Origin of the sequence: Aeromonas veronii bv. veronii, from assembly GCF_000820225.1 — a bacterium.
GTDB classification, from domain to species: domain Bacteria; phylum Pseudomonadota; class Gammaproteobacteria; order Enterobacterales; family Aeromonadaceae; genus Aeromonas; species Aeromonas veronii.
Genome location: NZ_CDDK01000002.1, coordinates 1 through 48,728, shown reverse-complemented (window position 1 = coordinate 48,728; position 48,728 = coordinate 1). Strand labels below are relative to the sequence as shown.

Below are 48,728 nucleotides of genomic sequence, written 5' to 3'. Positions count from 1 at the left end.
AGCCAATAGCCAATAGCCAACTGTGATAACTGAACTCGCGTCAGGATTACCGACCCAGATCAATAAAATGGCGAGTTAGGCGAAGCTGGCAGCAACATGGGCGTGGATCCGGTTGCCTTCATGTGGCGGATTTCGCATAGTGTTGCCCCCCTTTATGGGTATCCAATTGTGAGGCTTTGTCTATGATCCACGTTTTTGGTCACAAGAATCCTGATAGCGACAGTATCTGCAGTGCGCTGGTTATCACCGACTGGCTCAATGGCCAGGGCCGTCAGGCCACCCCATGGCGTCTGGGTGACCTGCGCACCGAAACCCGTTTTATTCTGGAGCAGGCTGGCGTCAGCGAACCCGAGTTGCTGACCAAAGATCTGACCGGTGAAGATGTCTGGCTGGTGGATTTCAGTGATCTGGAACAGGGCCCTGCCACACTGGCACAAGCCAATGTACTGGGCCTGGTGGATCACCACCGTCTCGGTACTCTGGTCACCCAGTCTCCGCTGGATGCCTGGATCCGGGCCGTCGGCTGCACCTGCACCATCGCCTTTGATCTGCTGAGCCAGCAAGGTACCGTGACCCGCAGCCAGGCTCGCCTAATGCTGGGTGCCATCATGAGCGACACCCTCTGTCTCACCTCGCCGACCACCACCGAGCAGGACAAGATCGCTTGTGAGCGTCTGGCACCGCTGGCCGAAGTATCGCTGGCCGAATTCGGCCAACAGCTGCTGATGGCGAAAACCGACCTGAGCGGCCTGACTCCGGCTCAACTGCTGCAGCAGGATGAGAAGGCATTCCAAGCCGAAGGTCTGAACTTCATCATGAGCCAGATTGAAGTGGGCAGCGAACAACAGCTTGCCGACCAGATCGAAACCCTGCAGCAGGAGATGGCCCAGCGCGTGGAGAGCGAAGGGCTCGACTTCTTCGTGCTGATGGTGACTGACCTGACGGCCGCAGCCAGCCGTATCTACTTTACCGAGCACGTCAAAGTACCGGCCGAGTCCAGCTACCACCCGGGCTTTGTCAGCCGCAAGAAGCAGGGTCTGCCTTGGGTGATGGATCTGCTGGCCAAGGCCTGATCCTCCCTCGCCATCACCTATTCCAAAGCCCTGCCTCTGCGCAGGGCTTTTTCATCGCCACCACCAGTCGCACTCCCCCCTCTTGCTGACCATCTTGCTCACCACTGCGGTCTCTCGCTTACTCTTTTCACTGCTTATTGACAGTTAACGCCATAACTTTGCTTACATATTTGCGGCTGTTATTTATCAGGGCTTTGCTGCAGGATAATCGCCGCGCACAACCTTTTCCGTTTCCATTCAGGTGATCGATGAACATAACCCCCAAGCAGAGAACCCTGGCCATCACCATGCTGATCGCCGTGGTGCTCCTCGGCTGGCTGCTCTGGCCCAGTCAACCACCCAAGGCGATGCTGACCGCTCAGGTGACCCGCGAGGATATTGCCCAAACCGTACTGGCCAGTGGTGTGCTGCAGGCTGTGGAGCAGGTGGATGTGGGGGCCCAGGTCTCCGGTCAGGTTACCAAGCTGGCCGTCGAGGCTGGTGATCAGGTCAAGCAGGGAGACCTGCTGGCCGAGGTCGATCCCCTGATTGCCCAGAACAACCTCAAGACGGCCGAGGCGGAGCTTGCCAGCAACCGCGCCCAGCTCAAGATCAAGCAGGCACAACTCAAACAGAACGAGCTCGCCTGGCGGCGCCAGCAGCAGATGTTCAAGCAGGAGGCGAGCTCACGGGCCGATCTGGAGAGTGCCGAGGCACTGCTGGCGGTCACCCGCGCCGAACTGCAAAACAGTCAGGCCAATATCGACAACGCCCTGATCAAGGTTGATCGGGCCAAGACCGAGCTGGGCTACACCAAGATCCTGGCGCCGATGGATGGCACCGTCATCAGCATTGTGACCCGTCAGGGCCAGACCCTGGCTGCCAGCCAGACGGTGCCGACCGTGCTCAAGCTGGCCAACCTCGAGACCATGACGGTCAAGGCGCAGATCTCCGAAGCCGATGTCACCAAGGTCAAAGCCGGCATGCCGGTTTACTTCACCCTGATCGGCGACCCAGATACCCGCTATCAGGGTACCCTTCGCGCCGTGGAGTTAGCGCCTACCAACATCAACGATCAGGCCACCACCGGCACCACCACCAGCAATGCGGCCGTTTACTACTACGCCCTGTTCGATGTACCCAATCCCGACCATACCCTGCGGGTGGCAATGACCACCCAGGTGACCATAGTGCTCGGCGAGCGCAAGCAGGTGCTCACTGTGCCGCAAACCGCCCTCGGCAAGTCGCTGGGTGACAACGAGTATGAAGTCACCGTGATCAAGGAAGATGAAACGACCGAAACCCGTCATATCAAGACCGGTATGAAGGACGAGATCCGCATTGAGGTGATCAGCGGGCTGAGCGAGAAGGAGGAGGTACAGCTCAATCACGGTGCACCCGCCGACAATGATGAGATGGCGGTGATGCTATGAGTGAGCCCCTGAACCAGCTGCCGTTGATCCAGCTGAAAGGGGTCGAGCGACGCTACCAGAGCGGCGACAGCGAAGTCACCGTGCTCCACCCTCTTGATCTCACCATCTCGGCAGGAGAGATGATCGCCATTGTCGGCGCATCCGGCTCCGGCAAATCGACCCTGATGAACCTGCTGGGTTGTCTCGATAGCCCGAGCGGCGGCCAGTACCTGTTTCGCGGTCAGGACACCGCCACCATGGATGCGTTGGCGCTGGCCCGGCTGCGCTGCCACCACTTCGGCTTTATCTTTCAGCGCTACCACCTGCTGCCCCATCTCGATGCCGCCGCCAACGTGGAGATCCCAGCTGTCTATGCCGGTACCAGCCGCCCGGATCGCCAGGCGCGCGCGCGTCAGCTGCTGGACAGACTGGGGCTGGCCGATCGCAGCCACCATACCCCGGGCCAGCTCTCCGGCGGTCAGCAGCAGCGGGTCAGTATCGCCCGGGCGCTGGCCAATGGCGGCGAAGTAATCCTCGCCGATGAACCGACCGGCGCACTGGATAGCCAGAGCGGCAAGGAGGTGATGGCGATCCTCAAGGAGCTGCACGCTCAGGGCCACACCATCATTCTGGTCACCCACGATATGAACGTGGCCAGCCATGCCGACCGGATCATCACTCTCAAAGATGGTCGGATTGAACAAGATAGCGGCCCCTGCCAAACGGCCGTGTTGGCTCCAGCCACCGCCACAAGCACAACCACAGCCCCTCAAAAAATAGCGCCCACTAAAGGCGCCATGGGTCACGACTGGGATCGTTATCGGGAAGCGGGACGGATGGCGATGCATGCCATGCTCGCCCACCGGATGCGCACCTTCCTCACCATGCTCGGCATCATCATCGGCATCGCCGCCGTGGTGAGCGTGGTCGCTCTTGGTCAGGGCGCGCGCGCCAAGGTGATCGACCAGATCAATGCGATGGGCACCAACACCATCGAAATCTTCCCGGGTAAAGGATGGGGCGATGAGAAGATGGCCAGCATCCAGACCCTCAACAAGGGGGATCTCGATGCCCTGCTGGGGCAGCCCTATCTTGCGGGCGCCAGCCCCGAGATCGGCAGCTCAGGGCAGTTGCGCTATCGCAACAAGACCAACAGCGGCAACGTGACCGGGGTTGGTAACGACTATTTCAAGGTGAAGGGGATGACGCTGGTCAGTGGTCGCTTACTGGAGTGGCAAGATATCCAGCAGCGTGCTGCCGTTGCCGTGGTGGACAAGAAGAGCATCACCAGCCTGCTTGGCAAGGAGGACCCGGTCGGCAAGGTGGTATTGGTCGGCACCTTGCCGGTGCGGATTGTCGGTGTGGTTTCGCAGGAGACCGGCTTCGGCCCCACCAGCCAGTCGGTCAATATCTGGCTACCCTACAGCGCGGTGATGAGTCGCCTCATCTCGCAGCACCACTTCAGCCAGATCACTATACGGGTCAAGGACGGGGTACAACCGGCACTAGCCGAGCAGGCGGTGATCGAGCTGATCACCAAGCGCCACGGGGTGAAGGACTTTTTCACCTTCAGCAGCGACAGCATCATCAAATCGGTGGAGAAAACCACCGCCACCATGACCCTGATGGTCTCGGCCATCGCGGTGATCTCGCTGATCGTCGGCGGGGTGGGCGTGATGAACATCATGCTGGTGTCAGTGGTCGAGCGCACCCGCGAGATCGGCATTCGCATGGCCGTGGGCGCCCGCCAGTCGGATATCCTGCAGCAATTCCTGATTGAAGCTGTGATGGTGAGCCTGCTGGGGGGTATCTTCGGCGTCGGCCTCTCGCTAGGCATTGGTGCGCTCTTTTCACTGCTGGTGGACTCCATCAAGATGCAGTTCTCGCTCTTCTCCATCCTGATGGCCTTTGGCTGCTCGTCACTCATCGGGATCCTGTTTGGTTACCTGCCGGCACGCAATGCGGCGCGGCTCGACCCTGTTGTCGCACTGGCGAGGGAATAACAATGCACAAACTCTCCTGGCTGGCTCTCTGCATGGCCCTCAGCGGCTGCAGTCAGCACAGCACCTATCAAAGACCCGAGCTGACGATTGCCCCCACATGGCAACAGGCAGAGGGCGCCCAACTGGCTACGCAGGCTGGCCCCTGGTGGCGGGAATTTCATGATCCCCAGCTCGACAAATTGGTCGAGGCGGTACTGGCCGCCAACCCGGACATGCGTGTGGCGGCCCTCAAGTTCAAAAGCGCCCGACTGGGCTCCGAGCAGGCCGATACCAACCTTACGCCTTCGGTCAATGGCACTATCGGCGCCAGCGGCAACAAGGATCTGAAAACCGGCAAAGGCACCAACAGTCTGGGTCCCTCGCTGAGCCTCAGCTACGAAGTGGATTTGTGGGGCAAGCTCGCCTCGGTGCGGGATCAGGCGAGCTGGGAGGCGGCGGCAAGCGAGCAGGATCTCGCCAGCACCCGGCTGTTGCTGATCGGCAATACCCTGGAGCAGTATTGGCAGCTCGGCTATCTCGGCTCCGCCATCGCGCTCGGAGAACAGCAGTTGGCCAACTTGGCGCGAACCGAGCAGCTGACCCAGACCAAATACCAGGCTGGCGCCATCACCCGGCTCGATCTGGCGCAGGCACGTCAGCAACTGGCAGGCAAACAGGCTGAGCTGGCCTCCCTCAAGGCGCAGCAGGAGCAGGCTCGCAATGCCCTGCGTCTGCTGCTGGGCCGCAGCAGCGGGCCGCTGGAGTATGCACCCGCTTCCCTTGCAAAGCAGACCATTCCTGAACTTGCGGTGGGTATTCCGGCCGATGTGCTGGCTCGCCGCCCCGATGTCAAAGCGGCCGAATTGCGGCTGCGCAAGACGCTGGCAAAAGGGGACGAGATCCGCACCAGCTTCTACCCCAGCCTGACCCTGACCGGCAGTGCCAGCACCGCATCCGATAGATTGGCGCAGGTACTGCAAAATCCGGTTGGTACGCTGGGGGCCAGCCTCGCCCTCCCCTTCCTTGAATACAACCGCACCCAGCTCGCCATCGAAAGCTCAGAGCTGGATTACCAGATTGCTGAAACCGAGTTTCGCAAACAGCTCTACACCGCACTGGTGGAGGTGGAAGACAATCTGGCCGCACGCCACTATGGCCAGCAGCGACTCGATTATCTGCAGGAACAGCTGAGTTATGCCCAGGAGGCCGAACGGCTGGCCAAGGCCCGCTTCCAGGCGGGTGCAACCGGCGTGCAAGCCTGGCTCGATGAGCAGAACCGGCTGTGGGATGCCCAGCAGAGCCTGTTGGCCCAGCAAAAAGAGCAGCTCACCACCACTGCCAAAATCTATCGCGCCCTGGGTGGCAGCGATAGCGTGGAGCCCCGATAACGCCTCCCCCCAATATTCCCCACTCTGCCTGTAGAGTGGGGAATACCATCGCCATCGACCGCACCGAATTCCCTCGCCCACACGGCAGACAAACGCCATTGCTCATCATCAGGGGCAGTTACGGCAGCGCAGCCAATTACATGCATCGGTGACCCAGAAAATCCCGGCCATACTTTGCGACTCTCTCTAACCCTCACGCTCCCTGAACGGAGATAACGATTATCGGATATTCAATCAGCAGAGAGCTTGGCTCTTGCCGAGCGGCGCTCCGTGAATCATGAGAGACATATCCGAAGCGCATATCTGCACGACGCATACAAATAGTGATATCACGTAGTTAATCCTGCACGACGAAATTAATCGCAAACAGCGAGGGATATTGAGCAAAGTAACAGTGCGGTGAAACGACGGTAAAAAGGATACAAGCGAGGATGTAGATAGTAGAGCGGCAGAAGGCGGATTGGATAACAACGAGTAAAAAGGCAAAAAATAATGCCGCCCAAGGGCGGCATTATTCAATCTCTGAACCTGACGAATTAGATCAGGAAATCGTTCAGGTCTTTACCCAGTGCTACTTGAGCAGCAATGGCTTTCGGCATACGGCCTTGACCGGTCCAGGTTTTTTCCTGGCCATCTTCTTCGTACTTGTATTTAGCCGGACGCGGAGCACGCTTGCTCTTGGCAGCGCCAGTCGCAGCAGCCGGAGCAGCGGCAGTCGCCAGCAGCTCGCGAGGATCAATACCAGCCTGCTGCAGCATTTCGGTGAATTCATTCAGCTTGCGCTGACGCTCTTCCTGTTCAGCACGCTCCTGCTCAACAGAATCGGCGCGTTCTTGATACACCAAGTCAAACTTCTCTTTAGCTTCCAGCAGTTGCTCAAACGGCAGCTCACGAATAGCCGCACGCAAACTGCGAATGTTCAGCAGAACTTTCAGAAACTCGTTCATTATTTCCTCACAAAAAAGTCGGTTACAGGGATACCGTCTCAGAATAGCATGGACAATTCGCGAGAACATACAGTTTTTCTATATTAACGTTCTTTTTTTCTTAAATTTCACCATCAAGATCGAATGCTTGCCACTATCAATAACAAACTGGCTGGAATGCAGATCTTCTGGGTAGAGAGGTGATTACCATCTTGTGTTCAAGAAACATCGGTATTTGAAGACTCATTAATTTCCAGTTCAGCATCCAACAAAACTAACTCGGTAACCTGCTTTATAAGCCTGAGCGAACATTTCTACCATACGTTCAACATCATGTGACAAGACTATGCCTATCTGTTTAGCAATGAACACGTCTAGAGCCTGTCCTTTCACCCGATGATAAGGGGGATACTCACAATTGACTATCAACCCATTCGGCACCACCAATAAAATTACATATTAATCAATTGGTTGAAAGCAAAGTGTGACATTTCAAATATGCTTTTCGTCGCCCGTTTGACAGACGCATGCGTCCGAAAACAGACTGTTCAGATACTGGTTGCCCAGAAGGAAAAAAATAAAAAAGCCAGCCGTTTTTAAGGGCTGGCTTTCTATGTAGCCAAATAGCACTATTTATTTTTGGTTATATTCTTGCCTGATTGGTCAACACCGCTAATCACTGCCTGTGAAGCAGACTCAGTTAAAAGGGGCTCGGTTGGATAGAGCTTAAGTGCTTCTGCCCGCATCGCATTGGCTTCCTCTGTACGACCCAATGCATTAAGCGCGATCACCATATTGGCGTATATGTTGGCACGGGGTGTATGGCGTACGAATGCCTGTCCCCACTCCAGGTAAGCTTCCAGTTCGGTCTTGTTATTTGTCTGCAAGCCCACCATCAGACGAACTGAGTTCACATCAAATTCCACTCGGGTCAACCAAGCCATGGGATTGACGATATCAAGTAGCAAAGTCGGCTCTTTATACCCACCCCGTTCATATTTGGTGACTACCCATGCGGTGTGAATTGCTGTGAGCATAAAGGGAACGACCAGCAGCGGGATAGCGATCGCCATAAATCGCAGTAACAGCCATGGGCGGCACTCCATATCCCACCATGATGAGAAACCCTGACTCGCCAGGTTGGTCTCTTCAATTTCGGTATCGATGATATAAATCAGCGTCAGCAACAACCACCATAACACGATCGCATGGTAGAGCGGGTATTCCGTCTGGGTATGAAGCAAGATCGGTGTAACCAAGGCAAGCAGCCCCATGGCATGCACCCAGCGCACACTCGCCAGACGCCATAATAATGCACCTCCCATGATCACCATGCCGACCATGGGTGCAATACCGCCCTCAACAGCCCAATAGAGAAACTCGTTGTGGGGGTGGTCAAGATTGTACTCAATCTGCACCATGGACGGATTCAGTGCTTTATCAGCCATGTAGTGATGGAGAAAAACAGATTCAAAACTGCCGTATCCCCATCCACTCCAAGGAGCCTGTGCAATCAGTTTTGCCGCGTAAGGCCAGTAAATAGAGCGCATACCACCGGACTGATAGATCTCTAATCCTCGTTTTGCTCCAGCCAGCCAATATTGTGATAACAGGCCAATCGCTACAGCCAAAATAACAAGACCCAATATCCGCCATAGCAGCCGCTGTCGATAAAGCTGAGGCATCAGTAAAAACAGTGCTAGCAGACCGCCTAACTGCCCCACTCTAGATTGCAAAACAACGAGCAGCAGTGCTGCAGATAGAATGACGCCATAGCGCAACGCCATCAGCAATCGACCACCCTCTAGGCGTAATTCCAGCCAGATAGCAAGGGCAAGACCAGTTGCCATAAACGTCGCCATCACGTTTGGCTGTTGAAAGATCCCGTAAGGGCGATTAGCCTTGGTGTCATAGCCAATCCAGTTACCTGGCGTCAACAGGTAGAACTGCACCAGCCCCAGCACTGCCTCCATCGCGATCGCAATCAAGATGAGATAGAGCAAGCGATCACGCTGCGCCTTATCAAAACGCCATTGATAGAGTCCAAACAAAAACAGTAGGCCAGCAAAAAGTCCCAGCAATCGGGGAATAGCATAATCCTTGAGTGCAAAACCTGGATAGAACATCGGGAGCAGTAGCAAGAGTGCCCCTATCCATAAACCCGCTTGTAATGGAGAAAAAACCAGACGTTGACGTAACGTCACCTGCCACAATCCCAATCCAATAGCCAACGAGGCAAACACCCATCCCCACGCGTTAAAGGGCAAATACAGTCCGGCTCCTCCGGGGTTGTGCATAAAAAAATGCATTCCTAGCACCCAATAGAGCACACATAAAACCATCATGATTCGTGTTAATGTCACAGCCCAGCTCCTTAGGCCAACCCAACATTGAAAGGGCACAGAAGAAATAGATAAAAAGAAAGGGGGCCTATTGCCCCCTCGATTCAGTCACCACTAACATTATACCGCTTCTGGCCGACAAAAAGCATGGCGTACCAGCACGATAGCAACGCCCAGCATGCCCCCCAGCAGAATGGCCAATACAACAATTAACGGACGCTTGGGTTTGTCACGACTAAACGGTTCTTCTGGTGAATCGATCATGTTAAACGACACAAATTCAGCATTTTGAAGTTTCAACGCTTTTAAACTGCTTAATTGCAGACGAATCTTTCCTAATTCCGGGTTAAGCAGTTCAGGATCTTTAATCTCACTCAATATGTTCAGTTTTTCAGCTAGACCTTTCGCACCTAGCTGAATGTTGAAAATCTCTTGGCTATCAATTCTCTCAAGGGGCACATCCACCCCCGCAGCCTTGCTAATGCGCAGACTATATCCGACCCGTTGAAGCTCTTCCTGTCTTTTCAGCAAAGTATCAGCCTTGACACTATCGTATTGTGCGGTCAGAGCCTTTATTCTGTTTTGCCATATAGATTGCAGCTCTGCATTTTTGCTTTTGAGTTGCTGCTGCTGGACAAAGTCGATGTACTTCACCAATCGCTGTTGAGCAAGCTCAGGCGTTTCAGCAGAAAAACTCAACGTCATGTCTTGACTTGTTTTATCCATAGCCTTAGCAGATATGGACTCAGCTAACTTACTCATTAGCTCACGTTCACCACGCTTATCAGAGACCTTAGATCTCTCCATCTCTGCTGCATAGACACCTTCTTGTATCAAAAAATTCCGTTTATTATTCATACTGTTAAAGGCTGAGATAAAGCTATTATAAATAGCAGGTTGCTCAAGCGAGGAAAACGCTGCTGTCGTCAGAAGTGCTACATTGCTATTGCTATTGCTATTGCTGGACATAATTGCTTGAATTTTATCGACAGCTAGTTGTAGGGGGGCAACTTGGGAGAATGATGGCTCCGAAACAAGAGCCTGACTGGTCCATACCTGACGTGCGGTCATGGCGTAGCCAATACCTGCGATGGCAAACAACAAGGTCACCAATAGTATCAAAACCTTTTGGCGCCAAAGCTCCAACACCAACTCTCGTAGATATCTCTCATCTGACACCGGCGATTGTACCCACGGGTTAGGAATGACTGGCGTTTTTTCGCTCATTTTATCTCTCTTCATTCTCAAGGTTAAAAAATATTACAACATGAACACAATTAAGGCGCACCAAGAAAACAGGGGGCCTAGCGATCTTTATCCGATAGCAATAAGCGCCACAGCTCAGATAATGGCCATTATATCGCCAATTTAGGGCTATCCCATTGAATGGCAGCTTCATCCCAAGGATGATAGTAATCGCTGCATCTGCAAAAAACATCCGTGCTGTCACTTAGCACATAAAAACCGTGCGCAAAACCGGGCTGGAGCCATATAAGTTTGCCGAGTTCTGCATTTAATCGACAACCTGTAGTGCTCTGATCATCCTGGACACCATTTTAGGTGGTCCAGTCGCCACCATAATCTGAGGTATTCAATGACAAGATTACGTCGCTCATTTACTACCGAATTCAAACTAGAAGCCGCATCCCTGGTGCCCGACCAGGGATATTCTGCCCTCGAAGCCAACCGTGCACTGGATGTCGGTGAAACCGTACTTCGCCGCTGGGTTCAGCAGCTTCACTCAGAATGCAATGGCACAACCCCAACCAGTAAATCGCTGACACCTGAACAGCAGAAAATTCAAGAGCTGGAAGCCCGCATCAACCAGCTCGAGCGTGAAAAGGACATTCTAAAAAGGCTACAGCTCTCTTGATGACGGACGAGCTCACACGTACGCGTTGATAGACCGATTAAGGGAGCAAGCCTCCTTCCCCCTGGTCTGCTGCGTTTTCGATATTCCCATATCCTGGTTTTAGGATTATCCGGCTCACAAGTGGACGATTAACCGTGAGCGGATATAGCAGCGCAGCGAGTTGCGTCGGCTGTTCAAAGAGAGCGGAGCTCAGCAGGCAACCGTGCCTTGGTGTCGATGATGTAGGAGTAGGAATATCAAATTGGCCAATTCAAAGTACGTAACCTGATGAAGGAAGCCGGGCTGGCATCCAAACAGCCGAGCGCACACCGTTATAAGGAGCCACAGTCTGAACAACCGGATATTCCCAATCTGCTGGCCCGCAAATTTGATGTCCAGCAACCTAATCGATGTTCAGAAGCCAGAAGTTAGAGTGGCTCCCGGCAACGGGATATATAAGCCTGCGGGAAGAAAAGCGGGATACCAGTTATTACCTGATGAATTACTACAACTGGCGGCGTCCACATAAACACAATGACGAGATGCCGCCAGCAAAGCGGAGGTTCGGCCTAACCAAGTCTCCGGTTTAGTTGACCACTACAATGTCGCCCCTCTGTCCATCTATCCAATCCGCCATTCACACAAACACGGTGCATGCAATAAGACCAGCCGCCTAATGCATTGACTGATGACTCTCTGAATTAAGAAAATCAATGTCCTCGACTACACCTAGGCACGGTTCATGTGGCAAAGTATTTTTTGCCTGCCACACCAGATCGCAGATCCCATCGGTGGGATTAAAACCTGTCGGCATACTTAATAGCAGGCTACGGATCTGCTCATGATCAAAGCGGAAACACGCATTATCGAGCTCAGCCAAAAACGCTCGTAGTTGTGGCCATGGCAACATCGACTCTGAGGCTTTCATAATCCGGGGATGGGCAGTGCCCTCAACCTGTTCACCAATTAACAGCTCTTCAAACAACTTCTCGCCAGGTCGCAAGCCAGTGATCTTAACCTCAATATCCCCAGTGGGATGTTGTTCGCTCTTGAGCTTCAGGCCACTCAAACGGATCATCCGATGCGCCAAATCAATGATCTTGACCGGCTCACCCATGTCCAACACAAACACATCCCCCCCCTGCCCCATAGCTCCCGCCTGGATCACCAATTGCGATGCCTCAGGAATGGTCATGAAATAACGAATGATGTCAGGGTGAGTCAAGGTTAAGGGGCCACCATCGCGAATCTGCTTGCGAAACAACGGTACCACAGAACCCGAAGAGCCTAGGACATTACCAAAACGCACCATGCAAAAACGGGTTTGCCGTTGCGCGGCAGCCAACGATTGCAATACCAGTTCGGCCAATCGCTTGGTGGTGCCCATGGTATTAGTGGGCCGCACTGCCTTATCAGTTGAAATCAGCACAAAGGTTTCAACCTTGGCCCTGATAGCGGCCTGAGCACAGTAAAGGGTACCAAAAACATTATTGCGCACCCCTTCAACAACGTTGTATTCAACCAGCGGGACATGCTTGTAAGCAGCAGCATGGTAAACAGTCTGGATTTTGAAGGTACTCATCACTGCTTGCACGCGATGTTGCCGCTGAACCGACCCTAGTAATGGCACTATCTCAACCTGCAACCCTTCGTGGTAACTAATTTCTTGTAGCTCTTTATCAATGGCATACAAGCCATATTCAGACAGCTCAAACAACACCAGTTGCGTGGGCTTACAACGGATGATCTGACGACACAATTCAGAACCGATAGAACCACCCGCTCCAGTCACCATCACACGCTTGCCACATATATTAGCGTTAATCAGCTCAGGAATTGGGGCCACTGCATCACGTCCCAATAAATCCTCAATACTGACCTCTTTTAGCTCATCGATATGAGCATTTCCCTCGACCAGATCAGCCATACCAGGGATAGACAGGACCTCACATGGACACTGTTCCAGCCTATTGATTACCGCTTGCCTGACACTACGCGAAGCACTCGGCATGGCCAACAAGATCTTTTTAATATCAAAGCGCTCGATCAATGCTTCGATAGCGTCCGTACTGTAAACGTTCACCCCCTGGATCACGGTTTTAACCAAAGCGGGATCATCATCAACAAATGCCACCGGCAGATACTCCTGCCCTTGATTCAACGCCAGTTGTAACTGGCGCCCAGAAGAGCCTGCACCGTAAATCAGCACCGCAACACGTTGCTGAGCACTACGCTGTACCAGCGCCCGGAAAAACAGTCGCACACCACCGATCAGCAACACTGAAAATGCAAAATAGATAACCGAAACCGTTCTGGGAAGTGGAACTTCCATAAAAAACGCCAGCATGACCAAAGACATGGTGGAAAGGAGAACACCGAGTGACACCGTCCACAACACCTTGAAACCGACATAGCGTAATACTGCGCGATACAGCCCTAACCGCATAAAAATTACGATGGTGATCGGTAGTAACAACGCTAGCATTTGCCAGTGCAGTGCACTCTGCAATGGAATATTGGCATCCAGCCGCACCCAATAACCACCCCAGAATGCCACAGTTAGCAATAGCAGATCAGCACAGACGCTAATCCCCCGTTTATAAACACGGGGGATAGCCAAGAAAGAGGTTAACATAATGGCACCATCTCGTTAATAGCGGTAAGTCAGATAAGGTGAAGCTACTCGGTACAAGATTATTTCGATCCAACTGCATCGCCTGCACCGCTACCAGTTGCAGTCATGATGATATAACGAAAGTAGCTAGTTAAGGTGAGGGTATCAATCATCTGCCGATCTATTTTGGCAAGCAATGCAGGGGTCGACATATCGATATTTTGTACCTGTGCCAAGCCGGTAATCCCAGGTAACACCTCATAAACCCCTAAGGCATCCCGCTCTTTTATCAGCTCCTCCTGATTAAAGAGATTAGGTCTCGGCCCAACCAGACTCATCTCACCTTTAAGCACATTGATTAGTTGTGGAAGTTCATCAATTTTAGTCTTGCGTAGAAAGGCACCTAACTTGGTGATCGAACTTGTGCTCGCCAAGTGGCTCGCCACCGACTGGGTATCGACCGACATAGTACGAAATTTAATCAACTTGAATGGTTTTTTGTAACGCCCAACACGTTCTTGTACAAAAATGGGGGAACCTGTGTCAAATAAGCCGATAAAGCTAACGATGAGCAACACTGGCCATAACAACAGTAGACCGAATAATGCGGCGAGAAAATCTAAGAGACGAAACATGATTACCTGCTACTTTTTGATTGAAGAAATGTAACTGCTGTTTTTTTAAACCCCTCTTGCATTGTTTCTTTTGGTATCCAATCTAGGGTTTCTTTCGTATGGGTGATATCAACCTGCAATGAGCCAGTCAATCTGTCCACTATATCCGACTTGCTAAAAAGCTTACCAGCCAACGCATAGCACCAGACAGGCACGGGTATTTGCCACGTTGGTTTTCCAAGTGCTATCGCCATTTCACGGACCATCTCTGATGTTGAAACATCATGGTCATCTGAAACCAAGAAAGTTTGATTTGCAGCTTTAGGATGTTCAATACAAGTAACGATCAAATCAACTAAATTCGTAACCGAAACCAAGCTTCGCTTATTATTACAAATACATGCGAAAGGAAGTGGGATACCTTTCAAGACAATACCAAAAAGCGATGCAAAATTTGCTTTAACTGCAGGTCCATATACCAAAGTTGGCCGAATGATAACAACTTCCATGCTTGTCTCTCGAGACAGTTCGAACAACGCTTGCTCAGCTTCCATCTTCGATTGTCCATATGCATCTAAAGGTGCTGGTATATCAAATGCAGTGAATTTAGGCTTACTTGTTGTTGACTCACCATTGACTTTAATTGAGCTGATGAAAATAAATCGTTTGACTCCATACTTTACAGCTTGCTGTGCAAGATTCAAAGTTCCGGCGACATTGACTCGTCTGTATTCAGACAATGCGTCAGGAACATCGTCCGACATAATATGAGCTCGAGCAGCACAATGAATAACCGTATCGGTATCTCTAAGTGCAACAGAAAAATCCGTAGCACCATCAACGTCACCGACAAAGATAGTGTTTACATCAGTCTCGGGTGTATCTTTCCTAGTAGTCACAACAACTTGAATTTCTGACTGTTTTTTTAGCCTTGCTAGCAAAGTTGAACCAACGAAACCTGTCGCACCGGTAAGTAGAACCTTAGCCATGTTCAAGTCCTCTATCACCCACAACCAACTCAGTCAAATCATTCACAAATACATCAAAGCCTAGGCGAGCTTTCAAGATATCTCGATCCATGTTGAGCTGCACATTACTATATTCATTATGTTCAATGGCAAAGAAAAATTGGCGTAGTGAGTCAACGCAGGGTTCAACAACGACACCGATAGCATTTGTTGTTACCCATTTTGCAACGCTGGTATTACAACCACAAACAGCAATAATCTTTGCTCCGGCAAGAATATAAGACGAAGACTTGCTAGGAAATGCAAATTTAGTTACGTCATCCTCAATGGGCAGTAGTGCCCATTCATAGTCAGCACTTAACTGTGCGGCTTCTGATGCAGAAACCAACCCCTTGTAGGTAACATTGACATGCTTTTCCGCAAGCTTTTCCAACTCATCAGCATATACGCCAGCCCCAGCAAATACAAAGGGTAATGTCCCACCAGCTTGACAATACTGATCAATCGCCTGGATTATCAGGGGTATACGTTGCAAGCGTCCTGCATTACCACAAAAGGTAAAGCCAACCTTTTTAACATCAGGAGCAATAACATGCTCAAAGGAAACAGATGGATTAACAAGAGTTTTGATCGGTACTCTTGTTGAAGAGCGCTCTTTTATTTGTTCAGCCATTTGGTCTGTAATAGTGATCAGCGAATCCGCACTTCGCATTGTAAGTGAGTCCATGGACTTTAATAGGCGAAACAACATTGGCTGAACAGGCATGACAACATTCGCGGCCTCAGGATGTATATCCTGTAAGTGATAAACAAATTGCGCACGAAAAAGCTTGCAATAAATCATTACGATAAAAGGAACCAATACTGGAGGATCAGTAGAAACATATACCTTCTTCGGACGCTTAAGCAATAAAATGGAAAATACCCACAACATGAAATAAACAGCATCTGCTACACGACGAAGAATGCTACTACCCGAAACAGAAAGCGCATGGCAAGGGTAAAAATTAACACCCAAGCCACGCTTCTCGTGTGTAAGATGCTCTTTAATTCCGGCATGATCCTGCAAAATAACACCCACGTTTTTGGAGAGTGATTGTTGTTCGGCGAAGCGCATAAGCGCTTCACCGATAACAGGGTAAACCGGCCAGAAACTGCGATTAATAATCACCAAATCTAAACGTTTAAGCATTAATACTGTTTCCATACAGTACGCATCACATAATCCCGATAGCTATGCACAATTCGTACGATCTTATCGGAAACATTTGGCATGCTGTAATCATATACGGGGCGTAATAACCGATCATCACCCATAGGTTGCGAGTCCAAAACCTGTAACGCTTGAAATACCCGATCAATCTCGAGCCCAACCATCATGACCGAGGCTTCTTCAAACGCTTCTGGGCGCTCATGGGCCTCCCTGATATTCAGGGCAGGAAAGTTCATGATAGAAGATTCTTCACTTATAGTCCCACTATCGGAGAGCACTGCCTTGGCGGATTTCTGCAGTTTATTATAGTCGTGAAAGCCTAATGGCTTTAACAACTGCACCAAGGGGTTAAATTCAAGCCCTTGCTCCTCGATACGCTTACGAGTTCGCGGATGGGTGGAAACAATCACTGGATAGCCATATTGTTCAGCCAAACCATTTAAAATCTGGCCCAATTTTATCAGATTTTTCGGTGAATCGACGTTCTCCTCACGATGTGCGCTGATCACAAAAAATTTACCAGCTTCGAGTTGCAAGCGGCTTAATATATCTGAACCGTCAATCTGCGACATATAGTTGTTGAGCACTTCAAACATCGGGCTGCCGGTTTTAATGACGCGGTCAGCAGGTATACCCTCTGCCAGTAAATAGTCACGAGCTATGCTGCTGTAGGTCAAATTAATATCTGCGGTGTGATCCACAATGCGGCGGTTAATCTCCTCCGGCACACGCATATCAAAGCAGCGATTACCTGCCTCCATATGGAAGGTGGGAATTTTGCGGCGCTTAGCTGGGATCACCGCCATACAACTGTTGGTATCACCGAGCACCAGCATGGCATCGGGGTTCACCTCGGCTAATACCTTATCCACACCAATGATCACATTGCCGATCGTTTCAGCACCAGTGCAGCCTGCCGCACTTAAAAAATAATCTGGCTTGCGCACGCCAAGGTCATCAAAAAAAACTTGGTTTAATTCAAAATCATAATTTTGGCCAGTGTGTACCAAAATATGCTCGCAATGTTCATCTAACGCAGCTAACACTCGTGACAAACGAATAATTTCTGGGCGAGTGCCCACCACTGTCATTACTTTCATTTTATTTTTCATAGTCAACAAGCTCATGCTAATGGGCGGGCGATAGTGTCGGGCTTGCTACGGTCAAAAACCTCGTTTGCCCACAGCATTACGATCAACTCGTCTTCGCCTATATTAGTGATATCGTGCGTCCAACCGGGTACGGTTTCAATGATTTTATACTCACCAGAATCAACGGTAATTGAATATTCTTCACCGGTAATTATCTGCTTAAAACGGTAGTTCGCAGTACCCTTAATCACTAAAAACTTTTCATTTTTAGTGTGATGATAATGGCCGCCACGGGTTACCCCTGGGTGGGCAGTAAAAAAAGAAATTTGCCCGGCTGATGGGGTTTTTAACATTTCAACAAAGCTGCCACGTGGGTCGGTATAACCCGGTACAGTATAAGCAAAGTTACTGGGTGAAAAATAACTTAAATAGGTAGCATAAAGGGCCCGCATTAGCCCGGAACCTACCTCTTCAGTGATCAAGTTAATCCGGCTTTGTTTAAATTTCTGCAAAGCCTCTGCCACAGCTCCTACTGTGGTGTAATAAACAGGCTCAACTTCTTTATAACCGCCTTGTTGATAATCGCTTGGTTGTTTACCACTTAGCAAATTGATAAAGCTGGCACACACATCATCGATATAGACCAACGCCAAAGGCGCATTGGCATCATGAATAGTGATGGGCAAATCATGTACAGTATTATGACAAAAAGTAGCTACAGCCGAGTTATAGTTTGGACGACACCATTTACCAAACACATTGGCCAAGCGATACACATACGCAGGGCTACCCGTTTGACGCATATAATCAAGGGCGACTTGCTCTGCGGCCGCCTTGCTTTTGCCATAGGCATTGTCGCGATCAGCCTGAATGGATGAAGTTAATACCAGCGGAATGTAGCGGCCTGTTTTACTTAACAAGGAAACCAAGCGTTTGGTTAAATCGGTATTGCCTTGGGAAAATTCAATTTCATCTTTAGGCCTGTTCACTCCAGCCAAATGAAATACAAATTCAGTTTTGGCAACCATATTAGCTAGATCAGTATAAGAATGGTCTTGCTCAAAACATGTCACATCTGTAAAACCTTGTTCGGCTAAAAATATCCGCAGGTTTTTGCCAATGAATCCGTTGGCGCCGGTGACAAGAATATTCATTTACACCCCTTCAGGCACGATCAGGCTACCAGCCTCAATGTCCCGGATAAAGTCGAGTTTATGCAGCAATTTAACCATACCCGCCACATCTAAACGCTCGGTATTGTGGGAGTTGTAATCTTCAACGACCGACAAATTCTTTTCGCCTTCTTCGTTGTACTTGGAGTAGTTCAAATCGCGATTGTCGGATGGAATACGGTAATAACCGCCCTGATCTTCAGCCACAAACATCTCTTCACGGCTACACAAGGCCTCATAGAGTTTTTCGCCATGGCGGGTGCCAATCACATTCACTTGATGCTCAGGCTTATGGGTGACTTGCAATAACGCTTTGACCAATACATCGATAGTAGCCGCCGGCGCTTTTTGCACAAAGATGTCGCCGTTGGTGCCATGCTCAAAGGCGTGCAATACCAGATCGACCGCATCATCGAGCGTCATCATAAAGCGAGTCATGTTTGGATCGGTGACAGTCAGCGGATCACCGCTGATGATTTGGCGCAAGAACAAGGGGATCACAGAGCCACGGGAAGCCATAACGTTACCATAACGGGTGGTGCTGATCACCGTCTTGGCCGGATCAACATTACGTGATTTAGCTACGATCACCTTTTCCATCATAGCCTTGGAGATGCCCATGGCATTGATAGGGTACACCGCTTTGTCAGTGCTTAGACAAACAATCCGTTTAACTTCATTTTGAATCGCAGCTTCTAACACATTTTCAGTGCCCAATACATTAGTCTTCACCGCTTCCATTGGGTAAAACTCACAGGAGGGAACCTGTTTTAACGCGGCAGCATGATAGATAAAATCTACGCCACGAGTGGCATTAAGGATGCTCCGATAATCGCGTACATCACCAATATAAAACTTCAATTTAGAAGTATTATATCTTTTACGCATATCATCTTGCTTTTTTTCATCGCGAGAAAAAATGCGAATTTCTTTTACTTCTGTATTAAGAAAACGATCAAGAACAGCATTTCCAAAAGAGCCGGTACCACCAGTTATCATCAGAATTTTATCTTTAAACATATTGCTACCCTAACCCTTGATATCCATAGCATCACGACATAGTGTCAATTTCTGTTGCGGTGTTGGGTAATTAATCAGCACAGCCCTATACTTACCCTTGAAAACAAACAAACTACCTGCAGCAGCACCAACAACACCAAAACGGTGAATCAGTTGACTAATGTGTTCCATTGAACCAGCACCACCAAGAAACGTGACAGGTACAGATAAGACACGCTTAAATTCACTAGCATAATCCATGTCGTAACCTTGCATCATGCCATCCTGATCGACAAAGTTAATCACAATCTCGCCAGCTCCGGCATCCTGTAATATTTTAGCTAATTCAACAGGATCGTGTTTAACAACTTTAGTTGCATTGTGTGTGCATACCTCATAGCCCTTGGAAAACAAACCTCTCTTTTTTCTTATATCAAGTACAGCAACAACTGATTGCTTACCCACTGCACCAGCCATTTGAGTAAGGAGCTCAGGCCTTTCGATAGCGGCAGCGCTTACAGCAACCTTTTCTACTCCCATAGCAATAATTTTTTCTGCTTGTTCCGCTCGGGTAACACCACCACCATAGCAAAGAGGCATACGACATTCAGCGGCTAACTTTTCAATAAGCTTGAAATCAGGTTCAACACCATTAACTGATGCATCGATATCCAAGACCATAAGCTCATCAGCTTCTTTTTCATTAAATATTTTTACAGCATTAATTGGATCACCAACATATTTGGCATCTTTAAATTTTTGTGTTTTTACTAGGCCACCGTCATGCACTAGCAAACAAGGAATAATTCGTGCTCGTAACATTTAACCAAACTCTGCAAAGTTTTTAAGAAGCTGAGCGCCCCAATGGTGACTTTTTTCCGGGTGGCACTGCACACCATGCATATGCCCACGCGATACAACTACGTCAAAATCAGTGCCATAAAAAGCCGATGCTGCAACATCATTTTTATCTTCGGCATCAAAATAATAAGAATGTAAGAAATAAAACTGTGGTTCATCATCAAAGCCGGCTTGAAACAAACGGGAGGCAGGCTTTGTTTGCAAAGTATTCCACCCCATATGTGGCATAGGTAACTTTGCCATTAGGGGATTAGATGCAAATGACTTCACTTTCCCAGGGATCCAGCCCAAGCCAGGCAAAGTCCCTTCTTCAGAACTATCAGCCAGCATTTGCATCCCCACGCAAATACCAATAACAGGCACAGACTCTTTTAATACTAGGCGCTCTAATTCTGGTCGCAAACCTGAATCATTCAAGCACTGCATCGCATGATCAAAATGCCCTACCCCGGGCAAGATAAGCCGGGTAGCATCTTGTAACTCTTCTATAGTACTGGCTTTTTCAGCCGTAATCCCTTGTCGTTTAAAAAGAGTAAGAAAAGCCTGAATATTTCCTACGCCATAGTCGATGATACGAATCAACGGAAGTACCTCTTTTCCAAACCAAGCCAGCGTAGGATATTCGCACCCAAGCCTATCATCCAGCGCTTATTCCTATAATTACGGTAAGTTTTCTTGGGGCTGCCGAACAGCTCCTGTAATTCCACGACCGTTAACCCCAGCTTGTGTGCAACATACTCAAACTCCTGCTGTAGGAAGTGTTCATCCATTTCAGGGCGTGAAATCCTATCAAGCGCCTCTGCACGAGTCATTTGGCCAGTCATAATCAGACTGGAAAAGTGAGCCCTACGCTTCTCAAAACCAAAACGACGTGGCAACCAGTAATCTTCATAAAAACGAGTAAAGCGCGACTCATGATGCTTATGCTTGAAGCGTTGCCATCCGTACAACTGTTCCAGCTCATCTTCAGCATCTTTCTTAACATAAGGCACCATATTGAGCGGATGGTGCACTTTCATTCCCAAGATCTTCTGATACCACAACTTATAAACAAGTATATCTGTCAGCGGGAACGACTTCAGTTCGCCCTTGCCAAACTTTTTCCAGATATCGCCAAATAAGCTTCTGTCAATCCCCAGATAACCGCCCCACTCTTCTGGTTCACGACAACACTCGGTAGAAAAGTTAGAACCGGTGATAATGTGTTTAATGCCATGCTGACGAGCAAACTTGTACAGACCAGAGAAAAAAGCTGCATCCTGAACAAGATCCTGATCTGGGATACCTGAGCGCAAAAAGGCAACTTGAAGGCGCTTCATTTCATCCCAATTTACCACTTCGGTATACAGATCCAAGCCTAGTCCATCAACCAGTTTTTCAATATTTCCCACTGCTTGGTCAGTATTCCAACCAGCATCTACATGGAATAAAAGTGGCCTCAATCCCATTTTTTTAACTGCAATATGGGCTGCATAAGAACTATCCAAGCCACCAGATAAACCAATAATACAATCGAAGTCATTTCCTCTCGATTCTTTACGGATTTTATCAGCCAAATGCGCAAGTACAGCTGAGCCTTTTTCATCCGTATGCCAGGTAGGTTTGATTGCCTCACTAAAGTTATGACAATAATTACACACACCATTAGTATCAAAAACAATGTGTGGATCTGTTGTATCCATTATACACTGTGTGCAAATTGCATATTCATTCTTTTGGGGCATAATAACCAAGCCTTTTTAAAGTGGAAACAATACATGTCTCAATATCCACAATACTTGCATTTAGTGGATGAACTACGGAATCAATACCCAACGTCTTATACTCAACAACCAAAGTTGAGGGATATGATATCAAAAAATCAACCTTTGGAAAACAAGCTTTATCTTCAATTACTTCCCAACCAACGTTAAGCATTATATCAGATGGTATAGTTGTAGGGTGAGGCTTATAATAAACAACAGCTAGACCTGAGATTCTATTATATATGTTAAGTTGTTGTCCAAAACAGAGAGGATGTCCAACAATTAATATTGACCTCCTCATTTCCATTTCATGTTGATGGCGAAATATTTCTTTTGCGAGGGAAAACCCCATAGAAACAGAATTGAATTTCACTTTACTTACAACAGAGTCATTTATTATTTCATGCTTAAAAATACTAATTGATTCTAAATCGTATGCATAAACATCTGTCACCATGTGCAGCTTGGATGGCAAATCGAACTCAAAGTGATGAATATAATTTTTTCCATCTTCACTTAATTGCTTCAGAATGCCATGCTGGAATAACATAAAGCGAAAACTCATACCTCTTTCATTCTTTTCTTGCAAGGCACAATCTAACAAAATTGCCCAACGGTCAAAATGCTCTGTACAAACATAACTTTCTGCACTCAATTTTGACAAGGCATGCCTAACAAGCATCCATCTATACATGGTATAAAATTGTAAAACCCAAGTACCATTTTTAATAAAATTAAAATAATATGCAAGAAATAAACTACCGAATAATATTCTTACAGCTTCCCATTTAGATATTAGGTTATAACAATCAATATAATTGCACTCATTGGGTTTCTGATTCCATGGGAAACATATCCATACATAATCCTCTGTAATTAATGATTTGTTTTTTTTAATTACATCATAGGTTCTTTCGGAAAATGCGATAACAATGCAATCAAAATTTAGCTTTTCACCATCTATTTTATTAAAGGTTGACCACGACTTAATTAATTCAATTGAAAACAAAAAAAACCAACCACCTAAAAACAAAAATGTCTTTGTTAATAGAGAAAAAAACAAAACCGAGTTTTTGTACTTTTTATATTTTGAAAGCCATACTAGAGGCCTCGGCATGTATCCAAATGATGATGGGCTAACACCACATCTTTGGTAGAATGACTCATCAATAGCCACCTCGTTACGTATTGCTTTAAGATAATCCCACCTATACATAAACATATCACCCCCTTATTGAAAATCTAAATTTGTACAGGGAAAACCATATAAACAATATGTATGGATACATATAAAAATCAACATGATTATACAAACTACCTCTCAAATGGGACATCATAAAAATTATCATTAAAAATGAAGACGCCCAATACCCTAGTCTATCAAACTTTAATGCAAGCCCATATAAATATCCGACAACACTTAAATAAAACAATACCAACGGAATACCAAAAACAAAATAAAAATTTAAATACATATCTGTTTCAACAGGCCATTGCTCTGTAGCTCTTATTTTCCAAGCTTCTGGGAAATATATTGCGGTTAAATAGTGATTCATATCATAAAACAAGGAGCTATCTGACAGACCAAATGGCGTCAAGAATTTATTAAACGGTAACCAAAATGTTGTCAATAAATTCGCATCGAAGTCCCTGACAGAAACAGCTAAATTTTCCAATGCAGTAAAATAATTAAATGCATATGGCAATATTGTCTCTAACGTTACCCATGATGCATTTCTGAAATATAAACCTAAAAAGAAGATCCCCACCAAAAATGAAAAGAGCAATAAAGATTTTATAGTCAAAAAACGTTGATATCTAATCCATGGCATTATAGACAACAAAAAAAGCAATGAAATTTGCATCTTACTACCATGCACAGGGCTAGTTATTGCCAACCAAATTATAAATATAAAGTATAATAGAAAACTCTTTTTTTCATAAGTATGGTAGCCAACTAACACCGCAAGAAATATAGAAGAAAAGTGACTTAATATAACAAATGGTCCCGTACCAGCCCTATTTAAAAATGCATCGCCAGGTGATTCCATCCAATACTGTAATCCCCCTGAGTAATATACAATTAAGTAACACATGAGACTAGATACCATAAGGAGGAATATTATATACCAAGTAAAATCACCTTTAACAAAATGTTTTACAACATATCTTTTTTTACTCGCATATACTTCACCAAAGTTTATAGCACACACACCTAGTGATAACGTTGTGTATAACATCAAGAATGAAATTGAGTACTCTTTCAATTGAAGGGATTGTGCATATCTTTCGGCAAATAGAGGTGCAGCTATATAAAAGGCACCATAATATAAATAAAAAAATGATAGAGGTGATACTATATGCCTTGGCATATTACACATAAATATAATAAAACAAAAAATAACAAAGTACGGAAACAAATAGATATCAAAAAGATATAAAAGACAAAATATTATTAATGACAATACAGAAATAAAAACCCTTAAACAAAAAAGTTTATCAACAAACATCCCCCCCCCCCTTAAAACTTAAGGAAACAACACAAAAAAATCAACATAACTTATTTAATTATGATGTGAGAGAATTTTGTGCATTACAATTTTTTGCACACATTTAAAATGTTCTCTTATGCATGATTAATAGCATATGTATTTACATTAAAAAATAGCAAGTCTAAATCCTTATTAAAACCACACTGTAATAAACTACATTAGATATCTATATAGTTAGTAATGAGGAAGACAGTTTTAATAAAATGAATCTCACAAAGAAAAACCGTCATCTACTATGATATTTTGCCCAGTCACATACTTGGACTGATCTGACAACAGGAAGATGATACTGCCGATGATCTCCGATACATCCAGCATGCCTGCACCATGGGTATGGTTCTTGTATGCTTGGCAAAACGCGTCTGGCTGATGATCAAATATGCCACCAGGGCTCACATTATTCACCCTGAAACGACTGTCATTGACATAAGCTACCGCATACTTGCTCAAATGCTGTATCGCAGATTTGATCGCAGCATACTCGACCGGCATGGTCATTTTGGTATTGTTGTAAATATCAAACTTTGGTGTAACAACACCATAAATGGATGAAATATTGACTAATGAAAAGGCTGTTTTATGAGATTTGAAATAAGAAGCACATTGTTGAGTAAACAAAAAAGCACTACCCAGATGAAGAGATATATTTTCATTAAAACTGGCAAGTGATACATCAAAAAAATGTGCACCATAAGTTTTGTTTCTCGGATAGGTCGTGTTAACAGCTCCATTCATATGTTCTTGCTGTGCGAAAAATGCTTTGAGCCTTTCCTCACTGGTCACATCCAGATGTATCAACGTCAGATTGTCGTCTGCAGTATCTACACCCTGAGTGGCAAGACGTTGAGCCATGGTATCAACATTAACATCGGCCGCGATAACCTTGCCCCCTTGGGCAAGAATGGCGGGCACAAGACAAGAGCCAAGCAAGCCACCAGCACCTGCCACCAGAATGCGCTTTTCATTCAACAAATGTTCCATTATTTCTGCTCTCCTACGATCGCTTCTGCCAGTTTGAAATCATAAATATCGTCAATATCGACAGCGCGTTCTTTTGGCACTTCGATACTGGTGACTTTACCAGAGAATAACCCGTAGTGTTCAAGCACAAAAGCAGGTGTCGTCGCATATACCACGGTCGTGATATCAAAAACTTGGGGCGCATCCTGACGTCGAGCAACATCACACGCCGGTTTATTGACCAACTCGACCCAGCCATCCACCGTTTCCTTTACCATGTTGAAATAGGGACTGCGGTTGGCTGGCGTGACGGAGATACAGATATCGGCATTCTGCTCACGACGTTTGGCAATGGCCGCTTCAACATCATTCACATCGCGCAGTGGGCTGGTTGCAGGCAAGCTGATGAAACCATCGAATGCCCCATAATTCTCGGTAGCCCATTCAATGGCATGTCGCCAAGACAGCCACTCCGGGCTGGTATCTGTGGCTAATTCAACGGGACGCTCGATAACGACCGCGCCGGATGAGATTGCAACGCTAGCAATGGCAGCATCATCCGTAGAAACAAACACCTGGCTAATCGAAGGTGATGCCAGAGCCGTCTCTATGGAATATTGCACCAAAGGTTTTCCCGCCAATGGACGAATGTTTTTTCCTGGCAACCCTTTTGAGCCACCTCGTGCGAAAATGAACGCAAAATTTTTCATCTGATTTGAGATCCAGTTAGGTGTTATCGATGATGAGAGTTCGCCTTGATTGCTTCAATCAGTGCAACCGTTCGTGTGGCATCATCGATAGAGATGCTATGATTCTTGGCACCCTGAATAAGCTTGACAAAGTCGACAATCATGCCGAGGTACATCTGGTTTTTATCCCAGGCGGGATCACAATAAATGACCTCAATACCGTTGGCTGAGCTCAATGAGACCGAATTTTGAATCAGGTCCCATTCCAACGTACCTTCACTGCCAATTACACGGCATTTGCGATGTGCTTTCCGTTGAAGAAAATCCAGATGAACAGTGGCAATGGTGCCCGTTTTGTCGCCAAGCATGATATCGGCCATGTCCTCAACCGACAGGCCAAGCTCTTCGGAAGAAGACAAGCTTGCATATTTGACTTGAAGCGGCCCAAGCAGCCACTGGATATAATCGAACTCGTGACTGAGCTCCAGCAACACCCCTCCCCCGAGTTCCGCACGAGCAGAAACGCTGCGCCGAAAATCTTTGCTGGGGCGCCAATCAGGCAGGTATTGCCCGGTTTCAACCAGTACATGGTAGCAGCGGCCCATTTTTTGCTCACTCAACAGATCTTTCATAAGCATGGCCGACGGCAAATAACGAAGGCAATATCCGACAGCCACCGGAGTATTATGCTCATGGCTAGCAGCCTGAATGGCCTCACAATCGGCAAGTGATGCCGCAAGGGGTTTTTCAATCAGAACAGGAATGCCCGCTTTTATCAGAGGGATGGCATGGGCAGCATGCAAGGTCGCAGGGGACGCGATGATCGCAAACTCAATGCGATGCTGAATAAGTCCTTCTACTGAAGAGACGAGTACATCACAATCACTGATATCCGCTGCGGCAGCCTGACCACTGGCTGACATGGCGTAGATACAAGCGGATGGATAAAGGTGCTTTAAATTTCTTCTGTGACGCACCGATATATTACCGAGGCCAATGACAGCTATACGTTCCATTATGAGAGTAGCCCCAGTGAAGATATATCCGATTGAGCACGATTGAAGTCTTCCATGCGACCGATATCCAACCAGTACTCATGAATAGGAAACATCAAGACTTGCTTATTTTTATTCATATGTTGTTCAAGCAGAGTTGGCATATCAATGCGTTCCCCTTTGGCCACAGATTGCACGACATGAGGTGCAACAACATAAATCCCGGCATTGACAAAGAAATGATGGACCGGCTTTTCAATCATGCTGGTGATCTTGTTTCCCTCACCCGTGATAACGCCGTAGGGAATTTGGTAATCATATTCACGCACACACATGGTGGCATCAGCACCGTTTTCCACATGAAAATCGAGCAAGCGATTGAAATCCACTGTTGTAAGCACGTCGCCATTGATCATGATAAGCGGCAGGGCAAGAATGTCGTCGGGCAGCAGACCCAGGGCACCACCGGTTCCCAGCGGGGTCTCTTCATAGACGTAGCGAATATTGGCCCCCCAGGCTGAACCATCACCAAAATAATTAGTGATCTGCTCGGGCATATAGTGGGTGGAGATGTAGATGTTCTTGAAGCCAGCCTTGAGGAACTGGTTGAGCAGGGTCTCCAGTATCGGCTTGTCACCCACCTTGAGCATGGGCTTGGGGCAATTGTCGGTCAGCGGGCGCAGCCGTGTACCAAATCCCCCTGCCATGATGAAGACGGGATTGTCATAGCTCGGCGCTTGCGCCGCCTGCTCCCAGGTTTCCAGCCCAATCAGCTTGCCCGCATCGTCGACCACAGGCAGGGAAAGTACGCTGCGCGCTCGCATGGTTTCCAGCAACTGCGCACGGGTCAGTTTTGCCGAGACAGTGATGGGGCTGGGGTTCATCACCGCCGTGACGCTTTGCGTCAGGGAGACATTGTTCAGGATAGCACGGCGAACATCGCCATCGGTCACGACGCCCAGCAAGTGCCGCGCGTCATCCACGACCAGACAAACCCGCAGTGCCTCTTCATTGATCACGGCCAGGGCATCACGCACCGAGTGTTCCGGCGACAACACCACTTTTTCCCAATTTTTGCTCATCCAATCCATCCTTTACTGCTTGATAGGCATCACGCTGCCCCGGGCAACGTATGCAATCTGCTTTTCTCCAAGAGGGCGCGTCAGCGTGGCGCCGGCCCCGACCACGGCATCAGAGCCAATTGATATGCCCTGGATCACGGCAGCTCCCGTACCGATATGGACTCTCTCACCCGTCACCACACCGCCGGATAACACCGCACCTGGTGCGATGTGGTTGTCATCACCTAGACGGCAGTCGTGATCCACGATGGCGCCACTATTGATGATGCTGTTTGCACCTATTTGGGTACCAGCTTGAATGATGGCCCCCGCCATGACTTGGGCACCCTCTTCCAGCACAGCGTAGTCAGAGACCATGGCCTGTGCGCTAACGACGCTTGCAAAGCGGTAACCAAGGGCGCGATAACGGGCAAACAGCGTGGCGCGCAGCGGATTGCCCGGCAGGGAGCCGATGCCATTGACCAACACCACCTTATCCGGATGGTGGGTCAGTATTTTCTCATCATGCCAGAGGGGAATATCAGCCAGCGCGGCGCGCAGTGTACCTGCAGCGGGCGCAACTAGGGCGATGGGAACCACTCCCTGGCTGCGCAGCATGTCGACCAGCACCGAGGCATGTCCGCCAGCCCCGAGGACGATGAGCGGTTTATTCATGGATAGGCTCACCTGCCTGATAGGCCTGCTTCGCAGGTTGTCCCAGAAGCTGCCAGTAAGCATAAGGGCTCATGCCGTCACCCGGACGTTTGATGGCGAGGTTGTCGGCACAGAGAATGGCCCCCTCCTCAATGTCGCAGGCAGCCACCAGACTCTTGCGTGCGATCTCCTTGTTCTTGATCTCGCTCGGGCGCGGTCCCTTGATACCATCTCCCAGTGCCAGCTCCACATCGCGGATCCCTTTCACCATGGCGGCCAGTTCATCGGGCTCAAGAGAAGCCTTGTGATCAGGTCCTTCCATGTTGCGATCAAGAGTGAAGTGCTTCTCGATGAGGCAGGCTCCCCGGGCTACAGCCGCTACAGGGATGGTGATGCCTTGGCTGTGATCCGAATAACCGACCGGCAACCGGAAGGCGTGCGACAGGGTATCCATGGCTTTGAGGTTGATATCCACCATGGGCGCTGGATACTCGGTCGTGCAATGCAGCAGGGTCACCTTGTTGGCAAGAGCGGCCTGACCAGCCTCGCTGGCATAGGCAGCCATGAAGGCGGCCTCACCGGGCTGCGCATCCTGCGGCGCGGTCAATCCGAAGGCTATCACCCCCAGGGCCGCCTCCACTTCTGCCAACGTGGCCATACCGGTCGAGACGATCAACTCGCAGCCGGTGCGAGCATGGGCCAGTACGAAAGGCGCATTGGTCAGTTCCCCGGACGGGACCTTGAGGGTCTGCAACTTCAACCGGTTCACCAGAAAGTCCAGGCTCTCGGTATCGAAGGCGGTAGACAAAAACGCGATACCGAGAGACTCGCAATGGGCGATCAGACGAAGATGGGCATCGAACGAAAGCTCAAGGCGGGAGAGCATCGCAAGCTGACTCTCTTCCTTGCCGGTGTTGGTGGTTTGATAAGCGGCCTGCTTGGCTTGGCGGGTCACCAGATTGGCCGCCTTGAAGGTCTGAAACTTGACGACATCGACGCCTGCCCGGTGGGCAGCATCGATCAGTGCCACGGCGAGTGCTTCGTCGCCATTATGGTTGACGCCGGCTTCGGCGATGATGCGGATCATGGCGACGGACTCCTGTCGAGATCATGGAACTGTTTGATGGTGGGGATGGCAAAATGCTTCAGGCGTGCCACGATTTGGCCGCTGGCGTCCCCTGCACCATAAGGATTGACATAAGCATCCGGGCCCATAGGCTGCAAGGCCTTGGCAATGCATTGCGTAATGGCCTCAGCCTTCGCGTCGCAATGAAGCACACTCTTTGCTGCCAGGCGCCCTTGTTGGCGTTGGCCGATATTGATGGTCGGAACACCCAGAGAAGGCACTTCGATGATGCCGCTCGACGAGTTGCCGATCACGACGGCACTGTGTTTCACCGCGCTCAGGTAACGCCTATAACCCAAAGACGGAATGGCCAGCACGCGTGCAGGATTGGCTGCCGCATACTGCTCAAGCAGTGGAATGATGGTTCGACCACCGTCATCTGCATTCGGGTACGTCAGGATGACCTGGTGGTCTGGATAGTTATCCAACGCCGCCAGCAAGGCACTGAAACTCTCCCTGGCCGGCTCATCGGCCAGAGTCACGGGGTGATAGGTCACCACGAAGAACGGTGAGCCCAACGTAAACCCAAGAGAGGATTGCAGCTCGTCCATGGACAGCAGCGGTGTCTTGATGATGTGGTCCAGACCGACGGCACCTACGTTGAACACCCGCTCAGGTGCCTCCCCCAACTGAATGACACGCTGTCGATAGGGCTCGGCAGCCGTGAAATGCAGGTAGCTCAACTTGGTAATGGCATGGCGGATGGCGTCATCATAGGCCCCTTCGGTTATCTCACCACCATGAAGGTGAGCAACAGGTATGCGTTGCAACATAGCCGTTTGGGCGGCAGCTAAGGCTTCAAAGCGATCTCCGAGGATCACCAACACATCGGGCTGCAGCCGCGCCAATGCGTCTGCCAGACCGAGCAAAGCCACGCCCATGCTTTTGACCACACCAACCGAGGTGTCGGAAGAGAGCAGCATCTCGATGCGCTCATCGATCTTGAAGCCATCTTGCTCTATCTGCTGATAAGTCAGGCCAAACTCGGGAGACAAGTGCGTACCTGAAACAATAAGTCTGAGATCCAGTTCGGGATCGGCCGCAATGTCTTTCATCAACCAATAGAGCAGCCCGTATTCGGCGCGAGTACCGGTAAAGACGGCAATGGTGTTGGCCATATTCAGACCTCGACAGGCGAGCTGGGCAGGTTGATCAGATGGGCTTCCAACCATTCGGCATTGTTAAGCTCCCCACGCAAGGCATGAGAGAACATGGGCAGGCGATGCATCAGTTTCCATACAGGCCGGGTCATGACACCAGCCTTGTTCAGCTCGGTCAGCAACGTATCCCGCTGGGTTTGATCTTCACAGACAATCGCATTGAGCCAGTAGTTGGAGCGTCCATAAGAAGGCTCGGTCACAAATTGGCATGCCTGTCCCTTGAAGAACTCTGCATAGTGCATGGCAAGCGCCCGCTTTTGCGCCAGGAATTGCGGCAGGGCTTCCATCTGGGCACATCCGAGGGCCGCATTCAGATTGGGCATCCGGTAGTTAAAACCGGGTTCATCATGATAGAACTCGAACGGATGGGGTACCTTGGCAGTGGTGGTAATGTGCTTGGTGCGCGCCCCCTGCTCGGCATTCTGGCAGAGCACCATGCCACCACCACCCGTGGTGATGATCTTGTTGCCATTGAAGCTCAGGGCGGAAAACGCACTCAGCGTCCCCGTGTGTTTGTCTTTGTAGTAGGAACCCAGACTCTCGGCAGCATCTTCCACCAGGGCGATGCCCCAGGCCTCGCACACGGCCTGCAGTTCATCGAGTTCAACCGGATGACCAAAGGTGTGCATGGGCACGACGGCTTTAAGGCGGCGTCCGCTTGTCTTGTGGATGGCTCCTGTCTCGGTGCGAGACGCATGCTCTTCCAGCCAGTTGGCCAGGGCAACGGGGCACAGACCCAGGCTCTGGCGTGATACATCGACGAACACGGGTTCTGCGCCCATGTGATACAAGGCATTGCAGGTCGCCACAAAGGTCAAGGGCTGTGTGATCACCAGATCGCCAGCCTGCACACCTGCCATGTAGAGCGCGATATGCAGCGCCGCCGTGCCATTCATGGTGGCAACGGCACGGGCTGAACCGGTAAAGGTGGCTATTTGCCGCTCAAACTGCTCAACATAGGCACCGACACTGGAAACGAAGGTGCTTTCGAGGGTATCGAGCACATATTGACGTTCATTGCCGGCAAAGGTCGGGGCGTGAAGAGGGATGAAGTCATCGGTTTTGTAGGTATCACGAATAAAACGTATCAATTGAGTATGCATACCGATTCCTTACATCTTGCCGTCGAGATATTTGCCCGTTTCTTTGTGACCAAAATCCGGGATCATGGCGAAGAACAGCTCGACGATCTCTTTCTTGTCCCAAGCTCGTTTTGTTTTCATGGCTGTAATGGTCTGCTCGAAATGGTTGAGCAGATCATTCTGATATGAGGGTTCATTCTTGATGATGCCCAGGTTCTCGAACCGGGCCATATCCAGTACTTCCTTGTCCGTGAAGAACTCTTCGAAGTCTTTTTCACCCGTGGTGTCGCTCTCGGTAAAGAGGCAGGGCCACATCCCCTGCTCAGGCAGGCTCGCCATCAAGGCTCTGGCCTCATCCTCATCCTTACACAGATACGGCTTGTAACCATGCTGCGCCAGATACTTCACGGCGATTTCGGCGAAGGTAATCAGGTGCAGGGATTCGCTGAGCTTGGGGAAGAAGATATCCCTGTTCTCACCGAAGATGCAGGACATCAGGCACAGCTCACCGGACTCCTGGGGGGTCACGAAATAGCGTTTGATGTCGTTGGGGGCGACGATAGGCTGACGCTTTTGCACACGCTGGTTGAAGCCATGCAGCAAGGACCCATCGGAGAAGGCCACGTTGGCAAAGCGCGCGGTTGAAATGGCAATCTGTTCACTGCGACGCATAAGGAACATCTCCATAATGCGCTTGGAAGCCCCCATCATGTTGACCGGATTGGCTGCTTTGTCAGTCGAGACACAGAAATACTTTTTAACCCCCATATCGATGGAATGCTGGATGGTTTTATCCGTGTTGAACACATTGACGTCAATCATACGCATCAACGTGAAGGGGTCTTTTTCGCTGCGAACATGCTTGAGCGCAGAAAGATTGAGCACGTAGTCATAGGCGCCGTCGGCTTTGATAAATGCGTCATACTCAATGGAGCCGATATCCAGGGCGAACGTCTGGAAATCACCATCGATATACCCGAACGAGCTGCGGATATCCCGCACCAGCTCGACCATGTTATTCTCACTGATATCAACAACATGCAATTTACGTGGATTTCTTTTGAAAATTTCCTTTGTTACTGCTTGGCCAATAGAACCTGCCCCTCCCAAAACTAGAAAACGTGATGATTCAACGATTCGACACAAAGCGTCGCGGTAAAAATACACATCCTGTTCAAATAGCGGTTCAACGCGCCCGATTAGAGATAGATAATTAATCATCAAGCTACTCCAAGTATTAAACTTTGACCATTGAGTCTTTACATGTATTCTTCATAGGTAAACTGTAATAAAAAAATGTCTTGGCGAGCAAAATAAAGCTATACGTAATACATAATGAAATAGGTATTGCATATGTTTCTGATACATTCAAAAACGCGAAGGCCACAATCAGAAATATAAAAAAACCACCGATATTAATAAATATTATTGGCTTATCAAAGCCTCTGGCATAAAGTCCATAATGAGGTATATAAGACAAAACCTGCAAGATGGTTGAAAATAACAAGAAGTAAAAAACATAGATGTATGTATTTCCGTCAAACCTATTGACGAGCATAAGAATAAAATCAATTAAGTATATAGCAGACAATATAAATAGACCTGCGCAATAAATCGTCTGACGTAGCATTTTTTTCATTAACAGAGAAAAAGATTTATTGTCACTGTCCCCTGCATGCTGTACAAGCTTGGGATAAATAAATGAAAAAACTGCTGCATCGAGAAATGAGATCAATGCTGACACTAGCCCTGAATAAAATACATAATAGCCAAGTGCATCTCGATTAACCAAAGATTCAAACCAGTATCTATCAACCGTTGAAATTGCCATGACAAAAATTGAAGAAATAAAAAATGGCATTGCGGTAAATACGCCACGATAAACCCAGCGCCAACATACATCTCCACTCCCTTTATTTACCTTTCGAACTTTTGCCATTGAGTAAATTAGACAAAATAAAGACCCACACAACCATGAGCACAATATAAATTGCAAGTTTCTCAATTCAGGGCAAGCATATAAAAAGAACACACTTATCCAGATCCATAAACCTTGCCTTATAAAGATAGCTATAGTTGCAGAAAGTTGTTGCGTTGTCGCAATCAATATCCGATAGATTTCTTGACTCAGATGCTCAAGCGTTAATATCACATAAAATAATAAAGTTAAAGACCAAGGTAGCAATCCGCCCCAAAAGATAACACTAATCAAAAAAAATACTATAGGATATGTTATCGAATACAAACAAAACTGACTTTTGATGAGCCCCCATCTTTTTGAAAGCGGGCTTTTTATTAACTCTCTTGTGCTATAAGTATAAAACTCTAAGCCAAGTAGGTATATGCTATACGTAATTGTAGCCGCAAACAAACCATAAAGCCCTAACTCATCCACATCCAAGTATCTAGCCAGCAGAAACAATAAGGCAAATTTACTAATTAGGGTCAAACCTCTTATAAAAATATTTGCTATATATAGCATAAGCGTCCACTTTGAAAACTATCATAAAAAGCTCATTGAAAATTACAACATTAAAATGACGTAACTAAATTATTAATTTCACCCAACACAGATTGTGTGTATTTTGCCCACAAACATCACTCCACTCCATAACTAGGACGCATTCGCTAAATCACAACCAACTTGCGTGTGGTACAGCATATGGTAGCCAGCGGCTAAAAAAAAGGTCGTCCAGTTCTGATAAGAACAACATCTTAAAACCATAAATAGGAAGATAGAACCACCACATGAGCCAATGGTCAACAAAGCTCCACTGCACATCGTGCATGTGACCACGCGACACAACCACGTCAAAATCAATGCCATAAAAAGCCGATGCATCAACATCATTTTAATCTGCAACCTACATAAATAGGGCCATCAGCACGACCATTATTTATACTGAAGCGGACTAAAAACATGGCTACCGCCCCTAGGTTACAGCCCCCAGTTTGCTGCTTTTTACCATATTGCTCACGCCTTTGGTCATCATGCCTCCAGCATCGTTATGTCTTGGCAGCGTTGATCGCAACTCTCTCACGGACACGACGCGAGTTGGGACACTGCACCAGCCCGATTTTATAGGGAATTCTATCCCGTTTTTCTCAAGGATGAACAGTTGAAAGTAATTTGTGATGGGTGCAACTTGAGGCTCATCACAACCTCAAGAGCGCGAAACGCCTACTCATACCTCACTTTTTCAATTACAACCACGCAATTTTTGCTTACATTTTTCACAAAAAACAGGGCAACCCATGGGATTGCCCTGTTTGATTGTCAGCCAGACCAAAGCTGGCTGGCGATTTATTGAACTCTGTTCAAATTAGCTAAACCTGCATGCCATCAGTCACCTTTTGACTCAACTGCTGCAGCCATGCGCGCCTCTTTGCTCTGGTGGCTGGTGAAGTAGCGCATCACCAACACAAAGAAGAGCGGCACGAAGAAGATGGCCAGCACGGTGGCGCTGATCATCCCCCCCATCACGCCGGTACCGATGGCGTTACGGCTGCTGGCACCGGCGCCGGAGCTGATCACCAGCGGCAGCACCCCGAGGATAAAGGCGAGCGAGGTCATCAGGATCGGACGCAGACGCAGGCGTGCAGCCTCCACCACCGCCTCACCCAAGCCCATCCCTTTGTCGTAGAGCTCTTTGGCAAATTCCACGATCAAAATCGCGTTCTTCGCCGATAAGCCGATGGTGGTGAGCAAGCCCACCTGGAAGTAGACGTCGTTCTCCAGCCCGCGCAGGGTGGCAGCCACAATGGCCCCCAGAACCCCGAGCGGTACTACCAGCATCACCGAGAACGGAATGCTCCAGCTCTCGTAGAGGGCCGCCAGGCAGAGGAACACCACCAGCAAGGAGATGGCGTAGAGCGCAGGTGCCTGTGAACCGGCCTGCCGCTCCTGGAAGGAGAGCCCGGTCCACTCGATGCCCACCCCTTCCGGCAGCTGTTTCACCATCTGCTCAATCGCCGCCATCGCATCACCGGTACTCTTGCCGGGCGCCGCCTCACCGACGATCTCCATCGCTGGCACGCCGTTGTAACGCTCCAGACGCGGCGAGCCGAAGCTCCACTCGGTGCTGGCAAAGGCAGAGAAGGGCACCATCTGACCGGCACTGTTGCGCACATACCAGAGTTTCAGATCTTCCGGGTTCATCCGGAAGGGGGCATCCGCCTGCATATAGACCTTCTTGATCCGGCCACGGTCGACGAAGTCATTGACGTAGGAAGAACCCCAGGCAGTGGCCAGGGTGTTGTTGATATCGGCGATGGATAGCCCCTGCGCCAGCGCCTTCTCGTAGTCGATCTTGATATCGAGTTGCGGCGTATCTTCCATCCCGTTCGGGCGTACCCGCACCAAAGTGGGATCCTGCGCCGCCATGCCGAGCAGCTGGTTACGCGCCGCCATCAGCTTGTCGTGACCGATACCGCCGCGATCCTGCAGGAAGAAGTCAAAACCGGTCGCCGTCCCCAGCTCCGGGATCGGAGGCAGGTTGAAGGCGAACACTTGCGCCTCCTTGATGCTGAACAGATAGCCCATGGCGCGGCCGATAATGGCATTGGCACTGCGATCCGGGCTCTTGCGCTCGCTCCAGTCCTTGAGCTTGATAAAGGCCATCCCCGCGTTCTGGCCACTACCGGCGAAGCTGAAGCCAGATACGGTCAGGACGGAATCTACGTTCTCCTTTTCGTTTTTCAGGAAGTAGTCGCGCATGTCTGCCAGCACCACCTCGGTGCGCTGCTTGGTGGCCCCCACCGGCAGTTGCACCATGGACATGATGACCCCCTGATCCTCTTCCGGCAGGAAGGAGGTGGGCATCCGCATAAAGAGCACTGCCAGTACCGCCAGCATGGCACCGTAGATCAGGCTGTAGCGCACGCCCTGCTTGATCACCTTGCGCACACCGCTCTGATAACGGTTGGTACCCGCATCAAAGGCGCGGTTGAACCAGCCAAAGAAGCCGCGCTTGGCACCAAACTCGCCATGTTTCATCGGCTTGAGCAGGGTGGCACAAAGGGCCGGCGTCAGGATCAACGCCACCAGCACCGACAGCACCATGGCCGAGACGATGGTCAGCGAGAACTGGCGATAGATGGCGCCAGTCGAGCCGCCGAAGAAGGCCATCGGCACGAACACGGCGGAGAGCACCAACGCGATCCCCACCAGTGCGCCGGTGATCTGGGTCATCGACTTGCGGGTCGCTTCCAGCGGGGAGAGATCCTCCTCGCTCATCAGACGCTCCACGTTCTCCACCACCACGATGGCGTCATCCACCAGCAGGCCGATGGCCAGCACCATACCGAACATGGTGAGGGTGTTGATGGAGAAGCCGAACGCCGCCATCACCCCGAAGGTACCGAGCAGCACCACAGGCACCGCAATGGTCGGGATCAAGGTGGCGCGGAAGTTCTGCAGGAACAGATACATGACGCAGAACACCAGGAAGATCGCCTCGATCAGGGTCTGCACCACCTCCTCGATGGAGATCTTCACAAACGGCGTGGTGTCGTAGGGGTAGACGATCTCCATGTTGGCCGGGAAGTAATCCGACAGCTCATTGAGCTTGGCACGCACCTTCTCGGCGGTATCCAGCGCGTTGGCACCGGTCGCCAGCTTGATGGCGACCGCGGCGGTAGACTGGCCGTTGTAGAGCGCATCGGCGTCATAGCTTTCGCCCGCCAGCTCGACCCGGGCCACATCTTTCAGCCGTACCTTGGAGCCATCCTGATTCACCCGCAGCAGGATGTCGTTGAACTGCTCCACGGTAGAGAGACGGGTCTGCCCCATGATGGTAGCGGTGAACTGCTGATCTTCCACCGACGGGGTGCCACCCAGCTTGCCGAACGCGACCTGGGCGTTCTGCGCCTTGATGGCCGCCTGCACATCCCCCGGGGTCATCTGCACCCGGTTGAGCTTATTGGGATCGAGCCAGACCCGCATCGAGTACTGGCTGCCGAACAAGGTGATATCCCCTACCCCGTCCAGACGACTCAGGGGCTCCTTGATATTGGAGACCACATAGTCCGCCAGATCGTCGTTGTTCATCGAGCCATCGCTGGAGATGAAGGCCGCGACCATCAGGAAGCTGCTGGAGGTCTTCTGTACCCGGATCCCCTGCTGCTGAACTTCTTGCGGCAGCAGCGACATCGCCTGCTGCAGCTTGTTCTGCACCTGCACCTGGGCGATATCAGGATCGGTCCCCGGCTGGAAGGTGAGGGTCACCGACACCCGCCCCGCGGAGTCAGACTGGGAGGACATGTAGAGCAGGTGATCCAGCCCGGTCATGTTCTGTTCGATGATCTGGGTCACCGAGTCTTCTACCGTTTTGGCGGATGCGCCCGGATAGCTGGCGGAAATACCGACAGCGGGCGGCGCAATGCTCGGATACTGGGCGACCGGCAATTTGATGATGGCCAGGCTGCCCGCCAGCATGATCACCAGCGCGATCACCCAGGCAAAAATGGGTCTATCTATAAAAAATCGAGCCATGAAGCGACTACTCCATCCTACTTGTTGGCCGGGGTGTTGGACGCAGCTTGAGCAGACGATGCATCAGCACCCTGCTCGGCGGGATTGACCACGGCGCCCGGTCGTACTTTCTGCAAACCAGCCACGATCACCCGCTCGCCGGAGGTGAGCCCTGACTCCACCACCCAGTTGCTGCCGACGACCCGGCTCAGCTGCACGTTGCGCAGCTCCACCTTGTTGTCAGCGGTTACCACCATCACGGTGGCGCCGCCATTGGGGGTGCGAGTCACGGCAGTTTGCGGCACCAGCAGCCCTTGCGCCCGCTCACCCTCTTGCAGGGTGGCGCGCATAAACATGCCGGGCAGCAGCAGCTGGTGAGGGTTGGGCACAATCACCCGCAGGGTCACCATGCCGGAGGTCTCATCCACGGTCACATCGGAGAACTGCAACGAGCCCTCTTCGCCGTAAGTGGAGCCATCTTCCAGCTGGAAGGTCACCTTGGCCCCCTTCTGCTCGTCCTGAGTCAACTTGCCCTCGGCGACCAGTCGCTTGAGGCGCAGCAGATCGGCAGTGGACTGACGCACATCCACATACATGGGATCGAGCTGCTGAATGGCAGTCAAGCTATCAACCTGCTGGGCAGTCACCAGCGCTCCCTCGGTCACCGCGGATTTACCGATACGACCGCTGATGGGTGCTGTGATGCGGGTGTAACCGAGATTGATTTCGGCAGTTCGCAAAGCCGCCTTGCTCGCCATGATCTCCGCCTTGGCCTGCTTCCAGCTGGCGTCGGCGTCGTCATAGTCCTGACGGCTGATGGATTTGACCTTGAGCAGCTCCTGATAGCGCTGCGCCTTGAGGCGGGCACTCTGCTCGTTGGCCTCGGCCTTGGCCAGATTGGCCTTGGCGCTGGCAACCGCCGCCTGATAGACAGCCGGGTCGATCTGATAGAGCAGATCGCCCGCCTTCACATCGCTTCCCTCGGTAAAGAGGCGCTTGAGGATGATGCCGCTCACCTGCGGACGCACTTCGGCCACCCGCAACGGGGCGCTGCGGCCGGTCAACTCGGTGGTCAACATCAGCGGACCGCTCTGCAGGGTCACCACGTTGACCGCCGCGGGGGGCATGTCGCCCTGTCCCTGGGGGGCGCCCCCCTTGTCACCACAACCTGCCAGCAAGCCTGTAGCCAGCAAGGCAAGACCAACTGAACGAGCAAGAATATGTTTATGCATGAAACACCTGAGCCTTTGCCAGTCAATGAACAATCAGGGCCGCATGGGCCCTGTTGGTAAATAGTCGAAAGATGAGGCAATATACATACATTCATAAATGTATGTAAGTGACTTTTTGCTTGCATGAGGCACAAATTTCGATGGCCAGACGAACCAAAGAAGAGGCGCAGCAAACCCGCTGCCACATCATGAGCACGGCGCTGGATCTGTTCTGCTCTCAGGGCCTGGCCAAGACCAGCCTGACCGACATCGCCAGGGCGGCAGACCTGACCCGCGGGGCCATCTATTGGCACTTCAAGAACAAGGATGAACTCTTCATTTCGCTCTGGCAGGAGCTCTGCAGCCCCCTCGCCCACCAGCTCGATGCCTGCCTCAACCCAGATGAGCCGGATCCGCTGGGGCAACTGCGCCTCTTCTTCGAAGGGGTGCTCCACAGCTTCATTCACAATCCGGCCCAGCGGCAGATGTTCACCATCCTGTTCAATCTCGAATCGCTGGAAGGGGAAGCCATCTCACTGCGCGAACATATCCGCAGCCAGTCCGCCAACTTCTTTCGGGACCTGGAGACCACCCTGGCCAATGCGGTACGGCGGGGCCAACTGCCCGCCAACCTCAACCTGCAGCGCGCCGCCACCCTGCTCCACTGCACTCTGGATGGCTACATCATTAACTGGCTCCACTTTCCGGGGCGGATCGACCTGCAGGGCGAATCCGCCTTTATGATAGAGAGCATGTTCACCATGCTGGCCCAGCCCCACGGGCCTGCCTGCTGCCGCTAACCGGCTCCGGCAACTTCATCACATCCAAATCGGGGCCTGACCGCGCGCTTTGGCAGTCAGGCCCCGATTTGTTACCCTGTGCGCCCCCTGCTTGAGGTAACCCCTGTGCCACACTCTGACGCCATCCCCGCTTCCCGGCCATTTAACGACCAGCACGCCCGCGCTCGGGCTGCCTTTGTGGCGCGTCTCAAACCCGGTGCTCACCTGCTCAATGGTCAATGCGGTATGGGGGAGGATCTGTGCTGGCTGCGTGCAGAAGGGTATGTGGTCACCGCCTGTGACGCTGTGCTGGCCGACGCCAAAGTTGCCTCGCAGCAATCCGGGCAAGCTGTGCGGGTCTGCCCGCTGGCGAAGATGCTCTCGGTGCTCCCTTACGATGGCATCTGGCTGAGCCGCCCGCTTGATGGCGACGTGGCCACCCTTGCCCCCCAGTTACAACAGCAGGCGACCCTGCTCAAAGCGGGCGCTCCGCTCTGCTTCCCCCTGCAGCCAAGCGGCAAGATAAGTCACGCTCAGCTACAGCAACTGGTCACCACATCCGGGATAGCACTGCAACTGGCGCCGATGGAAGCCGCCTCGACCAACACGCCATCATGCACAAGTCAACACGCCAGCCAGTACGTCATGTTGCTGCGTAGCGATCATCAGGCCACCTAACGGGCTAATTCATCACGGATTTTCCCGTTCAACGCCAAGCCGACAGCTAGTCGGCGATCTTGGCTTTCGACAATATTTAACTCGGCGTTAACGCAGAAAAGGCAGACATAACACGGCTTACGTGTTAAAAAGTGTGATTAATATCAAATTTTAATAACAAAACAGACAATACAACCAACTCCGGATTTCCTTATGAAACTTGTCCTGAAACTCATTGCTGGCATCCTTGCCGGTCTCTTGCTCGGTCTCTACGCCCCTGAGTGGGTGGCGCGCGTGCTGTTTACGGCCAAGACAGTGATAGGTCAGCTCATCACCTTCACCATTCCGCTCATCATTCTGTTCTTTATCATGAGCGGCATCGCCAGCCTGCCGAAAAACTCCGGCAAGCTGCTGGGCAAAACCGTGGCCCTCTCCTACTGCTCCACCATTCTGGCGGGGCTGTTCGCCTTTACCGTGGCGAGCCACCTGATCCCGCAGTTCACCACCGCCGCCGAGCCCACCACGGCCACGGCTATCAAGCTCGCCTCCTACGTCAATCTGGAGATCCCGCCGCTGTTTGGCGTGATGTCGGCACTGGCCGCTGCCTTCGTGTTCGGCATCGGCATCAGCGCCAACCAGGCCACCGATCTGCGCCGGGTTGCCGATCAGGGTCGTGACATCATCGACCGCCTGCTGGCCAAGGTGATCATTCCGCTGCTGCCGTTCTATATCGCGGGCGTCTTTGTCGAGATGACGGTAGAAGGCACCGTATTCGCCACCCTGAAAACCTTCGGCGTGGTACTGGTGATGGCCATCCTGATGCACTGGATCTGGCTCTCCGTACTGTTCGTGGGTACCGGTCTGGCCCTTGGCCGCTCACCGGCCCAGCTCATCAAGAACATGCTGCCCGCCTACTTCACCGCGCTGGGGACCATGTCGAGCGCCGCCACCATTCCGGTCGCCCTGCAATCGAGCAAGAACAACGGCGTGAGCGACGGTATCGCCAACTTTACCGTGCCCCTGTGCGCCACCATTCACCTCTGTGGCTCCACCATTACCCTGGTCACCTGCGCCACCGCGGTGATGTTCCTCTCCGAGCATCTGGCCATTCCGGGCATCGAGACCATGCTCCCCTTCATCATGATGCTGGGGGTGATCATGATCGCCGCCCCGGGCGCCCCGGGTGGTGGCGTGATGTCGGCGCTGGGCCTGCTCACCTCCATGCTCGGTTTCGGTGAAGCCTCCATCGCCCTGATGATCGCCCTCTATCTGGCGCAAGACAGCTTCGGCACCGCCTGCAACGTCACCGGTGACGGCGTGATTGCCCTGTGGGCGGATCGCTTCGCCAACGGTAGCGAGAGCGCAGCTCCTGTGGCCGAGGCCGAACAGACGTAAACTCGCCGGGATTGCCCGACCATCCTCTGCAAAACCGCAGGCCCGAACCATGTTCGGGCCTGCGTCGTTTCTGCCACCTTCACAGCGTTTGTACGTATTCCACCTCCCCCTCTGCCGTAAACAGCACTGGCGCTACCCTCTGCATCAGACAAAATTATTGGCATATGCCACATATGAGCGTATAAATGGCTTATGCCAATTAGGAGCCACCATGCCAAGACCCAAGATTGCCCGCCAGATCTGTGGCCGCCCCGCCAACAGCTGCTTCAAACCCAACGGCCGCCCCATGCATCAGCTGGAACAGGTCACGCTGGCCCCTGACGAGTTCGAGGCACTGCGCCTCGTCGACCTTCAAGGAATGCAGCAGCAGGAGGCCGCCCTGGTGATGGGGGTCTCCCGCCAGACCTTGGCCAATATCCTGAAAAAAGGGCGCTACAAGGTGGTGGAGTGTCTGAGTCTGGGCAAGGCATTGATGATGCAACCCGCCGAGCCCGACCACCCAACCAGTGGAGAAGAGCCGACATGAATGCTGTCACAACCATGACCACCAACCCCAGCAACAGCGCCCTGATGCTGAGTCAGGGGCTGCTGGCTGGCCACTTTACCCGTGCCGAGCAGCTGCAAATTCTTAACCCCGAAGGGAATGTTATCGCCACCCTGGCCAACCCGGCCGCAGCCGAAGGCTGCCACGGCAAGCAAGCGCTGCTCGACGCCCTCGCCCATCATCAGGTGGGTCAGGTGGTGGTGCGCAATATCGGCGAGCGAATGCTAAGTCGCCTGCTGGCGGCCAATATCCGGGTGCTGCAGTGCCGCTCTGCCCGCCTGCCGCTGCCCGCGCTGCTGGCCCCCACCAATTTGCAACCTCTTACCGAGGCCAGTCAGGGCCGTCCGTCTCGCCGTCATCAGAGCAAGGCGACTATCCGTGCCATCCAGCCCGTCGGCGCAGGCCAGAGTCATAGCCATTGTCATGGTGGTTGCAACAGTGGCTCAGATCACTGTTGCGCCAGTAGTGGCAATCAGGCAGAGAGCTCACGACAAGGCCATACTTGTTGCCACGGCAGTGAAGGCGCCAACCAGCAGGGCGATTGCTGCCATCATCACTGATGCCATCGCCGTGCATGTCATCACCATCAAGGAGAAGAGATCATGTCCATCTGGTTGTTGAGCCTGCTCGCCTCGTTCGTGCTGATCCTGGCCATGGGCACCATCATCTGGTGGCGCCAATACCAGCTTGCCCAGAAACGGGAAGATAAAGAGGTGCGCCCCTGTGGCTGCTCCAGCGCCTGCGCGGATCACCTCTATCAGATCAGCGAGCCGGCGCCCAAAAAGTAACCTGAGCGCAAACGCCATAGCCGCAGAGATAAGGTCGGCAAAATAAGGGCGCGTGGAATCGAGAGGCGCATAAAAGAGAGGGGGCACCTGCTGGTGCCCCCTCTCTATTTACTCCTCGTCATGCTTGAACCGCCTCTTCCCCCCTTACGCTCATCACACACGCTCAACCCGGCTCGGCGCCGCTGGCCGCCACACTCGTAGAGCAGGCCGGATCCTGATACTGCTGATAGATGGCATAAAACTCGGCCTTGTTGTGCAGGGCTGCGGCAACGCAGGCGGGATCAAACTGGCTGCCGGCATGCTCCTCCAGATAGGCAAACGCCGTCTCAAACGGCCAGGCCTTCTTGTAGGGGCGCTCGCTGGTCAGGGCATCAAACACATCGGCCACCGTCACGATGCGCGCCGCCAAAGGGATCGCCTCCCCCGCCAGCCCCAGCGGATAGCCGGTGCCGTCGAAGCGCTCGTGATGGCTGGCGATGATATTGGTCAACATATCGGTGTGATGAATGCCATCGAGACCAAACTCGTTGATCATCAGGCTGATCATCTCCCGCCCCTTGCCGGGGTGGATCTTCATGATCTCGAACTCTTCCGGCGTCAGCTTGCCCGGTTTGAGCAAAATGGCGTCCGGCACCGCGATCTTGCCGATGTCGTGCAGCTCGGAGAAGAGGTAGATAAACTCCACCTCCTCATCGCTCAGCCCGCTGGTCGGGGCCAGCGTCTTGGCGATCAGCCGGGAGTAGGCAGACATCCGGTGCAGATGGTTGGCGGTCTCCTCATCCCGATAGCGACTGAACTCCCGCGCCGTGGTCAGCGCGCCGCCGAGGGTCTGGATGGAGAAAAACTCCACAGCAATGATGGCCGAGAGCGCCTGGGCATAGGCCGACAGCTCGCTGCGGATCGGCTCCTCGAAGTATCCCGGCTCCATGGCATCGCAAAACAGAAAGCCAAACAGCTTGCTGTTGAACAGCAGCGGCTCGGTATAGCTGGAGGCATAGCCTGCCTCCAATACCTTGCGGCTGTGCTCCGACGCCGAGCCACGCAGGGCATCGAGATTGCCGAGCACCCGGGGCTGCTTGTGCTCCGCCAGATAACTCAGGGAGGGAACATCGCTCAGCTTCACCTCATACTGCACCAGTGGCGAGGGCCCCTCTGTGCTGTGGGCAAAGGTCTTGAGCTGATCGGTATGGGGATCGTAAATCGCGATGGCCACCCGACTCAGCTTGTCAAAGCGCTGCCTGAGCGTGGCATGTACGCTCTGCATTTTTTCGCCAAATGAACTTTCCATCGCCATCTCCAACGGGACCCCGTGATGGAAGTATAGTGACTCCCTTTGACGCTCTCCCCGCCACAGCGTCAAAATTGACAGAAAAATCAACAAAGCAGCGTCCCCACAACAAGCCTGCATGGCAGAGGCAATAGCCCTACCAAGGGCGCGCCATCAGCGACTGCTGGTGCGGCCCAATCTTGCCAGGTCGGAGATATTGTTCGGTTCTGCCATGCTGGCTGTATAGTTTTTGGTTAACCATTCCGGTAAAATCCGCGCCCTTAAAGAAGAGCCACCTAAGAGTGATTGAGCGATGTCCAACACAAAACAGGCCCCCAAAGTAGGATTCGTCTCCTTGGGTTGCCCCAAAAACCTGGTCGATTCAGAACGCATCCTGACCCAGCTGCGTACCGAAGGGTACGATGTGGTGCCCAGCTATGACGATGCCGAGCTGGTCGTCGTCAACACCTGCGGCTTTATCGACAGCGCGGTGCAAGAGTCGCTGGAAGCGATCGGCGAAGCGCTGGCCGAGAACGGCAAGGTGATCGTCACCGGCTGCCTCGGCGCCAAAGAGAATCAGATCCGCGAGATCCACCCCAAGGTGCTCGAGATCACCGGCCCCCACGCTTATGAAGAGGTGCTGGGTCACGTCCACAAATATGTGGAGAAGCCGCAGCACAACCCCTTCACCAGTCTGGTACCGGCCCATGGCGTCAAGCTGACCCCGCGCCACTACGCCTATCTGAAGATTTCCGAAGGGTGCAACCACCGCTGCACCTTCTGCATCATCCCCTCCATGCGCGGGGATCTGGTGAGCCGCCCCATCGGCGACGTGCTGGCAGAAGCCAAGCGCCTGAAAGAGGCGGGCGTGAAGGAGCTGCTGGTGATCTCCCAGGACACCTCCGCCTACGGCGTCGATGTGAAGCACCGCACCGGTTTCTACGACGGCATGCCGGTCAAGACCAGCATGGTTGCCCTGTGCGAAGAGCTGGCCAAGCTCGATATCTGGGTGCGACTGCACTACGTCTACCCCTACCCGCACGTGGATGACATCATCCCGCTGATGCGCGATGGCAAGGTACTGCCCTACCTCGATATTCCGTTGCAGCACGCCAGCCCGCGCATCCTCAAACTGATGAAGCGCCCGGGTACGGTCGAGCGCACCCTGGAGCGGATCCAGAAGTGGCGCGAGATCTGCCCGCAGATCACCCTGCGCTCCACCTTTATCGTCGGCTTCCCGGGCGAAACCGAGGAAGATTTCCAGATGCTGCTGGACTTTATCGACAAGGCGGAGCTGGATCGGGTCGGCTGCTTCAAATACAGCCCGGTCGAAGGGGCGCTGGCCAACGAGCTGCCGGATCCGGTACCGGAAGAGATTCAGGAAGAGCGCTTCCAGCGCTTTATGGAGCTGCAACAGCAGGTCTCCATCCGTAAACTGGCCCGTAAAGTGGGTCAGGAGATGACCGTAATCATCGATGAGGTGGACGAAGAGGGTGCCACTGGCCGCTCCTTCGCCGATGCGCCGGAGATCGACGGTCTGGTCTACCTCAACGGCGAAACCGGCCTCAAACCGGGGGACATGGTCAAGGTGCGGATCGACGAATCCGACGAATATGACCTGTGGGCCAGCCTGATCAGCTAATTGAGGCCTTACCAGCCAATAAAAAAGCGCCTGCGGGCGCTTTTTTATTGGCTCAATAGCGCAGGCAAAACCGCTGGCCTAGCTCAAATCATGGAGCGCCTTGCCAAGAGGCGGCGTGAGGCGCAGGTCAGAGAAGCGCACCGCTAACCCCTGCCGCTCCGGCGTGCAACACATCACCCCGATAAAGCAGCGTTCGCTTGGCGGGAACGGGGCGAGGCGCAGCAGCGGCCACACCTTGCCATCGGTGGAGTATTGCAAACGCAGGCAATCGGCCAGCCGGGTCAGCCGCAGCCAGAAGCGCCGCGGATTACCGGTAAAAATACCGGTGGCCCAGTCAGAGCGCGGATTGGTCAGCACGCTGCCGATCATCGGCTGGGCATCGTTGTACTCGATCCCCGCTTTCAGCCAGTGCGCCTCGTCTTGCAGCAGCATCAGCCCCGCCTGATCGTAGAGGGTGGTGAACTCCCCCTCGACGCAGACCTGAAAGGTAAACTCCCCCGCCACCTCGCAGCCATAAACATGCCCGCTGTGGCGCTCGAAGCCATACCAGGTGCTGCGCCAAAAATCGGTCTGCTGGTCTGTCACCACCTGCAAACCGTCGTCTGTCTGGTGCCACTGGGCCGGTTCATTGAGCCAGCGCCATTCCATCCCTTCCATCATCCTGCTTTGCTCCCTTATCGCGCGTAATCCCGCACAAATGGGGCTCGCCAACCCCACATCCGGTAACGGCTGGTGATGGCTGCGCCGCTGCGGAACCCATAAAAGGAGTCAATAGTGTCGCTATTGCCGTCCCGATACAAGGCTTGTGCGTTGCGCCATCAGTGCGCCCGAAAAGCGCGGGGGACCTGATGGCCCCCCGCAAACACACCGGATGAGAAAATGCCTTACTTGGCGGCGCTATCCTTCACGCACTTCTGGACAAAGCTGTTTTTGGCCGCGCCAGCCAGCTTCTTGTCGGCTGCCGCCTTCTCGCACTTGGCCGCCGGATCCACCGCCGCGCCAGTCTTCACGCACTTCTGGATAAAGCTGTTCTTGGCCGCACCGGCCAGTTTCTTGTCGGCGGCCGCCTTCTCGCACTCGCCGCTCGCGGCGCCAGCGGCATCTTTCACGCACTTGCCGACAAAGCTGGTCTTGGCGGCGCCGTTAAGCTTTTTGGCCGCGGCCTGCGCCTCGCACTGCAACTGGGCTGCGTCGTTGGCAAAGACCGGATTGGCCAGCAGCACGCTGCCGCAGAGCAGGCCGAACAGGATGGTACGCTTCATGGGTGATCTCCTCTCTATCTGGTGATGTGTTTGCATGGTCATATTTGCATGACGAAGTGTTGCAAATGGCTGTGATTGCAACAGCTGATTGTTGCCGCAGATCCCCCGCCTCGCCAGCTTGGGAGACGGAGCACAGGGCAACCATCGCCCGCACTATAGCGCCGATTGGCAGAGAGGAATTGACCCCAGCCCCCCCTCCTC

41 protein-coding genes and 2 pseudogenes are annotated in these 48,728 nt (G+C 51.5%); 12 read left to right on the top strand and 31 right to left on the bottom strand.

Annotated elements, in window-relative coordinates; genetic code table 11:
• Window positions 1–182 precede the first annotated feature (182 nt).
• From BN1139_RS00205 to BN1139_RS00190, 4 genes are all read left to right on the top strand, one after another.
• Window positions 183–1,073: a manganese-dependent inorganic pyrophosphatase gene (locus BN1139_RS00205; RefSeq protein ID WP_005350313.1), complete on the top strand. Its 891-nt coding sequence runs from the start codon at window positions 183–185 to the stop codon at window positions 1,071–1,073.
• Between the two features lie 248 nt (window positions 1,074–1,321).
• Window positions 1,322–2,485, top strand: coding sequence for a macrolide transporter subunit MacA (gene macA / locus BN1139_RS00200; protein ID WP_005350311.1), 1,164 nt, complete (start codon window positions 1,322–1,324; stop codon window positions 2,483–2,485).
• Window positions 2,482–4,467, top strand: coding sequence for a MacB family efflux pump subunit (locus tag BN1139_RS00195; RefSeq protein WP_005350310.1), 1,986 nt, complete (start codon window positions 2,482–2,484; stop codon window positions 4,465–4,467). The genes macA and BN1139_RS00195 overlap by 4 nt, the downstream gene beginning before the upstream one ends.
• Window positions 4,468–4,469: 2 nt before the next feature.
• On the top strand, window positions 4,470–5,834 hold the full coding sequence (locus tag BN1139_RS00190; protein WP_013723964.1) for an efflux transporter outer membrane subunit: 1,365 nt from the start codon (window positions 4,470–4,472) through the stop codon (window positions 5,832–5,834).
• Window positions 5,835–6,370: 536 nt separating this feature from the next.
• On the opposite strand, the gene BN1139_RS00185 is transcribed toward BN1139_RS00190, so the two are convergent.
• The 4 genes and pseudogenes from BN1139_RS00185 to BN1139_RS20685 all read right to left on the bottom strand — a co-directional run.
• Window positions 6,371–6,781, bottom strand: a complete 411-nt coding sequence (locus BN1139_RS00185; RefSeq protein WP_005344269.1) for an H-NS family histone-like protein — start codon at window positions 6,779–6,781, stop codon at window positions 6,371–6,373.
• A gap of 608 nt (window positions 6,782–7,389) precedes the next feature.
• A complete protein-coding gene (locus tag BN1139_RS00180) occupies window positions 7,390–9,105 on the bottom strand; it encodes a PglL family O-oligosaccharyltransferase (protein ID WP_085942055.1) in 1,716 nt (571 codons plus the stop codon).
• A gap of 117 nt (window positions 9,106–9,222) precedes the next feature.
• A complete protein-coding gene (locus tag BN1139_RS00175; protein WP_005350307.1) occupies window positions 9,223–10,329 on the bottom strand; it encodes an LPS O-antigen chain length determinant protein WzzB in 1,107 nt (368 codons plus the stop codon).
• Between the two features lie 128 nt (window positions 10,330–10,457).
• Window positions 10,458–10,622 (bottom strand): annotated as a pseudogene (locus tag BN1139_RS20685) (dTDP-4-dehydrorhamnose 3,5-epimerase family protein); the annotation flags it as partial.
• 74 nt (window positions 10,623–10,696) lie between these two features.
• On the opposite strand from BN1139_RS20685, the pseudogene BN1139_RS20680 reads away from it, so the two are divergent.
• Window positions 10,697–11,540, top strand: a pseudogene (locus BN1139_RS20680) (transposase); the annotation flags it as partial.
• Window positions 11,541–11,627: 87 nt separating this feature from the next.
• Here BN1139_RS20680 and BN1139_RS00170 read toward each other — a convergent pair.
• The 24 genes from BN1139_RS00170 to BN1139_RS00070 all read right to left on the bottom strand — a co-directional run bounded on the left by BN1139_RS00170 (window position 11,628) and on the right by BN1139_RS00070 (window position 40,214).
• Window positions 11,628–13,589, bottom strand: coding sequence for a polysaccharide biosynthesis protein (locus tag BN1139_RS00170; RefSeq protein WP_005350305.1), 1,962 nt, complete (start codon window positions 13,587–13,589; stop codon window positions 11,628–11,630).
• 59 nt (window positions 13,590–13,648) lie between these two features.
• Entirely contained in the window at window positions 13,649–14,203 is a 555-nt protein-coding gene (locus BN1139_RS00165) for a sugar transferase (RefSeq protein WP_005350304.1), read from the bottom strand.
• 2 nt (window positions 14,204–14,205) lie between these two features.
• Window positions 14,206–15,171: a UDP-glucose 4-epimerase family protein gene (locus BN1139_RS20675; RefSeq protein ID WP_005350303.1), complete on the bottom strand. Its 966-nt coding sequence runs from the start codon at window positions 15,169–15,171 to the stop codon at window positions 14,206–14,208.
• On the bottom strand, window positions 15,164–16,357 hold the full coding sequence (locus BN1139_RS00160) for a glycosyltransferase family protein (RefSeq protein ID WP_232297605.1): 1,194 nt from the start codon (window positions 16,355–16,357) through the stop codon (window positions 15,164–15,166). The genes BN1139_RS20675 and BN1139_RS00160 overlap by 8 nt, the downstream gene beginning before the upstream one ends.
• Window positions 16,342–17,475, bottom strand: a complete 1,134-nt coding sequence (wecB, locus tag BN1139_RS00155; protein ID WP_005350301.1) for a non-hydrolyzing UDP-N-acetylglucosamine 2-epimerase — start codon at window positions 17,473–17,475, stop codon at window positions 16,342–16,344. Before wecB ends, BN1139_RS00160 begins: the two co-directional genes overlap by 16 nt.
• A gap of 11 nt (window positions 17,476–17,486) precedes the next feature.
• A complete protein-coding gene (wbjC, locus tag BN1139_RS00150; RefSeq protein ID WP_005350300.1) occupies window positions 17,487–18,608 on the bottom strand; it encodes a UDP-2-acetamido-2,6-beta-L-arabino-hexul-4-ose reductase in 1,122 nt (373 codons plus the stop codon).
• Window positions 18,609–19,646 (bottom strand): polysaccharide biosynthesis protein, encoded by a 1,038-nt coding sequence (locus BN1139_RS00145; RefSeq protein ID WP_005350299.1) that lies wholly within the window; start codon window positions 19,644–19,646, stop codon window positions 18,609–18,611.
• 9 nt (window positions 19,647–19,655) lie between these two features.
• Complete coding sequence (locus BN1139_RS00140; protein ID WP_005350297.1) at window positions 19,656–20,447, bottom strand: AglZ/HisF2 family acetamidino modification protein; 792 nt, start codon at window positions 20,445–20,447, stop codon at window positions 19,656–19,658.
• Window positions 20,448–21,068: an imidazole glycerol phosphate synthase subunit HisH gene (hisH, locus tag BN1139_RS00135; RefSeq protein ID WP_005350295.1), complete on the bottom strand. Its 621-nt coding sequence runs from the start codon at window positions 21,066–21,068 to the stop codon at window positions 20,448–20,450.
• The gene (locus BN1139_RS00130) at window positions 21,065–22,210 is read right to left on the bottom strand and encodes an N-acetyl sugar amidotransferase (RefSeq protein ID WP_005350294.1); all 1,146 of its coding nucleotides are present in this window, start codon (window positions 22,208–22,210) and stop codon (window positions 21,065–21,067) included. The genes hisH and BN1139_RS00130 overlap by 4 nt, the downstream gene beginning before the upstream one ends.
• Window positions 22,194–23,453, bottom strand: a complete 1,260-nt coding sequence (locus BN1139_RS20670) for a hypothetical protein (protein ID WP_005350293.1) — start codon at window positions 23,451–23,453, stop codon at window positions 22,194–22,196. The genes BN1139_RS00130 and BN1139_RS20670 overlap by 17 nt, the downstream gene beginning before the upstream one ends.
• Window position 23,454: 1 nt before the next feature.
• Window positions 23,455–24,741: an O-antigen polymerase gene (locus BN1139_RS20665; protein WP_005350292.1), complete on the bottom strand. Its 1,287-nt coding sequence runs from the start codon at window positions 24,739–24,741 to the stop codon at window positions 23,455–23,457.
• A 252-nt stretch (window positions 24,742–24,993) separates the two neighbouring features.
• Entirely contained in the window at window positions 24,994–25,764 is a 771-nt protein-coding gene (locus BN1139_RS00125) for an oxidoreductase (protein WP_005350291.1), read from the bottom strand.
• Window positions 25,764–26,453, bottom strand: a complete 690-nt coding sequence (locus tag BN1139_RS00120; RefSeq protein WP_005350289.1) for an acylneuraminate cytidylyltransferase family protein — start codon at window positions 26,451–26,453, stop codon at window positions 25,764–25,766. The genes BN1139_RS00125 and BN1139_RS00120 overlap by 1 nt, the downstream gene beginning before the upstream one ends.
• Window positions 26,454–26,476: 23 nt before the next feature.
• The gene (locus tag BN1139_RS00115; protein WP_005350288.1) at window positions 26,477–27,448 is read right to left on the bottom strand and encodes a Gfo/Idh/MocA family protein; all 972 of its coding nucleotides are present in this window, start codon (window positions 27,446–27,448) and stop codon (window positions 26,477–26,479) included.
• Window positions 27,448–28,509: a nucleotidyltransferase family protein gene (locus BN1139_RS00110; protein ID WP_005350286.1), complete on the bottom strand. Its 1,062-nt coding sequence runs from the start codon at window positions 28,507–28,509 to the stop codon at window positions 27,448–27,450. The genes BN1139_RS00115 and BN1139_RS00110 overlap by 1 nt, the downstream gene beginning before the upstream one ends.
• A gap of 12 nt (window positions 28,510–28,521) precedes the next feature.
• Entirely contained in the window at window positions 28,522–29,163 is a 642-nt protein-coding gene (locus BN1139_RS00105; RefSeq protein WP_005350284.1) for an acetyltransferase, read from the bottom strand.
• Window positions 29,156–30,229: an N-acetylneuraminate synthase gene (gene neuB, locus BN1139_RS00100; RefSeq protein ID WP_005350282.1), complete on the bottom strand. Its 1,074-nt coding sequence runs from the start codon at window positions 30,227–30,229 to the stop codon at window positions 29,156–29,158. Before neuB ends, BN1139_RS00105 begins: the two co-directional genes overlap by 8 nt.
• On the bottom strand, window positions 30,226–31,386 hold the full coding sequence (neuC, locus tag BN1139_RS00095; protein ID WP_005350280.1) for a UDP-N-acetylglucosamine 2-epimerase: 1,161 nt from the start codon (window positions 31,384–31,386) through the stop codon (window positions 30,226–30,228). Before neuC ends, neuB begins: the two co-directional genes overlap by 4 nt.
• 2 nt (window positions 31,387–31,388) lie before the next feature.
• Window positions 31,389–32,531: a LegC family aminotransferase gene (locus tag BN1139_RS00090; RefSeq protein ID WP_005350278.1), complete on the bottom strand. Its 1,143-nt coding sequence runs from the start codon at window positions 32,529–32,531 to the stop codon at window positions 31,389–31,391.
• Between the two features lie 9 nt (window positions 32,532–32,540).
• Window positions 32,541–33,731, bottom strand: a complete 1,191-nt coding sequence (locus tag BN1139_RS00085; RefSeq protein WP_005350277.1) for a UDP-N-acetylglucosamine 4,6-dehydratase — start codon at window positions 33,729–33,731, stop codon at window positions 32,541–32,543.
• 16 nt (window positions 33,732–33,747) lie between these two features.
• Window positions 33,748–34,992, bottom strand: coding sequence for a lipopolysaccharide biosynthesis protein (locus tag BN1139_RS00080; protein WP_005350276.1), 1,245 nt, complete (start codon window positions 34,990–34,992; stop codon window positions 33,748–33,750).
• 861 nt (window positions 34,993–35,853) lie between these two features.
• Complete coding sequence (locus BN1139_RS00075; RefSeq protein ID WP_005350273.1) at window positions 35,854–39,003, bottom strand: efflux RND transporter permease subunit; 3,150 nt, start codon at window positions 39,001–39,003, stop codon at window positions 35,854–35,856.
• A gap of 17 nt (window positions 39,004–39,020) precedes the next feature.
• Window positions 39,021–40,214, bottom strand: a complete 1,194-nt coding sequence (locus tag BN1139_RS00070) for an efflux RND transporter periplasmic adaptor subunit (RefSeq protein WP_005350271.1) — start codon at window positions 40,212–40,214, stop codon at window positions 39,021–39,023.
• 140 nt (window positions 40,215–40,354) lie between these two features.
• Here BN1139_RS00070 and BN1139_RS00065 point away from each other — a divergent pair, with 140 nt between their 5' ends.
• The 6 genes from BN1139_RS00065 (at window position 40,355) to BN1139_RS00040 (ending at window position 44,356) form a co-directional block, all read left to right on the top strand.
• A complete protein-coding gene (locus BN1139_RS00065) occupies window positions 40,355–40,993 on the top strand; it encodes a TetR family transcriptional regulator (protein WP_005350268.1) in 639 nt (212 codons plus the stop codon).
• A 105-nt stretch (window positions 40,994–41,098) separates the two neighbouring features.
• Complete coding sequence (locus tag BN1139_RS00060) at window positions 41,099–41,650, top strand: hypothetical protein (protein ID WP_005350267.1); 552 nt, start codon at window positions 41,099–41,101, stop codon at window positions 41,648–41,650.
• A 192-nt stretch (window positions 41,651–41,842) separates the two neighbouring features.
• On the top strand, window positions 41,843–43,024 hold the full coding sequence (locus BN1139_RS00055; protein ID WP_005350265.1) for a dicarboxylate/amino acid:cation symporter: 1,182 nt from the start codon (window positions 41,843–41,845) through the stop codon (window positions 43,022–43,024).
• Between the two features lie 211 nt (window positions 43,025–43,235).
• Window positions 43,236–43,550, top strand: coding sequence for a DUF134 domain-containing protein (locus BN1139_RS00050; protein WP_005338107.1), 315 nt, complete (start codon window positions 43,236–43,238; stop codon window positions 43,548–43,550).
• Entirely contained in the window at window positions 43,547–44,128 is a 582-nt protein-coding gene (locus tag BN1139_RS00045) for a NifB/NifX family molybdenum-iron cluster-binding protein (protein WP_005350264.1), read from the top strand. The genes BN1139_RS00050 and BN1139_RS00045 overlap by 4 nt, the downstream gene beginning before the upstream one ends.
• 42 nt (window positions 44,129–44,170) lie before the next feature.
• Window positions 44,171–44,356 (top strand): hypothetical protein, encoded by a 186-nt coding sequence (locus BN1139_RS00040; RefSeq protein ID WP_005350263.1) that lies wholly within the window; start codon window positions 44,171–44,173, stop codon window positions 44,354–44,356.
• Window positions 44,357–44,519: 163 nt separating this feature from the next.
• On the opposite strand, the gene BN1139_RS00035 is transcribed toward BN1139_RS00040, so the two are convergent.
• A complete protein-coding gene (locus BN1139_RS00035) occupies window positions 44,520–45,644 on the bottom strand; it encodes an HD-GYP domain-containing protein (RefSeq protein WP_005350261.1) in 1,125 nt (374 codons plus the stop codon).
• A gap of 292 nt (window positions 45,645–45,936) precedes the next feature.
• Here BN1139_RS00035 and rimO point away from each other — a divergent pair, with 292 nt between their 5' ends.
• Complete coding sequence (gene rimO / locus BN1139_RS00030; protein WP_005350257.1) at window positions 45,937–47,265, top strand: 30S ribosomal protein S12 methylthiotransferase RimO; 1,329 nt, start codon at window positions 45,937–45,939, stop codon at window positions 47,263–47,265.
• 78 nt (window positions 47,266–47,343) lie between these two features.
• Here rimO and BN1139_RS00025 read toward each other — a convergent pair whose 3' ends face one another.
• Together BN1139_RS00025 and BN1139_RS00020 are read right to left on the bottom strand one after the other, a co-directional pair.
• Window positions 47,344–47,925: a DUF1349 domain-containing protein gene (locus tag BN1139_RS00025; RefSeq protein WP_005350254.1), complete on the bottom strand. Its 582-nt coding sequence runs from the start codon at window positions 47,923–47,925 to the stop codon at window positions 47,344–47,346.
• Window positions 47,926–48,149: 224 nt separating this feature from the next.
• The gene (locus tag BN1139_RS00020; RefSeq protein WP_005350251.1) at window positions 48,150–48,527 is read right to left on the bottom strand and encodes a hypothetical protein; all 378 of its coding nucleotides are present in this window, start codon (window positions 48,525–48,527) and stop codon (window positions 48,150–48,152) included.
• Window positions 48,528–48,728: the final 201 nt, after the last annotated feature.

What these genes read in the sequence shown, in the direction of transcription:
- BN1139_RS20665 (WP_005350292.1), bottom strand. Translation starts at nt 24,741, where the DNA reads ATGTTTGTTGATAAACTTTTTTGTTTAAGGGTTTTTATTTCTGTATTG.
- BN1139_RS00125 (WP_005350291.1), bottom strand. Translation starts at nt 25,764, where the DNA reads ATGGAACATTTGTTGAATGAAAAGCGCATTCTGGTGGCAGGTGCTGGT.
- BN1139_RS00180 (WP_085942055.1), bottom strand. Translation starts at nt 9,105, where the DNA reads ATGATGGTTTTATGTGTGCTCTATTGGGTGCTAGGAATGCATTTTTTT.
- BN1139_RS00050 (WP_005338107.1), top strand. Translation starts at nt 43,236, where the DNA reads ATGCCAAGACCCAAGATTGCCCGCCAGATCTGTGGCCGCCCCGCCAAC.
- BN1139_RS00165 (WP_005350304.1), bottom strand. Translation starts at nt 14,203, where the DNA reads ATGTTTCGTCTCTTAGATTTTCTCGCCGCATTATTCGGTCTACTGTTG.
- wbjC (WP_005350300.1), bottom strand. Translation starts at nt 18,608, where the DNA reads ATGAATATTCTTGTCACCGGCGCCAACGGATTCATTGGCAAAAACCTG.
- BN1139_RS00190 (WP_013723964.1), top strand. Translation starts at nt 4,470, where the DNA reads ATGCACAAACTCTCCTGGCTGGCTCTCTGCATGGCCCTCAGCGGCTGC.
- BN1139_RS00140 (WP_005350297.1), bottom strand. Translation starts at nt 20,447, where the DNA reads ATGTTACGAGCACGAATTATTCCTTGTTTGCTAGTGCATGACGGTGGC.
- BN1139_RS20675 (WP_005350303.1), bottom strand. Translation starts at nt 15,171, where the DNA reads ATGGCTAAGGTTCTACTTACCGGTGCGACAGGTTTCGTTGGTTCAACT.
- BN1139_RS00175 (WP_005350307.1), bottom strand. Translation starts at nt 10,329, where the DNA reads ATGAGCGAAAAAACGCCAGTCATTCCTAACCCGTGGGTACAATCGCCG.
- BN1139_RS00195 (WP_005350310.1), top strand. Translation starts at nt 2,482, where the DNA reads ATGAGTGAGCCCCTGAACCAGCTGCCGTTGATCCAGCTGAAAGGGGTC.
- BN1139_RS00035 (WP_005350261.1), bottom strand. Translation starts at nt 45,644, where the DNA reads ATGGAAAGTTCATTTGGCGAAAAAATGCAGAGCGTACATGCCACGCTC.
- BN1139_RS00110 (WP_005350286.1), bottom strand. Translation starts at nt 28,509, where the DNA reads ATGAGCAAAAATTGGGAAAAAGTGGTGTTGTCGCCGGAACACTCGGTG.
- BN1139_RS00065 (WP_005350268.1), top strand. Translation starts at nt 40,355, where the DNA reads ATGGCCAGACGAACCAAAGAAGAGGCGCAGCAAACCCGCTGCCACATC.
- BN1139_RS00185 (WP_005344269.1), bottom strand. Translation starts at nt 6,781, where the DNA reads ATGAACGAGTTTCTGAAAGTTCTGCTGAACATTCGCAGTTTGCGTGCG.
- BN1139_RS00045 (WP_005350264.1), top strand. Translation starts at nt 43,547, where the DNA reads ATGAATGCTGTCACAACCATGACCACCAACCCCAGCAACAGCGCCCTG.
- BN1139_RS00205 (WP_005350313.1), top strand. Translation starts at nt 183, where the DNA reads ATGATCCACGTTTTTGGTCACAAGAATCCTGATAGCGACAGTATCTGC.
- BN1139_RS00020 (WP_005350251.1), bottom strand. Translation starts at nt 48,527, where the DNA reads ATGAAGCGTACCATCCTGTTCGGCCTGCTCTGCGGCAGCGTGCTGCTG.
- BN1139_RS00025 (WP_005350254.1), bottom strand. Translation starts at nt 47,925, where the DNA reads ATGATGGAAGGGATGGAATGGCGCTGGCTCAATGAACCGGCCCAGTGG.
- BN1139_RS20670 (WP_005350293.1), bottom strand. Translation starts at nt 23,453, where the DNA reads ATGTTTATGTATAGGTGGGATTATCTTAAAGCAATACGTAACGAGGTG.
- BN1139_RS00170 (WP_005350305.1), bottom strand. Translation starts at nt 13,589, where the DNA reads ATGTTAACCTCTTTCTTGGCTATCCCCCGTGTTTATAAACGGGGGATT.
- BN1139_RS00160 (WP_232297605.1), bottom strand. Translation starts at nt 16,357, where the DNA reads ATGGAAACAGTATTAATGCTTAAACGTTTAGATTTGGTGATTATTAAT.
- BN1139_RS00080 (WP_005350276.1), bottom strand. Translation starts at nt 34,992, where the DNA reads ATGCTATATATAGCAAATATTTTTATAAGAGGTTTGACCCTAATTAGT.
- BN1139_RS00145 (WP_005350299.1), bottom strand. Translation starts at nt 19,646, where the DNA reads ATGTTTAAAGATAAAATTCTGATGATAACTGGTGGTACCGGCTCTTTT.
- neuB (WP_005350282.1), bottom strand. Translation starts at nt 30,229, where the DNA reads ATGATCCGCATCATCGCCGAAGCCGGCGTCAACCATAATGGCGACGAA.
- neuC (WP_005350280.1), bottom strand. Translation starts at nt 31,386, where the DNA reads ATGGCCAACACCATTGCCGTCTTTACCGGTACTCGCGCCGAATACGGG.
- BN1139_RS00055 (WP_005350265.1), top strand. Translation starts at nt 41,843, where the DNA reads ATGAAACTTGTCCTGAAACTCATTGCTGGCATCCTTGCCGGTCTCTTG.
- BN1139_RS00105 (WP_005350284.1), bottom strand. Translation starts at nt 29,163, where the DNA reads ATGAATAAACCGCTCATCGTCCTCGGGGCTGGCGGACATGCCTCGGTG.
- wecB (WP_005350301.1), bottom strand. Translation starts at nt 17,475, where the DNA reads ATGAAAAATAAAATGAAAGTAATGACAGTGGTGGGCACTCGCCCAGAA.
- macA (WP_005350311.1), top strand. Translation starts at nt 1,322, where the DNA reads ATGAACATAACCCCCAAGCAGAGAACCCTGGCCATCACCATGCTGATC.
- BN1139_RS00040 (WP_005350263.1), top strand. Translation starts at nt 44,171, where the DNA reads ATGTCCATCTGGTTGTTGAGCCTGCTCGCCTCGTTCGTGCTGATCCTG.
- BN1139_RS00075 (WP_005350273.1), bottom strand. Translation starts at nt 39,003, where the DNA reads ATGGCTCGATTTTTTATAGATAGACCCATTTTTGCCTGGGTGATCGCG.
- BN1139_RS00085 (WP_005350277.1), bottom strand. Translation starts at nt 33,731, where the DNA reads ATGATTAATTATCTATCTCTAATCGGGCGCGTTGAACCGCTATTTGAA.
- BN1139_RS00070 (WP_005350271.1), bottom strand. Translation starts at nt 40,214, where the DNA reads ATGCATAAACATATTCTTGCTCGTTCAGTTGGTCTTGCCTTGCTGGCT.
- BN1139_RS00090 (WP_005350278.1), bottom strand. Translation starts at nt 32,531, where the DNA reads ATGCATACTCAATTGATACGTTTTATTCGTGATACCTACAAAACCGAT.
- BN1139_RS00130 (WP_005350294.1), bottom strand. Translation starts at nt 22,210, where the DNA reads ATGCCCCAAAAGAATGAATATGCAATTTGCACACAGTGTATAATGGAT.
- rimO (WP_005350257.1), top strand. Translation starts at nt 45,937, where the DNA reads ATGTCCAACACAAAACAGGCCCCCAAAGTAGGATTCGTCTCCTTGGGT.
- BN1139_RS00115 (WP_005350288.1), bottom strand. Translation starts at nt 27,448, where the DNA reads ATGGAACGTATAGCTGTCATTGGCCTCGGTAATATATCGGTGCGTCAC.
- BN1139_RS00120 (WP_005350289.1), bottom strand. Translation starts at nt 26,453, where the DNA reads ATGAAAAATTTTGCGTTCATTTTCGCACGAGGTGGCTCAAAAGGGTTG.